General features: G+C 41.3%; 46 protein-coding genes (1 of these 46 running past the window's edge). 15 read left to right on the top strand and 31 right to left on the bottom strand.

The window, feature by feature from the left end:
• Positions 1-168: 168 nt before the first annotated feature.
• The 4 genes from ACZ5OK_RS16545 to ACZ5OK_RS16560 are packed head-to-tail and all read right to left on the bottom strand — an operon-like array spanning position 169 to position 3,541.
• On the bottom strand, positions 169-1,104 hold the full coding sequence (locus ACZ5OK_RS16545; protein ID WP_343838823.1) for a glycine betaine ABC transporter substrate-binding protein: 936 nt from the start codon (positions 1,102-1,104) through the stop codon (positions 169-171).
• Between the two features lie 41 nt (positions 1,105-1,145).
• Positions 1,146-1,886, bottom strand: coding sequence for an ABC transporter permease (locus ACZ5OK_RS16550; RefSeq protein WP_343838825.1), 741 nt, complete (start codon positions 1,884-1,886; stop codon positions 1,146-1,148).
• Between the two features lie 14 nt (positions 1,887-1,900).
• Positions 1,901-2,863, bottom strand: coding sequence for an ABC transporter ATP-binding protein (locus ACZ5OK_RS16555; RefSeq protein WP_464758230.1), 963 nt, complete (start codon positions 2,861-2,863; stop codon positions 1,901-1,903).
• Positions 2,864-2,875: 12 nt separating this feature from the next.
• Positions 2,876-3,541, bottom strand: a complete 666-nt coding sequence (locus ACZ5OK_RS16560) for an ABC transporter permease (RefSeq protein WP_343838829.1) — start codon at positions 3,539-3,541, stop codon at positions 2,876-2,878.
• 486 nt (positions 3,542-4,027) lie between these two features.
• On the opposite strand from ACZ5OK_RS16560, the gene ectA reads away from it, so the two are divergent.
• The 3 genes from ectA (at position 4,028) to ACZ5OK_RS16575 (ending at position 6,346) form a co-directional block, all read left to right on the top strand.
• Positions 4,028-4,531, top strand: a complete 504-nt coding sequence (ectA, locus tag ACZ5OK_RS16565; RefSeq protein WP_343838831.1) for a diaminobutyrate acetyltransferase — start codon at positions 4,028-4,030, stop codon at positions 4,529-4,531.
• A gap of 127 nt (positions 4,532-4,658) precedes the next feature.
• A complete protein-coding gene (gene ectB / locus ACZ5OK_RS16570) occupies positions 4,659-5,936 on the top strand; it encodes a diaminobutyrate--2-oxoglutarate transaminase (protein ID WP_343838833.1) in 1,278 nt (425 codons plus the stop codon).
• Between the two features lie 20 nt (positions 5,937-5,956).
• Complete coding sequence (locus ACZ5OK_RS16575) at positions 5,957-6,346, top strand: ectoine synthase (RefSeq protein WP_343838835.1); 390 nt, start codon at positions 5,957-5,959, stop codon at positions 6,344-6,346.
• An 86-nt stretch (positions 6,347-6,432) separates the two neighbouring features.
• Here ACZ5OK_RS16575 and ACZ5OK_RS16580 read toward each other — a convergent pair whose 3' ends face one another.
• The 4 genes from ACZ5OK_RS16580 to ACZ5OK_RS16595 all read right to left on the bottom strand — a co-directional run bounded on the left by ACZ5OK_RS16580 (position 6,433) and on the right by ACZ5OK_RS16595 (position 11,391).
• Positions 6,433-8,046, bottom strand: a complete 1,614-nt coding sequence (locus ACZ5OK_RS16580; RefSeq protein WP_343838837.1) for a hypothetical protein — start codon at positions 8,044-8,046, stop codon at positions 6,433-6,435.
• Positions 8,047-8,051: 5 nt separating this feature from the next.
• Positions 8,052-8,864, bottom strand: a complete 813-nt coding sequence (locus tag ACZ5OK_RS16585; RefSeq protein WP_343838839.1) for an ABC transporter ATP-binding protein — start codon at positions 8,862-8,864, stop codon at positions 8,052-8,054.
• Between the two features lie 357 nt (positions 8,865-9,221).
• Entirely contained in the window at positions 9,222-10,451 is a 1,230-nt protein-coding gene (locus ACZ5OK_RS16590) for an ABC transporter permease (RefSeq protein ID WP_343838841.1), read from the bottom strand.
• 1 nt (position 10,452) lies between these two features.
• A complete protein-coding gene (locus tag ACZ5OK_RS16595) occupies positions 10,453-11,391 on the bottom strand; it encodes an ABC transporter ATP-binding protein (RefSeq protein WP_343839035.1) in 939 nt (312 codons plus the stop codon).
• A 237-nt stretch (positions 11,392-11,628) separates the two neighbouring features.
• Here ACZ5OK_RS16595 and zwf point away from each other — a divergent pair, with 237 nt between their 5' ends.
• A complete protein-coding gene (zwf, locus tag ACZ5OK_RS16600; RefSeq protein ID WP_425542197.1) occupies positions 11,629-13,119 on the top strand; it encodes a glucose-6-phosphate dehydrogenase in 1,491 nt (496 codons plus the stop codon).
• A 165-nt stretch (positions 13,120-13,284) separates the two neighbouring features.
• On the opposite strand, the gene gndA is transcribed toward zwf, so the two are convergent.
• Positions 13,285-14,700: an NADP-dependent phosphogluconate dehydrogenase gene (gene gndA, locus ACZ5OK_RS16605; protein WP_343838845.1), complete on the bottom strand. Its 1,416-nt coding sequence runs from the start codon at positions 14,698-14,700 to the stop codon at positions 13,285-13,287.
• Positions 14,701-14,985: 285 nt separating this feature from the next.
• Between gndA and ACZ5OK_RS16610 the strand changes: the two genes are divergently transcribed.
• From ACZ5OK_RS16610 to ACZ5OK_RS16640, 7 genes are all read left to right on the top strand, one after another.
• Positions 14,986-15,987 (top strand): TAXI family TRAP transporter solute-binding subunit, encoded by a 1,002-nt coding sequence (locus ACZ5OK_RS16610; protein WP_343838847.1) that lies wholly within the window; start codon positions 14,986-14,988, stop codon positions 15,985-15,987.
• Positions 15,988-16,167: 180 nt separating this feature from the next.
• Positions 16,168-18,135: a TRAP transporter permease gene (locus tag ACZ5OK_RS16615; protein WP_343839037.1), complete on the top strand. Its 1,968-nt coding sequence runs from the start codon at positions 16,168-16,170 to the stop codon at positions 18,133-18,135.
• Between the two features lie 426 nt (positions 18,136-18,561).
• Positions 18,562-19,794, top strand: coding sequence for a peptidase T (gene pepT / locus ACZ5OK_RS16620; RefSeq protein ID WP_343838849.1), 1,233 nt, complete (start codon positions 18,562-18,564; stop codon positions 19,792-19,794).
• Positions 19,795-20,132: 338 nt separating this feature from the next.
• Entirely contained in the window at positions 20,133-23,393 is a 3,261-nt protein-coding gene (locus ACZ5OK_RS16625; protein WP_464758231.1) for an SNF2 helicase associated domain-containing protein, read from the top strand.
• A gap of 472 nt (positions 23,394-23,865) precedes the next feature.
• The gene (locus ACZ5OK_RS16630) at positions 23,866-25,380 is read left to right on the top strand and encodes a glycine betaine uptake BCCT transporter (protein WP_343838853.1); all 1,515 of its coding nucleotides are present in this window, start codon (positions 23,866-23,868) and stop codon (positions 25,378-25,380) included.
• Between the two features lie 138 nt (positions 25,381-25,518).
• Positions 25,519-26,529 (top strand): LLM class flavin-dependent oxidoreductase, encoded by a 1,011-nt coding sequence (locus ACZ5OK_RS16635; RefSeq protein WP_343838855.1) that lies wholly within the window; start codon positions 25,519-25,521, stop codon positions 26,527-26,529.
• 644 nt (positions 26,530-27,173) lie between these two features.
• Positions 27,174-27,467, top strand: a complete 294-nt coding sequence (locus ACZ5OK_RS16640; RefSeq protein WP_343838857.1) for a hypothetical protein — start codon at positions 27,174-27,176, stop codon at positions 27,465-27,467.
• Between the two features lie 598 nt (positions 27,468-28,065).
• On the opposite strand, the gene rlmN is transcribed toward ACZ5OK_RS16640, so the two are convergent.
• Complete coding sequence (gene rlmN / locus ACZ5OK_RS16645) at positions 28,066-29,145, bottom strand: dual-specificity RNA methyltransferase RlmN (RefSeq protein ID WP_343838859.1); 1,080 nt, start codon at positions 29,143-29,145, stop codon at positions 28,066-28,068.
• Between the two features lie 352 nt (positions 29,146-29,497).
• On the opposite strand from rlmN, the gene ACZ5OK_RS16650 reads away from it, so the two are divergent.
• Complete coding sequence (locus ACZ5OK_RS16650; RefSeq protein ID WP_343838861.1) at positions 29,498-31,240, top strand: BCCT family transporter; 1,743 nt, start codon at positions 29,498-29,500, stop codon at positions 31,238-31,240.
• A gap of 296 nt (positions 31,241-31,536) precedes the next feature.
• Positions 31,537-33,027 carry a peptide MFS transporter gene (locus ACZ5OK_RS16655; protein WP_343838863.1) on the top strand — a complete coding sequence of 497 codons (1,491 nt, stop codon included), beginning with the start codon at positions 31,537-31,539 and terminating at the stop codon, positions 33,025-33,027.
• Between the two features lie 162 nt (positions 33,028-33,189).
• On the opposite strand, the gene ACZ5OK_RS16660 is transcribed toward ACZ5OK_RS16655, so the two are convergent.
• Positions 33,190-34,710, bottom strand: a complete 1,521-nt coding sequence (locus tag ACZ5OK_RS16660; RefSeq protein ID WP_343838865.1) for a methyl-accepting chemotaxis protein — start codon at positions 34,708-34,710, stop codon at positions 33,190-33,192.
• Positions 34,711-34,917: 207 nt separating this feature from the next.
• On the opposite strand from ACZ5OK_RS16660, the gene ACZ5OK_RS16665 reads away from it, so the two are divergent.
• Complete coding sequence (locus ACZ5OK_RS16665; RefSeq protein ID WP_343838867.1) at positions 34,918-36,414, top strand: potassium/proton antiporter; 1,497 nt, start codon at positions 34,918-34,920, stop codon at positions 36,412-36,414.
• 100 nt (positions 36,415-36,514) lie between these two features.
• On the opposite strand, the gene ACZ5OK_RS16670 is transcribed toward ACZ5OK_RS16665, so the two are convergent.
• Both ACZ5OK_RS16670 and ACZ5OK_RS16675 read right to left on the bottom strand, forming a co-directional pair.
• On the bottom strand, positions 36,515-37,291 hold the full coding sequence (locus ACZ5OK_RS16670; RefSeq protein ID WP_343838869.1) for a hypothetical protein: 777 nt from the start codon (positions 37,289-37,291) through the stop codon (positions 36,515-36,517).
• Positions 37,292-37,366: 75 nt separating this feature from the next.
• Complete coding sequence (locus tag ACZ5OK_RS16675) at positions 37,367-37,984, bottom strand: NUDIX hydrolase (RefSeq protein WP_343838871.1); 618 nt, start codon at positions 37,982-37,984, stop codon at positions 37,367-37,369.
• 184 nt (positions 37,985-38,168) lie between these two features.
• Between ACZ5OK_RS16675 and ACZ5OK_RS16680 the strand changes: the two genes are divergently transcribed.
• A complete protein-coding gene (locus ACZ5OK_RS16680) occupies positions 38,169-39,335 on the top strand; it encodes an MFS transporter (protein WP_343838873.1) in 1,167 nt (388 codons plus the stop codon).
• A gap of 61 nt (positions 39,336-39,396) precedes the next feature.
• On the opposite strand, the gene ACZ5OK_RS16685 is transcribed toward ACZ5OK_RS16680, so the two are convergent.
• The 18 genes from ACZ5OK_RS16685 to ACZ5OK_RS16770 all read right to left on the bottom strand — a co-directional run.
• Positions 39,397-39,894 (bottom strand): immunoglobulin-like domain-containing protein, encoded by a 498-nt coding sequence (locus ACZ5OK_RS16685; RefSeq protein ID WP_343838875.1) that lies wholly within the window; start codon positions 39,892-39,894, stop codon positions 39,397-39,399.
• A gap of 109 nt (positions 39,895-40,003) precedes the next feature.
• Complete coding sequence (locus ACZ5OK_RS16690) at positions 40,004-40,297, bottom strand: hypothetical protein (RefSeq protein WP_343838877.1); 294 nt, start codon at positions 40,295-40,297, stop codon at positions 40,004-40,006.
• A 56-nt stretch (positions 40,298-40,353) separates the two neighbouring features.
• A complete protein-coding gene (locus ACZ5OK_RS16695) occupies positions 40,354-40,521 on the bottom strand; it encodes a hypothetical protein (RefSeq protein WP_343838879.1) in 168 nt (55 codons plus the stop codon).
• Positions 40,522-41,120: 599 nt separating this feature from the next.
• Positions 41,121-41,246: a hypothetical protein gene (locus ACZ5OK_RS16700; RefSeq protein ID WP_343838881.1), complete on the bottom strand. Its 126-nt coding sequence runs from the start codon at positions 41,244-41,246 to the stop codon at positions 41,121-41,123.
• 128 nt (positions 41,247-41,374) lie between these two features.
• On the bottom strand, positions 41,375-41,905 hold the full coding sequence (locus tag ACZ5OK_RS16705; RefSeq protein WP_343838883.1) for an AAA family ATPase: 531 nt from the start codon (positions 41,903-41,905) through the stop codon (positions 41,375-41,377).
• Positions 41,906-42,144: 239 nt separating this feature from the next.
• Positions 42,145-43,464, bottom strand: coding sequence for a S1C family serine protease (locus ACZ5OK_RS16710; protein WP_464758232.1), 1,320 nt, complete (start codon positions 43,462-43,464; stop codon positions 42,145-42,147).
• Positions 43,465-43,610: 146 nt separating this feature from the next.
• Positions 43,611-44,354 (bottom strand): YfjL-like protein, encoded by a 744-nt coding sequence (locus tag ACZ5OK_RS16715; RefSeq protein WP_343838888.1) that lies wholly within the window; start codon positions 44,352-44,354, stop codon positions 43,611-43,613.
• The gene (locus ACZ5OK_RS16720; protein ID WP_343838890.1) at positions 44,351-44,938 is read right to left on the bottom strand and encodes a hypothetical protein; all 588 of its coding nucleotides are present in this window, start codon (positions 44,936-44,938) and stop codon (positions 44,351-44,353) included. The genes ACZ5OK_RS16715 and ACZ5OK_RS16720 overlap by 4 nt, the downstream gene beginning before the upstream one ends.
• Positions 44,931-45,422, bottom strand: a complete 492-nt coding sequence (locus ACZ5OK_RS16725) for an RNA polymerase sigma factor (protein ID WP_343838892.1) — start codon at positions 45,420-45,422, stop codon at positions 44,931-44,933. The genes ACZ5OK_RS16720 and ACZ5OK_RS16725 overlap by 8 nt, the downstream gene beginning before the upstream one ends.
• A 448-nt stretch (positions 45,423-45,870) precedes the next feature.
• Positions 45,871-46,596, bottom strand: a complete 726-nt coding sequence (locus ACZ5OK_RS16730; protein WP_343838894.1) for an alpha/beta fold hydrolase — start codon at positions 46,594-46,596, stop codon at positions 45,871-45,873.
• 740 nt (positions 46,597-47,336) lie between these two features.
• Positions 47,337-48,425: an NAD(P)/FAD-dependent oxidoreductase gene (locus ACZ5OK_RS16735; RefSeq protein WP_343838896.1), complete on the bottom strand. Its 1,089-nt coding sequence runs from the start codon at positions 48,423-48,425 to the stop codon at positions 47,337-47,339.
• A 96-nt stretch (positions 48,426-48,521) separates the two neighbouring features.
• On the bottom strand, positions 48,522-49,931 hold the full coding sequence (locus ACZ5OK_RS16740) for a HAMP domain-containing sensor histidine kinase (RefSeq protein ID WP_343838898.1): 1,410 nt from the start codon (positions 49,929-49,931) through the stop codon (positions 48,522-48,524).
• Positions 49,921-50,601, bottom strand: coding sequence for a response regulator transcription factor (locus ACZ5OK_RS16745; protein WP_343838900.1), 681 nt, complete (start codon positions 50,599-50,601; stop codon positions 49,921-49,923). The genes ACZ5OK_RS16740 and ACZ5OK_RS16745 overlap by 11 nt, the downstream gene beginning before the upstream one ends.
• Before the next feature lie 81 nt (positions 50,602-50,682).
• Positions 50,683-51,234: an O-acetyl-ADP-ribose deacetylase gene (locus ACZ5OK_RS16750; protein WP_343838902.1), complete on the bottom strand. Its 552-nt coding sequence runs from the start codon at positions 51,232-51,234 to the stop codon at positions 50,683-50,685.
• A gap of 327 nt (positions 51,235-51,561) precedes the next feature.
• Positions 51,562-52,854: a homoserine dehydrogenase gene (locus ACZ5OK_RS16755; protein WP_343838904.1), complete on the bottom strand. Its 1,293-nt coding sequence runs from the start codon at positions 52,852-52,854 to the stop codon at positions 51,562-51,564.
• Between the two features lie 291 nt (positions 52,855-53,145).
• Complete coding sequence (locus tag ACZ5OK_RS16760; protein ID WP_343838906.1) at positions 53,146-54,954, bottom strand: cation:proton antiporter; 1,809 nt, start codon at positions 54,952-54,954, stop codon at positions 53,146-53,148.
• Between the two features lie 249 nt (positions 54,955-55,203).
• Complete coding sequence (locus tag ACZ5OK_RS16765) at positions 55,204-56,370, bottom strand: TraB/GumN family protein (protein WP_343838908.1); 1,167 nt, start codon at positions 56,368-56,370, stop codon at positions 55,204-55,206.
• 397 nt (positions 56,371-56,767) lie between these two features.
• A protein-coding gene (locus tag ACZ5OK_RS16770; RefSeq protein WP_343838910.1) for a S8 family peptidase crosses the window boundary here: on the bottom strand, positions 56,768-57,671 show its 3' portion. 428 nt of this gene lie beyond the right edge of the window; 904 of the gene's 1,332 nt are visible here — the last part of the coding sequence; its start codon lies beyond the right edge, outside the window — the gene reads right to left on this strand; it ends in the stop codon at positions 56,768-56,770.

Here is a 57,671-nt window from a genome sequence, read left to right on the forward strand (position 1 = left end):
CGAGCTGTTTATCCCCCCCCCTACCTTTACTGTTTGTTTTACATAAAGGTAGACTATTACAGCTTTATTCGTGATAAATAGGTACAGGTATTATTATATCTAAGTTGGGAAGGAATTCAAAAAAGCGAAGGCAACGTATGGTCACCTCCGCTTTTAAAAATCCTCCACTTATTCTTCTATTAATCCATTTTCAACTAACCAGCTTCTTGCTACATCTGTCTCGCTTTCTTCATCGATATCCACACGATAATTCAAATCCATCATCGTTTCTGAGTCAAGATTTTCAGCAAGCGGTTTTAGCAGCTCTTCCAATTCAGGGTACTTGGCTAATGAGTCCTCATGAACCGTAATGGCTGCATGGTAAGCCGGGAAGAAGTTTTTGTCGTCTTCAAGCGTTACCAGATCAAATGCCTTAATGCGGCTATCGGTCATAAATCCGGTAGCAACATCAACCTGGCCATCTCTTAGTGCCTGATAGAACAGACCAGAATCCATTTTCTTCAAATTACTGGATGGAACCTCAAACCCATAAGTTTTCTGAACCCCTTTAATACCATCAGGGCGTGTCGCGAATTCAGCATTTGTTCCTATAAGTAATTCATCCGGATTTTCATTCATATATTCAGCCAAATCGCTGATTGTCTTGATGCCTAATTCGTCTGAATCATCCTGTCTCATCATTAATGTATACGTATTGTTAACATCGGCCGGATTTAACCAGACAATTCCATTTTTCTTATCAATTTCTTTTACAGCTTCATAGGCCTGATCAGCATCTGCTATTGGATCCTGGTCATTATAAGTTACCAGACTTGTACCGGTGTATTCCCAATAAAGGTCAACCTGTTGATTTTCCAGGGCCGTACGGACAACCTGACTGGCCATATTATTTTTCTCTTCAACTTCATAGCCGTTTTCTTTTAAGTAAATGGAAAGAATTTTAGATAGAACGAACTGCTCGGTAAAGTTTTTTGCTCCAATGACAAGCTTTTTCTCTCCATCTCCAGAACCTTCATTACCGGATGATTCCTCAGAACCGCCACCGCCACATGCGGCAACAAATACTAAAGAAAGCACTAATAAGAATGATAAAACCTTTTTCATGTTGATATCCTCCTCTAAAAAATTTTTCCCTTTATTTGTCATCAATCTGCTTCAACAGATTGGCGCACACCTTTTGATATAACAAAACCTTCAATAATACGCAGAGTCAGATCTGCAAATAGTGCCAATAAGGTGACAGGAACAGCTCCTGAAAGCAAGTAAATATTGTCCCTCATCATAATCCCTGTAAAGATCCAGTCACCTAATCCACCTCCGCCGACTAAATAAGCAAGTGCAGCTGTACCAATATTTAAAACGACAGCTGTACGGATACCAGCAAAAATGGAAAAGGCTGCATTCGGCAACTCAATTTTAAAAAGAATCTGATAGGGTTTGTACCCCATCCCCCGGGCAGCGTCCAACAGTTCGGGTTTAATTGAATCTATTCCCGCTACGGTATTACGAAGAATGGGCAGTAATGAATAAAGAAATAAGGCAAATACAGCCGGCTTAAAGCCAATACCCATCCACGTCATGGCCAAAGCCAGGATCGCCAAACTCGGAATCGTCTGACCCAGATTCGCCGTATTCATAATCAGCCATTGTACTTTTTTAAATTTAGGCCTGGTGACCAGAATTCCCAATGGGACAGATAATGCAATCGCCAGTGATGAGGACAGCAGCACCATCTTTAAATGCTGTTGGAATAAAAACCAGAAACCTTCTGGATCATCAAAGATCAATTGATAATATCCTGATCGATAACTCCAAACAAAAAATAGTACCGTTAGTATGGATAGCAAAGCCTTGAGCAGGGTTGCGAGGAGTTTTTTTCTATTCATTGGTTTCCCTCCTCTTACATTATTTTTTCATGTAAATAGTTTTCGATATCCTGGATGGTTAAAGCTCCGATTTGATTGTCTCCGGATTGTACGACTAATTGTTCCGCTTCCTGGTTTAACAGGATAGAAAGGGCATCCTTCAGGTTTGTATGAATAGGCACTGTTTTCTGTTGCTTGTTCGTTTCATCTGCCTGATTCAAATGCTGTTCATTCACAAGGTCCTGAATATGATGCAGGCTTAAACTTTTCAGAGCACGATCCTTCCCGACAAACTTTCTTACAAAATCATTGGTCGGATGGGCGAGGATCTCATCGGGTGCATCGTACTGCATCAATTGCCCTTCCCGGAATATGGCAACCTTATCTCCCATCTTAATGGCCTCATCAATATCGTGACTTACAAACAGGATGGTTTTCTGGACCTCCTCCTGAATTTGTAAAAACTCATTTTGAATATGAGACCGGATGATTGGATCCAAGGCACCAAATGGTTCATCCATTAACATTACCGGTGGATCAGCGGCCATCGCACGAATGATTCCGATTCTCTGCTGCTGACCACCTGACAGTTCATGAGGATACCTCTTTCGAAACTGGTCAGGATTTAATCCAACTAAATCCATTAAATAGTTAAACCGATCCTTTTTCTTCTTACGGTCCCAGCCGAGCAGATCAGGTACGGCCATAACATTCTGCTCAATCGTCATATTTGGAAAAAGCCCATTATGCTGAATGACGTAACCAATGTTTCTTCTCAGCTCAATAGGGTTTAACTCATTCACACTGTTTCCATTTACGGAAATCGTACCTTCCGAAATGGACTCCAGGCGATTGACCATACGGAGGGTCGTTGTCTTTCCGCAGCCTGAAGGTCCCAGAAAGACAACAATATTTCCTTCAGGTACATGAAAACTGATATCATCAACAGCTTTAATGTCGTCATTAAATACTTTTGTTACGTGATTAAAGTCAATCAATCTATTCACTCCTTACGATTTCAGATCTTCTTCAAGACCTTTAGGTGTCATTTTCTTCTGAAACAATCCGAGCAGCATATCAACGACAATCGCCATAATCGAAATCGCAATCGCTCCCGCCATTACGATGGTAGAATTTGTTCTCGCTATTCCCTGATTGATTAATACACCGAGGCCACCAGCACCAATAAATGCTGCGATGGCTCCAATCCCTATATTCATAATGACGGCCTGTCTTACCCCTGCCATAATAACGGGAAGTGCATTGGGGATTTCCACTTTGCGTAATTTTTGTATGGTGTTCATTCCCATCCCCTTCGCAGCATCTTTAATATGTGGATCTACGTTTTTAATGGCCACATAGGTGTTTCGGATAATCGGCAATTGGGAATATAAAATAAGCGCGATAACCGCTGGAACAAAGCCAATCCCCTGATCAATCAAAGAGAGAATCGGAATCATAATGCCAAATAAAGCAATACTAGGTATGGTCATAATGACATTCGCCATCTGCAAGACAGTTTCAGCTAAATAATCGTTCGTTGTTAAATAGATCCCCAACGGCACACCAATAGCAATGGCAATCACAACAGAAAGCCCCACTAATTGCATATGCTCCAGCGTATACGTCCAAATTAGAGTCTGATTGTTAATCATGTAATCCCATAATTCCTGCATGTCTCATTCACACCCCTTTTCACTCCACCTAACCAATTATGCAAAAATCATGCCAAGATATGATTAAAAAATGAATTCCTACGATGAAAGCCTATTAATATAGGAAAATAAAAATATAACTCTATCAAGTTCAAGAAGGAAGATCAAAAGGACAAAATCTTACTTTGTAAAAATAATAAACAGTTTGTTAAAAAATTTTTACGCGGGGACTGTCCCCACTTGCTTTAAAGCGCTAAAGCAAGAATTTTATGCATTCTGCCTCTTTGTTATTCTTCTGAAGCCATATTTCTAATAATCGTTAGAAATATTAACAATACATAAGCAATTTTAATAATCGTCCATGTGAACTCGATTCATCCTTTCAAAGCATAAATAAACCACTCGAATCACACTTAAACTAATTTGAAGAAAATTTCTGTCATCTTTATGATAATAAATGTATTGAAAATTACGTAAACGAAGGGAGCAGTTATTATTAATAGTCAAATGGTTCTTACGCCATCGAAGCAATCGGATTCCATTACGTTCGAAAAACCCGATGTGACAGATGGCTCTGCGATGTGGGAATTAGTAAACGATTCCAGCCTCGATCAGAACTCACCCTATAAGTACATTATGATGTGTGAGTATTTTGCCGACACATGTGTGGTCGCAAAAGAAAATGATAAGTTAGCAGGCTTTGTTACCGCATTTATCCCTCCAGAGAAGCCAGATGTTGTGTTTGTTTGGCAAATTGGGGTTGATTCTTCCCAGCAAGGAAAGGGAATTGCATCCAGATTGTTAAATGAATTAATTCAGCGTGAGGCGTGCGAGGATGTCCGCTACGTTGAAGCAACCGTAACGCCTTCAAACAGAGCATCACAATCCTTATTCCGAGGTTTGGCTCGCAAGCATAATACAGATTGCAAAGTCTCGGAATGCTTCACAGAAGATTTATTCCCAACGGATGATCACGAGGAAGAGCTGGCCTTCAGAATTGGCCCACTTTAGTAAGATGCTTACTCCTCGGTAGTTAATAATGACTGAAAACGTGTGATTGATATATAGAGAAATACTGGAAGTAAAGTCATTTTTAAAAGACCTATCCATTAGGTAAAAAAATGAAGGAGGAAAAAGTTTGAGTCATACTGATATGGAAATTTTTGAAAAGTACGAATCCGTGGTACGCAGTTACTGCCGCAGCTTTCCTACTGTGTTCACAAAAGCCAAAGGCCACAAAATCTGGGATGAACAGGGTCGTGAATACATCGATTTCTTCTCAGGTGCAGGCGCTCTGAACTATGGTCATAATGACGAAAAGATGAAGAAAAAGCTTATTGAGTATATCGAACAGGACGGCATCACTCACTCCCTGGATAAAGCTACGAACACAAAAGCGGAATTTATCCAAAAGTTTAATGACGTGATTTTAAAGCCAAGAAACCTGGAGTATAAAATGATGTTTCCGGGCCCTACAGGAACAAACAGCGTGGAAAGTGCACTTAAGCTGGCTCGTAAAGTAACGGGCCGAACCGATATCATAAGCTTTACCAACGGATTTCACGGAATGACCATCGGCTCGCTTTCCGTAACAGGAAATGCTGCCAAACGAAAAGGGGCAGGGGTTCCGTTACAGAATGCGGTAACGATGCCATACGATAATTATGTTTCAGACAATTACGATACATTAGATTACCTTGAGCGTTTCCTTGAAGATGGCGGAAGTGGTGTGGATATTCCTGCCGCTATGATAGTGGAAACCGTACAAGGTGAGGGCGGAATTAACGCAGCCCGTTTAGAATGGCTAAAGCGGATCGAAGCCATCTGTAAGCGCTGGGATATTCTGCTGATTGTGGATGATATTCAGGCAGGAGTCGGAAGAACAGGCACATTCTTCAGCTTTGAGCCTGCGGGTATCAAACCGGACATCGTCTGTCTGTCCAAATCTCTCAGTGGCTACGGGGTTCCATTTGCCATCACCCTGTTCCGGCCGGAGCTGGATGTGTGGAATCCAGGTGAACATAACGGAACCTTCAGAGGGAATAATCATGCGTTTGTAACCGCAGCCGCTGCCCTTGACTACTGGAAGGATGACAAATTTGAAAAAGAAATCCAGCGAAAAGGAAAAATGGTTGAGGAATTCCTTACTCAACTGAATAATAAGTTTCCTGAGCTTAAAGGAGAAGTACGCGGACGCGGCCTTATGGCTGGTATTGCCTGTGGCGTAGATGGCCTTGCTTCCAAAGTGGCTGAAGAGGCCTTTAAGCACGGTCTAATTATGGAAACGTCCGGTCCTGAGGATGAAGTCTTTAAACTATTCCCAGCTATGAATATTGATGATGACGCCCTCAAAAAAGGGTTTGACATCATAGAACAAAGTGTTAAAACACTCGTTAAAGAACCAATTATGAATTAAAACCAGGGGAGGAAGTTAACATGAAAGTAGTAAAATTAGAAGATGTTCTAGGCACTGAAAATGATGTGGACGGAGGCAATTGGGTAAGTCGCCGCTTAATTAACAAAAAGGATAACATGGGGTATTCCGTCAATGATACGATTATCAAAGCGGGCACAGAAACCCATATCTGGTATCAAAATCACCTGGAAGCCGTTTATTGCATTGAAGGTGAAGGGGAAGTTGTGACTTTGAAGGATAATAAAGTATGGCCAATTAAAGCCGGTACGCTTTATGCCCTTGATGAACATGATGAGCATTTGCTCCGCGCTTATGAAGGCGGCGATATGCGCATGGTTTGTGTATTCAACCCACCATTAACCGGTAAAGAGGTCCATGATGAAAATGGCGTTTATCCGGTAATGGAGTAAACGTAAAGATCCCCACTTTGTTTACAAAAGCCACGACTCTTGCCTACTATAGGCAAGAGGTCGTGGCTTATTTTATATAGTAAAACTTATCGAACGATCTTCCTCCAAGCGACTAAATTGCCCAGCATGAGAATCACGATATATCCGAGCACTCCGTAGGCCAGGTTCAATACGAATAAGTGGATGACCCAAAAGCCACCAAGAAGAATGATAAAAGGCAGTGTAGTCCAGCCTTCGCTTTGCTGAGCGACTTCAAAGGATTCAGAAAAAGGCAATGTACCTCTGATCATCGTAAAACATAAAGCCACATATAAACACGTGCTTAAAAAAATAGCAAGTAAGTCTTCCAAAATACTTCCGCCATAGATCCAGAGAAAGACAGCACCAACGAATAGAAAAATAGGCACATAAAGTTTAACGATAAATGCTTTTAACATCCCTTTATATAAATATTTATAATCCTCAACAGGCATTGTTCGATATATCCAGGCCCCTTTATACGTACCGGAATATTTCAGCATAATGACGGCTGTAGGAATCATAATGGAGCCAAAATAAAGGGAAAGATAAAAATTACCGGAAGCGACCTCTTCTAAACTTTTATTCTGAAATTCGTTAAATAAAAAGATAAACGGAAAGACCAGAGATAATCCTAATGAAGGATAAACCTTCAGCCGAAATTCTCGTTCCTTACTTAGCATCAGGCTTGCAAAACGGAAAAAGGCTCTCTCCTGCTTCGTATAACAGATGAGTTTCAGGAGTGTGCTGTAACTCCATTTCCTTTTTCGCTGCTTTTGGCCACCGTGATCGGACAGCTTTTGCAGATGGTTCTCAAATACGGGCATCAGCTTAACATAAATGATAAGCGCAATAACAGGTACAACAAAGGCCAATGCTGAATAAAAGAAGAGTAGTGGACCACCAGCAGAACCAAGCCAGACTTCAAAGGGAGCTGCAAACCAAATTGGCGGGAAAAAGATATGCCACCAATCAGGTGAAAAGCTGACTTCCAAATCAACAAACTCAAAGGCCCGGATTAAAATCTGATAGCCAACAATTAGTGAGATGCTAAGACCTATTTGTACGTAATTAATAATATCCTTTAATTTCTCCCCATCAAAAAACCTCAAAACGAAAAAATACAGAAAGCTCGTCATCACAACAACAAATATATCGACCAACACAACGGCTAACAATAACAGGAAAGCAAATAGGATTCCTTTCGTGAATAGACTTACGATCAGCGGAATACCAACCATTGCAAACGTAATAAAAAACAAATAAATAATAATATGCAGGGCTTTGGCTGTACTGATTGTCTTACGATTAACAGGTCTGGTAGACAAAATTGTACGATCCCGCACATCCAGCAATACGGTTGAGAAGTCAGATATCATCGACGTCATGACAATGAACATCATTAGCCCAAACAACATACTCATCTGAAATAGATACTGATTGCCCATTACAATAAAAGGAATAAGAAAAAGACCGTAAAAAGCATATAGTCCTAATGACTTTAAAAAATGGTTTTGATCTTTCTTCTTAGCATTTGATTGATCAAAAATCGTCGGTACCCTTCTTTGGTCCATTGTGAGCTTAACCTGAAGAATACTTCTTAATAAAGGATATTGAACCCCCATTTTTTCAAACACCCATTTGAAACGGTTCAGAAATTTTAGTGTAGGAAATTCCTTCATCCTTATCACATCTCCTGAACAATGGAAACAAATTGTTCAGCCATATCCTTATGCTCATCAAACCCGGTCAGTTGGTTAAAAATCTCTTCCAATGTTCCCTCTTGGTTTTTCTGTTTTAATTCTTCAAAGCTTCCATCAGCTACAATCCGACCTTCATTTAAAAGGATAATACGGTTGCTGATTTTCTCTACCACATCCATAATATGTGAGGAGTAAAAAATCGTTTTTCCCTGCGCAGCAAGCTGTGCCAAAACCTCCTTAAAAACCATGACACTGTTGGCATCTAACCCGCCAATCGGTTCATCCAGAAATAATAGATCAGGATTATGCAGGAGACTGGAAATAATCAACGTCTTTTGCTTCATCCCTTTGGAAAAGGATGATATTCGACTATGATAAACGTCTTCCAGCCCAAATAGACTCATAAGCTTTTGAGCCTTCTGATCCACACTATCAGAATCCACTCCATACAGTTCACCAATAAAAGTGAGATATTCATGTGCGGTTAAATTATCATAGAGGTCGGCAACTTCAGGCACATACCCTACCCTGCGCTTATATTCCACCGGTTCATTTGCGATATCACTGCCAAAAATCTCAACCTGACCTGAATAATTCTGTTCAAGCCCGAGCATAATTTTTACGGTTGTACTTTTTCCTGCCCCATTAGGTCCGATATATCCAATAATCTGTCCTTTATAAACGGATAAATCAATCCCATTTAAAACCTGATTCACTCCATAGGATTTTTCCAGATTTTTTATCGATAGTATGGGTTGGTTTGTTGAGAGAATAATAGCCACCTTCTTCTTCCACATTTTAGTTGATTCTATCGTAACACAGAATTCCGATAGTTCTCACTATTTATTTGTTGTTCACACAGAATGCTTGCCTCAACTTACCAGCTGTTAAAAATAGTCCCTATAAAGTGGTACTTCCATCAGTGGGGGGTTTTTCCATTCCCCACTGATGGTTAGTTGAACTTATCAGGAATTTACTGGCCGTTTATCCCCCACTTAGTCTTGTTGGGGTAACCTCAAGACTAAGTGGGGGTTTTACAGCCAGTTAATGCGTGATAAATAAGAGCACCCAGACTAAAAACTGAGTGCTCCCTAATCTAAGCCATGCTGTTTTTCCAGTGGTCCTTAGTATCGAACGATTTTACCAGCGTGCTCCTATTGGCGAATCCATTTCCAAATTTCTTTAGGAGTGGCATCCTTTCCATACATAAGAATACCTGTTTTAAAGATTTTCCCTGCCAATTTCATAAATACCCAAATACTCACGATTAAAATGGCGATTGCGATAATGATCTCTATCCACGGCCATTCCTCAAGCATCGCTAATCTGACTAACAGAACGCCTGGTGTCGTGATAGGAAAATAGGTTCCGACCTGAGCAATAATTCCACTTGGGTCAGACATAATCGGACCGATAAATATCGCCGGCAAAAATGGAAGCATAAACAGCATTCCCTGGAAGTTACTCGTGCTGTTCATATCTTCAACAGTTGCACCAATACTTACAAAGATGGAGGCAAACAGAAGATATCCGGCAATCGCAATAAATATTAGTAAAAATAGCTCCGGGACCAGTAAGTATTCAAGAAATGGTATATCCACTCTCCAGGCGAGAAACGGAAGAATAAGAACCATCCATGCTGCGACCTGTGTGATTCCCAATGCAAAATAACCGTAAATTTTTCCCTGCATGAGCTCTTCCGGTGTTAAGGATGATAGGACTATTTCAGCCACTTTCTCTTTTTTCTCCTGAGAGGCACTCTGGAAAATCATCATTCCTGTGATTAAAATCGAGAATAAAATGACACCTGCAAAAGCAACCGGAACCACTCGTTCCAGCAGCTCCTCCTGACTTTGCCCTTCGTTTTCTGAAGCCTGAGTTTGACTGGCTGATTCCGGCGTCACAGGTTCAAAGGTAATCCCGCTGGCTGCTATTTGTGCCTGTTCGCTGGTTAAACCCATGTCCGCAAGCTTCTGAGCCAATAAGGGATGCTCTAAAATATTGGCTTGAAAAACTGCATTTTCATTTAAATCCTTACTCATATACACATGAACCGAGCCGCTTTTCAATACGTCCTCCGTTAACATGATGTATGCTGTATTTTCTTCATTTTCCAATTCCTGAATGATTTCTTCCTCTGACTTAAAGGCATCGATTTCCTGCCAGTTTTCTGTCTGTTCTTCCGGGAGCTGATTTTTAAGCTCACTCCACACTCCAAGCTCATCATATATATGAATTTGCGGACCTGCTTCTTCTGCTTCATCATTATCAAACAATAGAGGCAAATTAAAAAACACTAAAAACAACAGCGGAGTTAAAAATAATGAAATAATAAAGGACTTATTCTTCATATTGCGTTTATATTCCCACTTCGCTACCTTCATACTATTCCGCATCGCTGGATATACCTCCTTCTTCCATGAGATTCTTACCTGTGGCAATATCTACAAAAATTTCATGTAAGGAAACACGATCGATCCTGAGCTCCTGAATTTCCAAGTTATCCGGTAATTGCTTCAGCCACGTTGGGATATGTACATTCTGAGCTAAATAAAGCGTGCTTACATTGTCGTTCTGTTCCACTCGTTGCACTTGTGTCATACCCTCTAATTCCTCCCGGTTATGAGAACCGAGAATGGTACATTTAAAGTTGGCATATTCCTTTTTCACCTCATCAATGGTACCGTAAATGATTTTTTGGCCCCGATGAATTAAAAATAATCGGTCGCACAATTGCTCAACCAGATTCATCTGATGAGAGGATAATAAAATGGCCGTTCCATTTTGAGCCAATTCCTTGATTTCATCCTTAAAAACTTCCTGACTGACTGGATCTAAACCAGAAAACGGTTCGTCTAAGATAAGCAATTCCGGCTCGTGAATAATGGAGGCAATAAACTGAACCTTCTGCCCCATCCCTTTCGATAATTCCTCAATGGAAACCTGATCCTTTCCTTCCAATCCAAACTTTTTCAGATATTCCAGCGCTCGCTGCTTTGCTTTCTTTAAAGGATAATCCTTTAATTCCGCAAAATACAAAAGAATGTCCATGACCTTCACATTTTTATATAAACCCCGCTCTTCAGGTAAATAGCCGATTTTATGCCTCGGAATTTCCTTGGAGGTATGGTTATGAAATTCAACAGACCCTTCATCAGGATACATAATCCCCATAATGCTGCGAATGGTCGTTGTTTTCCCCGCTCCATTTGGCCCTAATATAGCCATGATTTCTCCCTTTTTCACATGAAAGGAAATATCACGAATGATTCTTGTATCCTTGAAGGACTTCCCAAGACGGTCGACTGTTAATACTGTTTCCACATGTTTCACCCTTTCCAATGTTTTAACGTTGCCAATCATGCATACGTTTCAGCAGCTTAATGGTTTCAAAATATTCCTGTATATAACAGTAAAGTTTAATCAATCCAATAAATTGATATCCCTTATAAAGTGATTTATACTTTTTGAAGGAATTCACTAAAATTACAGATTTCTGGTCATGCTATGAGTAGAACCCAGCATGGCCTGAAGATATTTTTAACAAAGGTGAGGATTGCATTGACAAACAGGAACGAAACATCGTGTACAATTGTTATTTTCGGTGCGACAGGGGACTTAGCCAAACGCAAGCTATTTCCTTCCATATATAATTTATTTGCAAAAGGTGAATTAGGTCCGAATTTTGCTGTGATTGGAGCAGCGAGACGGAATTGGAGTCATGAGACACTTCGGGAAAATGTAAAAAAATCTCTGGATGAGTCCAAGACGGAAATCAATGAAGACCATCTTGATGATTTTCTGGCTCACTTCCATTACATATCTTTAGATGTTACAAGCAAGGAATCGTATCAGAATTTAAACCGTCTCATTAACGATCTTGAGGGCGAATTTAACATTCCTTGTAATCGAATGTTTTATTTAGCTATGGCTCCACAATTTTTCGGTCCCATCGCTTCCTATTTGAAATCTGAAGGACTTACCAATGAAACCGGCTGGAACCGATTAATGATTGAAAAGCCGTTTGGTCACGACCTCCCTTCAGCCCGACAGTTAAATAATGAAATTCGTGAAGCCTTTCGAGAGGATGAAATCTACCGTATTGACCATTATTTAGGAAAAGAAATGGTGCAGAACATTGAAGTCATTCGTTTTGCAAATGCCATTTTCGAACCTCTATGGAACAATCGGCACATCTCCAATATTCAGATTACCTCCAGTGAAACCCTGGGAGTGGAAGAACGCGGCGGCTACTATGATAAGTCCGGGGCCTTACGGGATATGGTTCAGAATCATATGCTGCAAATGGTGGCCCTTCTCGCTATGGAGCCTCCAATCCGCTTGACAACAGAGGAGATTCGAAGCGAAAAAATAAAAGCGTTACGCGCATTACGACCGGTTTCAGGTGATCAGGTCGATGAATACTTTGTCAGAGGTCAATATGGCCCTGGAAACGTCAAGGGGAATGAGGTTCCAGGCTATCGGAGCGAGCCTAACGTGGATCCGGATTCCAATACCGAAACATTTGTTGCGGGTAAATTATTAATTGACAACTTCCGATGGGCCGGCGTTCCGTTTTACATTAGGACAGGCAAGAGAATGGCCGAGAAGTCGACGAAGATTGCCATCCAGTTCAAGGAAATGCCAATGAACTTATATTACAAAACCGATGAGGACGTTCACCCGAACCTGCTGGTGATCCATATCCAGCCGGAAGAGGGAATTTCTCTTATTTTAAATGGTGAGAAGCTTGATCTTTCCGGTCAAACTACTCCGGTTAAGCTGGACTATGCGCATACTTCAACGGATAAGTTAAACACACCTGAAGCGTATGAAAAACTGTTAAATGATGCGATTAAAGGAGACGCTACAAACTTTACCCATTGGGATGAGGTGGCGCTGTCATGGAAGTATGTAGATGAAATCTTTAATGCATGGCAGCAAAAAAAGGCTGCTCAATTTCCAAACTATGAAGCCGGATCTCTGGGACCAAAGGAATCAGAGCATCTCCTGGCTCAGGACGGCTTTCACTGGTGGCCATTGGATTGGTAAATCTAAAGTCGGTTATAAGAATAGCCCTCATGGAATGGTATTTCTGCCATGCCATGAGGGCTTTTATATGGGCCATTTATGATTCGTCCAAAGATATAAGAATTAAGAGCTTTTTAGGAATTGATCCAGATAACTTCGAATGAATCGCATTTTCTGTTTTACGTTCTATTTTTCCTGCCAATCTGTATGGAAGGTTCCTTCTTTGTCAATTCGCTGATAGGTGTGTGACCCGAAATAATCACGCTGGGCCTGCAGCAAATTGGCAGGCAGGGTCTCTGTGCGATAGCTGTCATAATAAGACAGGGCACCTGAAAATGCCGGCACTGGAAGACCTTGTTGAACGGCGATGGAAATCACCTTCCGCAACGACGTCTGGTAGGATTCCACAACCTCTTTAAAGTAAGAGTCAAGGATCAGATTATCCAATTGCGGGTTACGGTCATAGGCTTCTTTAATGTTCTGGAGGAATCCTGCTCTGATGATACAGCCCTCTCTCCATAGCATGGCAATTTCTCCAAAGTTCAGGTTCCAGTCATACTCCTCTGAAGCTGCCTTTAATTGATCAAACCCTTGAGCATAGGAGCAGATTTTACTCATATATAAGGCCTGGCGGACAGCTTCCACAAGCTCGTTTTTATCAATATTCAAGTCCTGAACACGATCCGGACCCTGCAGTACTTTACTTGCGGCGACGCGCTCTTCCTTCCGCGCAGAGATAAAGCGTGCGAAAACAGACTCCGTGATGGCCGGCAGAGAAACTCCTAAATCCAGCGCACTTTGACTTGTCCATTTTCCGGTTCCCTTTTGTCCGGCGGTATCAAGAATCATATCGACTAATGAGTTCCCTGTTTCCTCGTCAATCTTGGTGAAAATATCAGCTGTAATTTCAATCAAATAACTGTCCAGTTCACCCTTGTTCCACTCGGAGAATATGTCATGCAGTTCTTCATTGGATAGCTGCAATGTATGTTTAAGAAAGAAATAGGCTTCAGAAATCAACTGCATATCCCCATATTCAATGCCATTATGCACCATCTTCACGTAATGGCCGGCTCCATCCGGTCCAACATACGAAACACATGGATCCCCGTCTTCCTGAGCTGCAATATCCTTCAACATGGAAGACACTTTCTCATAGGCTTTCTTGTCTCCTCCCGGCATCAGGGAAGGACCAATACGTGCCCCTTCTGATCCCCCGGACACACCGACACCCAGGAAGTGGATGCCCCTGCTGGCTAAATACTTATTTCTTCGTACAGTATTTTCAAAATATGTATTACCACCATCCATTAAAATGTCACCGGCATCCAAATGAGGCAGCAATGAGTCAATGGCTTTATCGGTTATATCTCCGGCCGGAACCATTAGTATGATCTTTCTCGGTAATTCCAGCATTTCTATAAATTGTTCTAAATGACTCGTTCCTTCCATATTTATATTTGGATTTTCTTCCATGACTTTAGTAATGGTTTCTTCAGATATGTCATATAATGCTACTGAATACCCTTTACTTTCAAAATTTAAGGCCAAGTTCTTCCCCATAACTCCGGCACCAACAACACCTATATGCTGTTTTGACATGATGTTCATCCTTTCTAACAGTAATCTCTCTTTATTTTATAGTATGGAAGGCAATATGTGAAATTATGTCTTTGCGAAATTTGTTCATTATATAAAATGATTTGATTTTTTAAAAGAATATTAACCATAATAAAGATTTTTATGTTAAAATAAAATACAGTTGAAGTAGTACATGCTTTTTTACATACTTCATGATGTGAACGTTCTCAATGGATTTTAGTCTGATTTTGATAGAGAATTAGCCTTCATTGAGAATGATATAAAAAAATTTAAGGGGGATTTCAGATGAAAAAGACTATCACTCTAGTAATCTTTTCCATCATGGCACTAGTCCTTGCTGCATGTGGCGGCGGTGGCGATGCTAATATCGCTATTGGACCTGCTGGAAGTGGAACACAGGCAGCTGCATCCGTAATTCTTGAAGGTGCCGGACTGAAAGAAGATGAGCATTACAAGGCTTATGAAGAAGGCTTTGGCGATGCTAAGGATGGATTGCAGGATGGAAACATTGACGTTTCACTGGGGTTATTAGGCTTACCAGCCGGAAGTGTAAATGACCTCCAGGCGACATCAGGGGACGCTAAGCTTCTTAGCCTGTCGGATGAAACCATTAGTTATGTAGAGGAAAATCTGGGTTATTTAGAATACACCATTCCAGCTGGATCCTATGACTTTCAGGATGAGGATGTAAAAACAGTGACAGCTTATGCTGTTTTAGTTGGAAACACAGATACAATCGATAACGAACTCGCTTATGAATTGGCAAAAATCTCCGTAGAAAATGCAGATGATAACACCCACGCTCAATCCGACCACACTACATTAGAGAATGCCTTAAATGGATCACAGGGTCTTCCCATTCACCCTGGGGCTAAAAAATATTATGAAGAACAAGGGTTGACGGTTGAATCTGAAGAAGCGGAAGTAAGCGCTACAGCAGAAAGCCGTAAAGAAGAATTTGTTTTAGGTACAGGAAGCTCAGGTGGTACGTACTACCCACTTGGCGGTGAAATGGCAACCATTTGGAGCCAGAACATTGATGGGGTAAACGTGACAGCCACAGAAACCGGGGCATCCGTTGAAAACCTTGCCAGCATTGGTCAAGGAAATATGGATCTTGGTATGACTGTACACGTACCAGCACAGGACGCTTACAATGGGGAAGGCGAATTTGAAGGTGAGCCTGTTGAAAACTTTGCCTTTATCGGCCATATTTACCCAGAAGTTATGCAGATTATTACTCGCGAAGAAACCGGAATTAATAGTTTAGAGGAATTAGCTGAGTAATCAACATAGGCGGAAACGCCGAAAAATTGATAGAACGATAAACTGGTGGGGACCTGACACAGCGTGTCCGGTCCCCCTTTATTCGAGTTAATTTTGTTAAAGGTGGTGAAAGGTGTGGCGAAAAACAACAATAAGAATCACACAAAAAACAACAAAGAAGACGAGCGTCTCACATCGGAAATCACTGACGAAAACGGTGAGCAATTATCCGAGCAAGAACTATTAGAGAAATACGATAAAGAAAGTAATTATCGAAAAAACATTGGGAAATGGGCCTGGATTGTTACGTTCCTCGGGGTCTATTTAACGGTATTCCATTTATACACAGGCTTTTATGGAACCTTACAATCACAGATTCAGGGTGCCGTCCACGTCGGTACAGCACTTGGGGTTATCTTTTTACTCTATCCAGTTAAAAAAGGATTGCATAAAAATGGAATCCCATGGTATGACGTCGTTTTAGCATTTACAGCGATTTTCGTAGGCTACTATAAAATTATTCAGTTTGATGCTATTTTAGATGCACGTGTTCACGGGTACTCATCACTTGATATAATCATTTCAATTTTAGGGGTACTCCTCTTATTAGAAGCAACCAGAAGATGTGTTGGTCTTCCGATTGTCATCGTTGCTTCCGTTACAATTCTATATGCGCTCTTCGGAAATTTAATTCCTGCCAATATGCTATCACACGCTGGCTTTTCGTTTGAAAAAGTATTTACGGATTTATGGTTCAGAGAAAATGCGGTATTTGGTATTCCTGTACAGGTATCGGCGAAATTTATCTTTCTTTTCCTATTATTCGGGGTTTTATTAGTCCACACAGGTATTGGACAGTTCTTTAATGATATTGCCTATGCACTTACAGGCCGTTTTACAGGTGGTACAGCTAAAGCAGCTGTTGCAGCCAGTGCCATGCAGGGGATGGTATCAGGAAGTTCCATTGCAAATACGGTAGCTTCAGGATCCTTTACCATTCCAATGATGAAAAAGGCCAAATTCAAACCTGAGTTTGCCGCTGCCGCTGAGGCTTCGGCTTCAACCGGCGGACAACTGATGCCACCGATAATGGGGGCTGCTGCCTTTATTATGATTGAATATACCGGCACAGACTATGCAACCATTATGCTGGCTGCATTAATTCCATCTCTGCTTTATTTTTCCGGCATTTTTATGGGCGCACACTTTGAGGCGAAAAAGCAGGGAATTGTAGGGATGCCCAAGGATCAGCTGCCAAGTGCGAAAAAACTGCTGTTATCCAAGGGCTTCATGCTCCTGCCACTGGTAGCTATCATCGGAACTCTGTTTGCAGGTTATACACCTCAAAGAGCAGCCTTAATGGGAATCCTCGTTGCATTCCTTGCCAGCTTTGTACGGAAAGATACACGAATGTCCTTCAAGAAAATTATCTTTGTACTTGAGCAGGGAACTCGTGTAGCGCTTCCTGTTATTGCGGCAGTTGGTACAGCCGGTATTATTGCCGGGGTTGTTGGAATGACAGGATTAGGAAGTAAGATTGCTTCCGGCATTATTGCCCTGTCACAGGGAATTCTGCCACTGGCCCTGTTATTTACGATGATTGCCTGTATTATTTTGGGTATGGGGCTGCCGACAACAGCGAACTATGTTGTTACCGCAACCGTAGCAGCACCTGCCTTAATTAACGGATTTGGTGTTGATATGCTGTCCGCTCACTTATTTGTGTTCTACTTTGGTATTGTGGCAGATATCACTCCGCCTGTTTGTCTTGCAGCTTATGCAGGTGCAGGGATTGCACGAGCCAATCCGTTCAAAGCCGGAACTACAGCCGTCCGACTGGCGATTGCAGCCTTTATCATTCCATATATCTTTGTGTTCAATCCTATTCTCGTTCAATCGGGTGATTACACGACGCTTGAACTGATCCTGGCTGTCATTACAGCTCTTATCGGTATGATGGGTGTAAGCAGCTCGGTTATGGGCTACTTCAAACGCAAAGCTTTTGCCTGGGAGCGTATCGTCTTAGTCGCTGCAGGTCTTATGTTAATTTCACCAAATCACTATGTGGATATTTTAGGATTTGTTTTAATTGCCGTTGTCTGGCTCTTCCAATCTCGCCGGGAAGATGATATGCCAAAACAAGGACCTGGCCAGCCATTACAGGCATAAATATAACGAGACTGGGACATAACTAATTTGCTTGGTCATTAACCGAATGATAGGTAACTAAGCGGAGGAAATATACGTAGACTCCTGGTCGGTTAAAAGCGGCACGTCCTGTGCCAACACCGACACCAGAACGTCCTGTTCGTCGTGGGAGGAAGGCCTAGGTGAGACCCCGCAGCGCGATAGCGTGAGGAGGCTCAACAGCCGCCCACGGCAAAGAAGACACTACGAAAACGACCGTAGGGAGTTTGAGTAGATGTCGCACTTGTGCTCTTGGGTGAAAGCGAAGTATATTTCCATAGCGGTGGTTCCTGCACCTATCATAATTCGGATTTCCCTTTAGCAAAAACATTTTTGTCCCGGCCTCGTTTTCTTTTTTACTCTTAAAGGTTTATGCTACTATTAGATTAAAAATTAGAGGTGAGTATGATGAAGCAGGATATCATAAAACGATTTACGTCCTATGTCCAAGTGGATACGCAATCAAATGAGAACAACGAGGAATGCCCTTCCACACCCGGCCAGCTAACCTTGGCCAATCAGCTTGTAGAAGAATTAAAAGAAATCGGAATGAAGGAGGTTACGATTGACGAAAACGGATATGTGATGGCTACCCTTCCTTCCAACACAGACAAAGAGGTCAACACCATTGGATTTTTAGCTCACGTCGATACCGCAACCGATTTTACCGGTAAAAATGTTAAGCCACAGCTTGTAGAAAATTATGATGGTGAGGACATTCAATTAAATGAAGACTTACATATCGTCCTGTCACCTGAAGAATATCCAAATCTCACTAACTACAAAGGTCACACCCTGGTAACAACGGATGGTACCACTCTTCTTGGTGCAGACAACAAAGCTGGTGTAACAGAAATTATGACCGCCATGGATTATCTTATTCAGCATCCGGAAATCAAACACGGCCCCATCAGAGTAGCCTTTACGCCTGATGAAGAAATTGGCCGGGGACCGCATAAATTTGACGTGGAACGATTCAATGCATCCTGTGCTTATACAGTAGATGGTGGTCCATTAGGAGAGCTTCAATATGAAAGCTTTAATGCCGCAGCTGCCAAAATTACGGTAAATGGAAACAATGTTCATCCAGGTACAGCCAAAGGTAAAATGGTGAACTCCATGAAAATAGCGATGGAACTGCATCAGCAATTACCAGTACAAGAAGCGCCCGAACATACGGAAAACTATGAGGGATTCTATCATCTGCTCTCCTTTGAAGGGGATGTAGAGCAGAGCAGCCTGGCTTATATCATCCGTGATCATGATAAAGATAAATTTGAGGCACGCAAACAGACCGTCAGACAGATTGTATCCAACTTACAGCAGAAATACGGTGAGGACACCATTATTCTTGAAATGAAAGATCAATACTATAACATGCGGGATAAAATCGAACCTGTAAAAGAAATTGTGGACATCGCCTATGAAGCGATGGAAAATCTCGAAATAAAACCTGTCGTGGAACCGATTCGCGGTGGTACAGATGGATCGCAGCTTTCCTATAAGGGACTGCCAACCCCGAATCTGTTTACAGGCGGCGAAAACTTCCATGGAAAATATGAGTTTGCATCCGTGGACCATATGATAAAAGCAACAGAAACCATTATTGAGATTGCCCGGTTGTTTGAGGAAAAGGCCTAGCAACCTGACAACAAAGAGGTTTAATAGAGGTCTATCCTTTACCATTAAATTTGTATATGGAATCAGAAAGCATATCAGCCCGAATGAGCTGGTATGCTTTTTTAACACGCATGAACTGGCCGTAATACCCCCACTTCAAGTCTTGAGGGTACCCCAACAAGACTGAGTGGGGGATGGAGACCCCCCACTGATGGAAGTTTCACTTTATGATGTCTGCTCAGTCAGAAGATGAATCATCTTTCTCCTATCTATGATAAAATAGATAAAATGGATACTAGATAGTATATTTTATAAGAAATAGTAGAATCATGGAAATAAAAGCAATAAGGATGAAAAATATGATGGACTTAAACAAGGGAAAGTTTACCCAGTCTATTTATAGAAGAGGACTGCAATATTATAATCAGGGCCGTGTTGGTCAATTCACTCATTATGCTGAAGAACACAGATGGCGTACAGCCGTTTTTGGCACGGAAGTTTATGACGTGGAAATCCAATTTACGGAAAATGGGATCTCCTATTTTTGTGAGTGCCCTGCTCATGAAACCTATCATTCCTGCAAACATACCGTTGCAGCCTTTTTAGAGCTGGCTGATGTGATTCAAGATCCAATTGATAGAGAAGCCCTTCATCAGTTCCTTGGACAATTTGAAAGTGACATTTCGTTCAGAAGAAGAAGAATTAGCCGTCAAAGGCCTGATCCGGCTACAGAAATGATTAAACTGTTCTCGGATTATATTGAAACATCCGATACGACAAACGAGCCATCCATTATTGCCAGACCGTTAAAATGCGAATATATATTAAAAACACATCAAAGAATCTGGGACTCTCCCCTGCTTACGGTTGAAATGAAAATAGGTGAACAGAGAACTTATGTAGTCAAGAAAATCCGTGAGCTGCTCAGCCATATTCAACAGCAAAAAGAGCTTATTTTTACAAAGAAATTCACCTATGATCCTAAAATTCATTATTTCGAGCAGGAAGACCAGGAGATTATCCAGCTATTAATGGAAATCTACACAAGTGAAAGCTTCTATCAGGGGTCCCGGAATTTACAATACGGCTACATTGATCCAAGAGAAATGGTCATTCCTCCCCTGCACGCAGACCGTCTGCTACAAATGCTGCAGCATCGGGATTGTCATTTTAAAGGCGAAACAGGGACCTATACAGGATTTTATCGTTCAGATGAGGAGCTTCCCTTTACCTTTGAGCTTGACCAAAACCAGCAGGCAAGCGGGTACAACCTTGACTTACACTTCCTGAACTCTGCTGTCATTTTAAACGATTATCAATTTGTTCTTTCCGAGAATATTTTCTATAAGGTTGATCAAAAACAGCTCGGGATTTTAAATGAAATGGGCAAAATTGTAAACATGACGCATAACCGGACATTACCTATTAAAAAGGAGCAAATAGAATCCTTCTTATCTCACGTTATGCCCAGCCTGAATCAAATTGGTGATCTTCAGATTAAAGAACAAATCTCAAACGACATTATCCAGCCGCCTCTGCAGGCAAAGCTGTATCTTGATATTGATGAGGAACACCTTACCGCCCGGCTTGAATATCATTATGATGACTATACCTTCTTTCCGTTCGGCAATTATAAGGATGAACGGCAGGAATCCAATCAGATTTTAATTCGCGACATGGAAAAAGAGCAGGAAGTGATGAGCATCATCGAAAGCGCGCCTTTTAAATATAACGGAAATGAACTGTACATTGATGAGGAAGATGAGATCTTTTCCTTTCTTTATGATGTACTCCCTAAGCTTGAGGACAAAATCGCGATTTATACAACCAATCAAATCAAACAAATGATGCTGGAGGAAAGACAATATCCTGATATCCAGATTGATCTGGATGCAAATGAAAACTTCCTGGAAATTAACTTTGATTTTGAAGATATTCATCCTGATGAAATTCAGCATATCTTTCAGTCCATTACGGAGAAAAAGCGATATTACCGCCTGCCAAATGGTACTTTTGTGCCACTTGAAGATGATGCCTTCACCCCGATTTCCAAGCTTATGAATGAGCTGAATATTGATCCCGAAAATATGGATGAAGGTCAAATCACCGTACCTGCTTATCGGGGGATGCAGGTTGAGAAATACATGAACAAGGAAATTGGGGCCAAATACAATAAGGCCTTCCGCCAGTTATTGCGGGATATTAAAACCCCGGATGAAAGTGAATATCCGTTGCCTGAGAGTTTAAATGCCGACTTACGTGAGTATCAGAACGTTGGTTATCAATGGCTGAAGGGCCTGAGCCATTATCGCTTTGGCGGAATTTTAGCGGATGATATGGGGCTGGGGAAAACACTTCAAGCTATCGCCTTTCTTTTATCCGACTGGGAGGAGAAGCAATCGGACAACCAGCCGGCTCTCGTGGTCGCACCCGCCTCCCTCGTCTATAACTGGAAAAGCGAGTTTACCAAGTTTGCTCCACAGCTAAATGTGGTTGTCGTGAGTGGTACCAGAGATGAGCGAAGAGGGAAACTGGAAAAGGCCACAGAAGCGGACGTCCTTGTGACTTCCTACCCTTCGTTAAGACAGGATATTGAAGTCTACCAGCCTCTGACCTTTTCAACGATGATTCTGGACGAGGCCCAGGCGATTAAAAACCATTTAACCAAAACGGCTAAAGCTGTAAAATCCATCGTTGCTACGAAGCGTTTTGCCCTTAGCGGAACACCGATTGAAAATTCGCTGGATGAGCTGTGGTCAATTTTTGATTGTCTGATGCCCGGATTTTTCCCAAATAAAAAGACCTTTAATACACTGCCGCAGGAGCAAATATCCAGAATGAGCAGACCCTTTATCCTGCGCCGTCTGAAGCAGGATGTATTAAAAGAACTGCCGGACAAAATCGAAACGGTTCATACCTCCGAATTAACAAAAGAGCAAAAACAGCTTTACCTCGGTTATTTAGAACAAATTCAGGGGGAAGCAGCCAATGCCATTGCTGCAGAAGGATTTCAAAAGAACCGGATGAAGATTCTGGCCGGTCTAACAAGGCTGCGTCAGCTGTGCTGCCATCCATCCCTGTTTATTGAAGATTATCAGGGTGAATCAGGCAAGCTCAATCAGCTGCTGGAAATCGTCGAAAATGCCCGGGAAAACAATCAGCGAATGCTTATCTTTTCCCAGTTCTCAAGCATGCTGCAAATCATTCAGCAGAAGCTTACCGATGCTGGAATGGATGCCTTTTATTTAGATGGACAAACACCTTCCAGAGAACGGGTGGAAATGGCCGAGCGGTTTAACCAGGGAGAGAAGGAAATTTTCTTAATCTCACTTAAAGCAGGTGGAACAGGCCTAAACCTTACAGGCGCAGACACCGTCATCTTATATGATTTATGGTGGAATCCGGCCATTGAAGAGCAGGCAGCCGGCCGCGCCCACCGCATCGGACAGAAAAAGGTCGTCCAGGTATTCCGTCTGATTACAGAAGGAACCATTGAAGAAAAAATCTACTCCCTGCAGCAGAAAAAACGGGAACTGATTGAAAATGTCATACAGCCGGGAGAAACGATGTTTAAGAGTCTTAGTGAAGAGGAAATTAAGGAATTGCTTAGTATGAATTAAGCAGCCATAAATTCAGTTATAGAAGTACACAGAAAAAATGCTCAGATTTACTGGGCATTTTTTCTGTGTACTGAAATTAAATTATGAATGTCCTTTAATATTTTAATTCATTCGATTTCATGGTTGGTTCAGAGTCCTTTTGATTGTGAATCAACTGTGATGCGGCTTCTCATGGCGGGTTCAGAGCTGCCTTGTCCCTGAATATGCCGTGACTCCCCCTCTCACGGCGGATTCAGACCACCCTCAACCACGAAACCACCGTGACTCACCCTCTCTCGGCGGATTCAGCACCATCCCACCCACGAATTAACTATGAATCCCACTCACTCTTAACCATATTAAGATACACCCTCTCCAAGCAGCCTAATAACTACTTGATTCACTTTGTTTCTTTCCCATACATATTTCCCCCTCAAAGGAAAAAAATATATAAATGATTCTTCACCATTTTTCCTGGAAAGGGGCACAAAGAATGAAACAGAACTATACGGTTTTTTATACATCCCTGGCGATTCTTGCCGTCCTGGTTTTGATCGGGATTATCATTCCAACAACCACTGAACAATTAACTGCAAGTATTCAGACCTTTATTTCGAATACTTTTGGATGGTACTACTTAATTATGGTCACCATACTTTTAATTATTTGCTTATATTTATTAATCAGTCCCATCGGAAGAATTAAACTGGGCAAACAGGATGAAAAACCGGAATTCTCAAGACCTACCTGGATCGCTATGTTATTTAGTGCCGGCATGGGGATAGGGCTTGTGTTTTACGGCACATCAGAACCGATTAGTCACTATGCCATCAGCTCTCCAACGGGCGAAATTGGTACAGAGCAGGCAATTAAAGATTCGTTGCGTTTCACCTTTTTTCATTGGGGAGTTCATGCGTGGAGTGTTTATGCCATTGTAGCGCTGGCCATTGCCTACTTTCATTTCAGACATGATCGTCTGGGGCTGATCAGTGCTACCCTAAGACCGATTCTCGGTGATCGCGTGGAAGGTCCGACCGGAAAAGCGATCGATGTATTTGCTGTATTGGCAACTGTGGTCGGAGTGGCAACCTCGCTTGGTTTTGGTGCTGCGCAAATCAACGGTGGACTTTCATACCTGTTTGGAATTCCGGCAAACTTTTGGGTTCAATTCCTCATCATTGTCATTGTCACGGTATTATTTATGATTTCCGCCTGGTCCGGTTTAGGGAAGGGCATTAAGATTTTAAGTAATGCCAATATGGGACTTGCGGCTGCTCTTTTTGTTCTGACATTCATTTTTGGGCCATCATTACTGATCTTAAACCTGTTTACCAATACCGTTGGAAGTTATGTACAAACTCTTCCTCAAATGAGTTTCAGGATTGCCCCGCTGAACCCGGATATTCGAGGCTGGATTAATGGCTGGACCATATTTTACTGGGCATGGTGGATCGCGTGGTCTCCTTTTGTCGGAATTTTTATCGCACGAGTTTCAAGAGGCCGCAGTATCCGGGAGTTTGTTTTTTCCGTATTGCTCATTCCTTCTGTTGTAGTGTTTTTATGGTTTTCGACGTTTGGCAGTTCAGCCATCTCCCTTGAACATAATGGCATTGCTAAAATTTCAGAATTAGCAACAGAAGAGTCATTGTTTGGCGTTTTTAACGAGTTTCCCTGGAGTATGGTCCTTTCGATCACCGCTATTCTTTTAATCAGTACTTTTTTCATTACATCTGCCGACTCTGGTACGTACGTATTGGGCATGATGACAACGAATGGCTCCCTGTCCCCGAATATCAGAATCAAGCTGACCTGGGGGATTATGCTGTCAGCAACAGCCCTTGTCCTGCTTTATTCAGGAGGATTGCAGGCTTTGGAAAATATGATGATTATCGCCGCACTCCCCTTTTCCATTATTATGGGCTTAATGACCGCCAGCCTGGTGAAGTCATTGTATAAAGAGTCTAAGGAACTGGGAATCGGACGGGTGAAAAAACGGAAAAAATCCTGACGAATGCTTTGCTCTGTCACTTAGATGTTCTCCTGTTTGTTTCCACTTTTTTACATCCTAAGTGAATCACAACTTTAGACAATAGCAGGAAAAAGAAGCTATACTAGAATACAAAGATCAAAACAGGAGTGTGCACAAATGTCTAAAGTTAAGTGCTTTAAAAATATACCCTTATCCATTCTCGACCTGGCTCCGATTACGGAAGAAGGAACCGCCCGGGAATCCATTAAAAACAGTGTAGAGTTGGCCAAGCGTGCGGAAAAGTGGGGCTTTCACCGCTATTGGCTGGCTGAGCATCATAATATGCCCGGGATTGCCAGTTCCGCCACATCCGTTCTTATGGGACATATCGCCGGAGCAACGGAATCCATACGTGTTGGTTCTGGAGGTGTCATGCTCCCGAACCATGCTCCGCTCGTTATTGCAGAGCAGTTCGGGACCCTCGAATCTATTTATCCCGGAAGAATCGATTTGGGACTGGGCCGGGCACCAGGCACAGATCAGGCCACAAGCTATGCCCTTAGACGTACTTTGAACAGCAGCCCTGAAGAATTCCCTCAGCAGGTGGCAGAGCTGCAGCATTATTTTAAAGGGACACCTACCGCCCGGGTCAAAGCCTATCCCGGACAAGGACTAAATATTCCTATCTGGCTGCTGGGCTCCAGCGGCTTCAGCGCCCGGTTGTCCGCACAAATGGGATTGCCATTTTCCTTTGCGAGTCATTTTTCACCGGATTATACCTTACCGGCTCTTAAAATATATCGGGAAAACTTTAAGCCTTCTGATGAATGGAAGGAGCCATACGCTATGGTTGGGGTAAATGTGATTGCAGCCGATACGGAGGAAAGAGCAAAATGGCTGGCAACCTCACAACAGCAGCAATTCCTTAGCTTAGGCAGAGGTGAAGCGACCCCATTAAAAGCACCTGTGGAGGATATTCATGCTGTGGCTTCAAGCTATGAGCAGGCAGCCCTGCAAAAGTCCCTGGATCCACGCACCACGATTGTAGGAACGAAAGAAACCGTGCAGAAAAAGCTTCAAAACTTCTTAGAGGAAACGAATGCAGATGAAATCATCATTAACTCTCAGATCTATTATCAGGAGGATCGTTTGCGTTCTTATGAAATCGTTGCGGAGTTAATGGAATAATGATTGCTTGATAAAACTAAATAAATCTTTAGAAGAGCCTATCAAATGATTGTGTTTGATAGGCTTTTTTATGGATGGCTCCTTTATGGATAGTTCCTTTTTGAAGAATATCGATGGTAAAATTAGGGGTCTCAGTAGATTCAATGGCTTTATGAGTGCGAATCAGCCGTGATATGATCGCTCTCATTGTTTCATACCTCTTTGACTCTGAGTCTGCCATGACACAGCCTATCTCGGTTGATTCGTTCCTCTCATGACTCTCAATCTACCGTGACATCCCCTCTCTCAGCCGGCTTATTCGATCCCTTATTTCCAATCAACCATGACTTTCAACACACACGTCCTGAGAAAGAACTCCATAACACTGCTCTTAAACAAACGGGGGGGCAATAGCTGAACAAGGCGATCAACATTTGGTCGTCTTTATTTTATCCGATAAATATTTGGAATATCATGTTAACATTAACTTAGGAGATATTGAGCTAACGGGGTAGATTTGTTCAATAAGAAATCACAAAAGGAATGAGCATTTACTGTGAAGTAAGATTAGACATATTAATGTCTAATAAAAGTAATCCAAAAAATGAGATGAAGCACATTAGTATGATTACATGACATAAATAAAAATATATGGAGGTATAGTTATGTGGTTAATATTAGGGATTATTGCAATAGTAATAACTATTATAAATCTTTATATGTATTCAGCAGGAAAGGATTATAAGCTTGCTATGGCGATGGGATTATCATTTACAGCATTAACACTTTGTGCAGAATACAGTCTTGTATCTCGGTGGGTAAAAGTGGAAGATTGGGCAGCTTTATCGGATGTAGTACCTGGTATGGAAAGGGCATTATGGTTTTTGACAATTGTTTCTATCTTACTAAATATAGCACCTATACTTTTAGAACTAAAAGGTAAGAAGTCCGCAAGATAAAAAGAATTAAATCATTGAAAAATATAAAAAGATGTTCTTAAACAAACGGAGGCTACTATTCAATAAACATCGCTCTTTTACTACGATAGGGAGAGAATAAATTGAAAGCCAATTATAAGCTATTATCAGTCTTATGCATAAGTCTATCTCTTATCTTTTTTATTAGCCCTATTTTTTTGTACTGGTTTATTCACGGAGATTATGAAAGATACATTTGGATAATCAATGGTCCATTTCCTTTTAGCCATTTTGGTGGAGGACCATTTCAACTCATGATGGGGATAGGTTTAGTATTATCAGGGTTAATCTTTCTAATATTTTCATTTGTGTTTTTTAGACGAAATAAAAAAAGTGATGGCTATTGAGCTAACGAGGTGCGTTAGTTTAATAAGAAGTTCCCATAATAAAGGGACTTAGAAAAAATTCTAAGTCCCTTTTTTGATGTGATTTATAATGTGAATTTAGTGTAAGTACCTTTGTGCATTGCATTGTGATCTAAAACGCGATTTAACGTTTTGCACCTCACAACGAACCCGTTTTGAATAGCCAGGCACTTTTCTCTCATTCAAGTCTCAAAGAAACGACGCTTAAACCAGCTTTACACCCGTTCCTTCACTTTTTTATTTTTCTTAATTTGTTTACTCCGCAGCTGGCCACAGGCTGCATCAATATCTGTGCCCTGTTCTGCACGCACGCCGCAGTTGATTCCATTTTCCAGCAGAATGGCATAAAAGTTTTTAATGTCTTCAGCAGTACTTCGCTGATACTGGTTATGCTCGCTGACCGGATTATAAGGAATCAGGTTTACATAGGATAAGTGGCGTTTGTCTTTCAGCAGGCTGACGAGCTCCTCTGCTTCCTGTTGATGATCGTTTACATCGTGGAGCATAATGTACTCAAACGTTATACGACGGTTGGTTTTCTCCAGATAATAATCGATCGCATCCATCAATTTTTCAACCGGAAAGGCACGGTTGATTTTCATGATTTGTGTTCTTAATTCATTGTTCGGAGCGTGCAGGGATATCGCTAAGTTAACCTGCATTCCCAGATCGGCAAACTCATAAATTTTATGGGCAAGGCCACTGGTTGAAACGGTGATATGGCGGGCACCAATGGACAAGCCATTCTGATCGTTTACTACACGTAAAAAGTCAACCAGATTATCAAAGTTATCAAATGGTTCACCAATACCCATAACGACAATATGACTGACACGTTCACCTTTCTCCTGCTCATCCAGGTGATGCTGTACGTTCATGATCTGCTCCACAATTTCACCGCTTGATAAGTCCCTGTTTTTCCTCAGAATTCCACTGGCACAGAACGTACAGCCAATATTACAGCCGACCTGCGTGGTTACACAAACGGACAATCCGTAATGATGCTGCATTAAAACCGTTTCAATTAAATTCCCATCCTGCAGTTTGAACAGAAATTTAACCGTACCATCTGTGGACTGCTGTTTAATTTCCACATCCAGAGTCTGTATGACAAAATGCTCTTTTAAAAGTTCTGTGCATTCTTTATTCAAATTTTTCATATCTTCAAATTGCGTGACTCTTTTTTTATATAACCAATCCCAAACCTGCTGAGCACGGAACTTCTTTTGGCCATGATCCACGAGCCATTCCATCAGCTGGTCAAAGGTTAAACCGTAAATGGATTCCTTTGTCATGTTAACCCTCATTTCCAAGCATTAGAGTTCTTTTCCTATCTTACTGGAAAATCGGCTATGTATCAAATATAACCAGGCAATTTCATCAGGTTATTTGCGTGCTGTTATTCCACTTCTTCACGGCTCGACTTACAAAATTTTAAACATGGTGGAATTGCTTTTCGATTATTCATGATAAACAGATAATTTGGAGATAATTCTTGTTATGCCATTTATTTTCCTTCATAATATAAAAGCGTAGTGTATCTATGAATCTTGTACACTACAAAAATCGACAATATTCGGGTGGTGACAGGCACCAGCCCAAATGAAGGGAGGATGTGTGTAGACTTAAAACACACATATGGTAAACATGAATAAACAACATTACACCTACAGAAGGGATAAGCCATCAACGGTATTTTATATTTCGTCTATTCTGGTAGCTATCTTTGTCCTTTGGGGAGCGCTATCACCAGGTTCACTCAGCAATGTGGCAAATGAGGCACTTGGATGGATGATTACAAACTTTGGCTGGTTCTATATGCTGATTACGGCCTTTTTCGTACTTTTTGTAATTTTCCTGGCGATTAGTCCTTATGGAAAATTACGTTTAGGCAAGCCGGACGATCGACCGGAGTATTCCTGGTTCTCGTGGATTGGTATGTTATTTGCTGCGGGAATTGGGGTAGGATTTGTTTTCTGGGGAGTTGCTGAACCTGTTCTTTACTACTTAGAACCACCTGTCGGGTACACTCCGGAAACTAGAGAGTCTGCGATAGCAGGACTTCGATACGGATCCTACCACTGGGCACTGCATCCATGGGCGATTTTTTCCATTGTTGGTTTAACTCTTGCCTATGTACAATATCGAAAAGGAAAGCCCGCATTAATCAGTTCTGCCTTCTATCCTATTCTGGGAGACAGAATTAATGGCTGGGCCGGTAAAACGATCGATATTCTTGCCGTATTAGCTACAAGTACTGGGGTAGCGACAACATTCGGTTTAAGTGCGATGCAAATCACAGGTGGACTTTCTCACCTCACAGACATTCCAAACAATGTCTGGACACAAATTGTGATTATTGCCATTGTTACATTCCTATTTATGTTTTCAGCTGCCAAAGGTGTGAATAAAGGAATTAAAAGATTAAGTAATATAAACTTAGGTGTTGCAGGCCTTTTCTTCCTCTTTGTTTTAATCGTTGGACCTACTCTATTTATTGCGGAGAGCTTCGTAACGACACTTGGGGGATACATTTCCAACGTGATTCCAATGAGCTTAACGCTTACACCATTTTCAGAAAGCGAATGGCTTGGCACAAACACGATCTTTTTCTGGGCATGGCATATTTCATGGGCACCATTTATGGGGCTTTTCATCGCCCGTATTTCACGGGGACGTACGATCCGTGAGTTCATGGCAGGCGTACTGATCGTTCCATCGCTATTAGCCCTAATCTGGTTCTCTACTTTTGGAGGAACTGCCCTAAATCTTGAAATGTATGGCCCAGGTGGCATTGCTGAGCTTGTCACAGGGAAGGTTGAACTAGCTCTATTCGCAACCTTAGCCGAGCTGCCATTAAGCACAATTACAAGTATATTAGCCGTACTATTAATTCTGATTTTCTTCATTACTTCCGCCGATTCCGCATCATATGTACTCGGTGCTATGACATCACGGGGAAGTTTAAATCCAAGCATGGGCGTGAAACTAGTCTGGGGCTTATTAATTGCCGGAACTGCCAGTGTATTACTATTAAGTGGTGGTGGCGGACTCACGGCTCTTCAAACAGCCTCGATTATTACAGCACTTCCTTTTGCTTTCATTATGCTGGTTATGATCATATCTATACTGATTACATTTAATCAGGACCATCAAAACGTACAAGCGAAGAAACGTAAACGACAGTTAAAATCGATGAAAAAGGAATTTAAAGAAGAATTCTATGATGATATGAAAGATGATGTGTATGATGAAGTAAAAGAAGAGGTTTACGACGATGTGAAGGAAGAAGTTTATGACGAAATTAAAGAAGAGGTAAAAGAAGAGCTTATTGAGGAACTTGACCTGAACGAACAATCAAACACCAATGATACAAAGAACAAAGAATAAAGTAAAACGAACCATCAGCGGAGTTTTTTCCATCCCCACTGATGGTTCGTTTTACTTATCTGGAAGGCGGTCATAACTTGACCGCCTTTTTTGATGCTTCCATGGCTTCAGGGCTCAAAAAGATTCATAAGGTCCAAATCTTAAAAATATTTTAAAGGGTGATACTATTCAATATTTTTACTATATTAAAATATCTAATATATTAATTATTAGTACATTTTTCCTCTATTTAAAAATGTTTTGACAACTCCCTAATGATAAAAGTATTATATTAATATATCAGGGAGGTAAAAAATATGTCAGAAATATCTAAACAGGAAATTGTAGATAGTGTTCCTCAAAAGGGATTCTTCGGACATCCTAAAGGGTTATTCACACTATTCTTTACCGAATTCTGGGAACGTTTCTCCTACTACGGAATGAGAGCGATTCTTCTTTATTATATGTATTATGGGGTTACCCAAGGTGGTTTAGGATTGAATCGAACCACAGCATTATCCATTATGTCCATTTACGGATCATTGGTCTATATGTCAGGAATTATTGGAGGATGGCTTGCCGACCGTATTTTCGGAACCAGGAAGGCCATTTTTTATGGGGGAATCCTGATTATGCTCGGACATATTGCCTTGGCTATACCTGGAAGCGTCGCACTGTTCTTCGTTTCTATGGTTCTTATCGTGCTTGGTACAGGACTATTGAAGCCTAACGTATCCAGTGTTGTTGGGGATATTTACAGTGAAAAAGATGAACGTCGCGATGCCGGATTCAGTATTTTCTATATGGGAATTAACTTAGGTGCCGTTCTGGCTCCATGGATTACCGGATCCCTAATGGACTATAGCTTCCACTTAGGATTCAGTATGGCCGCTATTGGAATGTTTATTGGACTTATTCTATTTATGATTACAGGAAAAGGATTTCTTGGTTTAGCGGGTACACAGGTTGCCAATCCGTTATCCGGGGAAGAGAAGAAAAAAGTTTACACGGCTATCGGTACAGGAGTAGTTCTTATTGCTATTCTTTGTGCGATTGCCATTCCAACCGGTTATTTAACTATTGATGCCTTTGTTGCTCTGGTAGGTGTTCTGGGCATTCTGCTTCCGATTATTTACTTTACCAGGATGTATCGAAGCCCAAATACCACAAGTGTTGAGCGTTCACGTTTAATTGCCTATATCCCGCTATTTATTGCGTCCGTTATGTTCTGGGCAATTCAGGAGCAGGGATCTACCATTCTTGCTAACTATGCCGACCAGCGAACACAGCTGAATTTCTTAGGAATTGAACTTGAGCCTGCATGGTTCCAGTCATTGAATCCTATGTTTATTATTGTGTTGGCACCTGTATTTGCCTGGATGTGGGTGAAATTAGGAAATCGTCAGCCAAGCATTCCAAAGAAATTCTCTCTTGGTCTATTATTTGCCGGTTTATCCTTCATCGTCATCCTTATCCCAGGTTACATGGCTGGTACAGATTCACTCGTTAACCCTATGTGGCTTGTACTAAGTTACTTTATTGTTGTACTTGGTGAGCTTTGTTTGTCTCCTGTAGGATTATCAGCGACAACAAAACTGGCACCACGAGCTTTCTCAGCACAAACGATGAGCTTATGGTTCCTTTCCAATGCAGCAGCGCAGGCCATCAATGCTCAAGTCGTAAAATTCTATACTGCGGAAAATGAAATTCTTTACTTCGGTACAATTGGTGGAGTGGCGATTGTTTTAAGTATCATTCTTTTCGCCTTCTCTCCAAAAATTCAAACCTTTATGAAAGGTGTTCATTAATCAAAAAACAGAAGCACCGTTATCAGGTTATAGCGCTTTTGTTTTAATACGATGAAAAAAACCTCCTGCTTTTATTAAGCAGGAGGTTTTTTTATGGATAGGAAATGATTAAATGGCCCATTTGCTGATTGGAAATTAAAGAGACCACGTCCACCCTTGTTTTTAATCATGAAGTTTTTCCGTTTGTGTGATTAATCCTTTCAGTTCATGTGTGACCTGGTCCAGTGTATCAATTAAGTCTGAAAGGAATTCAACGGAGGATAACTGAGTTCCTGATGATTCTGCAACTTCCTGGGCACGATCTGATGCAGTCTGTGCGAAGGAAGCCATTTCCTGTATGGCAGAGGATGCCTGCTCCGTAGCTGTAGATACCTCTTCAGCAGATGCAGAAATTTCCTTTATCTGACTGGCAACGTCCTCTACTGATGTATGGATTTGATTAAATATTGCTCCTGTCTTGTGCACAACTTCCAGTCCCTCTTTAACTTCCGTAGTCACCTGATCCATCGCTTCAGATGACGTTTTTGTATCTTTTTGAATGGCATGAACGAGTTCGGTAATTTTGCCAGCTGATGTGCCTGATTGTTCTGCAAGCTTTCGTACCTCATCCGCTACCACAGCAAAGCCCTTTCCATGTTCTCCGGCTCTTGCTGCTTCAATGGCTGCATTTAAGGCTAATAGATTCGTCTGGTCGGCAATATCCGTAATGATTTCCACAATTTCTTCAATTTCTTTTGATCGGTGGCTTAAGGCTTGTACACTGTCAGAGGATGTATGCACTCTCTGATTAATATCGTTCATCTGCTGGACCGTTCTCTGTATCATTCCGTTTCCTTCACTGACTTTATCTGTTGTATGTTTTGCCCCGGCTGATACCTGAGAGGAGGTCTGAGCAATCTGTTCAATCCCGGATGCAACCTCCTGTATAACCTGTGAACTGTCCATGGTTTGCTCCCGTTGAGTATCTGCTTCACTGGATATTTCCTGAATACTGGCCACCATTTCTTTAAGTGCAGTTTGATTGGATGTCGCATTTTCTTTGAGTTCAGCTGATGACCGGGTTATTTTTTCTGAGTTCGTGGACAACTGATCTATAATCTCACTCAGGATTTGATTTTTTTGTTCCTTTTCGTCCAGATCAGCTATTAACTTCCGCTTTAATCGTGTCTGCCAGATTATAGCACCTGAAGTCCCTATTAAAAATACAGCATGAATGACAATCATCGAAAGCGGGTATGCCTCCGTTCCAAAAACATACTCACTAATAAAGAAAAAGCCTGCTAAATGCTGCACAGCAAACACAGCAGTCATAATGGTGATTAAACGGATGCTTTCATAGTAGCCGATCATGGCCACGACCATAAAAATCGAAAAGTGATATTCAATCATGCCTTCTCCACCAGCGATCATGGAAATACTGCTAAATGTAATTGTAAGTGTGTTAAAGAGTGGCAACTGGGAATGATTTTTTTGTTTACGAAATAAAAGGACAGAAACAACGAATAAAATGACCGGGATAACTAAAATGGCATTTGTAACCATTGGTATTTGGTTCGCTGCTTCATATCCCCAGGCTTCTGATACGTTCAATACCCGATGTAAAAAGTGAACGATGAATGATGCAATTAAGACGACAGCTGATAAAACTAAAATAGCCTGATTCTTTGCCTTATCCAATAACATATACCAACACCCCGTACTATATTTATCCCATTAAAGGATTTTATAAATTATGACTATAGTACCACTATATGACAAATTATGTCTACTTTTGATAAATGAAATAGAATAATCTTATTCCACAAAGGCTATTTTTGGTGTTCTCATTCCATTATCGGTAAAATAATAAATGAGTCATTTATGGAACTTTGACAGGAAGGATTTTTCCTCATGCAAATCACCGTTGAATCAATCATTTTTTTATTTTCCTTAATGCTAATTATTGGCGTCTTAACAACAAAATTCTCATCTCGTTTAGGTTTACCCTCTCTTGTTCTGTTCCTGTTTGCAGGAATGCTGTTAAACCAGTTTTTTTATTTTAAAAATGTAGAATTAACCCAGTTTATTGGAATTCTGGCCCTTATTATTATCCTGTTTGAAGGGGGTACCCAAACCAAATGGGATCATATTCGCCCTGTCCTAGGTGGTGCCGGTACATTGGCAACAGCCGGCGTTTTAGTCACCAGCTTCGTCACAGGACTGGCGGCGATGTATATTTTAAACCTCTCTTTACTGGAAGGGCTTCTCTTTGGTTCCATTGTCGGGTCAACAGACGCTGCTGCGGTATTTTCCGTGCTTGGTAATAAAAATATTAAACGGAAGCTTACCGCAACATTAGAAGCTGAGTCAGGCTCCAACGACCCGATGGCGGTATTTTTAACCATTGCTTTCATTGAATTAATTCAAATTCCTGACCGGTCCATCTGGCTGGCAGTAGGTGACTTCTTCTTACAAATGGGGCTTGGGCTCTTATTCGGGTTAATTCTGGGTAAAATCAGCTTAACCGTGATTAATAATATTAAGCTCGACGTCTCGGGGATGTATCCTATCCTCGCTGTGGGAAGTGCGATTTTCACCTATGGACTGACTGATGTCTTTGGCGGAAGCGGGTTTCTTGCTGTCTATGTAATGGCTGTTTTTATCGGGAACAGTGATTTAATGTATCGCTTTTCGATTGTGCGTTTTAATGAAGGGTTTGCCTGGATGATGCAGATCATTATGTTTATCTTCCTGGGTCTCCTTGTATTCCCGGGTCAGTTAGTTGATGTCATCTGGGAAGGAATTTTATTAGCTCTGATTCTCATGTTTATAGCTCGACCATTGGCAATTTTTCTCTGTATGCTATTCTTTAAATACAATGTGAAAGAACAGCTGTTTATTTCCTGGGCCGGGCTAAAAGGTGCCGTTCCGATTGTCCTGGCAACCTATCCGATCATTACCGGGGTAGAAAATGCTCAGTTAATCTTTAATGCCGTCTTTTTCGTTGTCCTGTTTTCCGCTTTAATTCAGGGAAGTACCCTTTCCCCGCTGGCAAACAAACTAAGGCTTACACGTGATGATGATGACTTTGATACGTCAAGTCTGGATATGATCAATTTAGGCAATACAGATTCGGAAATCATTAAGCTGATTGTCACTCACAAGTCACCATCTGTTGACAAATCCTTAATCGAAATCACTCTGCCCCACGATACACTCATTATCGGAATCGTAAGGGATGAAACGTTGATTACTCCAACCGGAAATTCCATTATTAAATCCGGGGACACGCTGTATGTACTTAGTCATAAGAAGAGCAGGGAAGAAGCCAAGCAGGTTTTACTAGGAAAAAAGGAAAAGAAGGCTCAGCAAAAGCCGCGTAAAGAGAAGAAAAAGCGAGGAAAGTAATCGTACTGATCATTAGTATAGAAAAGGAGGCACAGCCTGCACTCCTGAACATTAGATGATTTGTTTTTATGGCACCAAAACTGTGTATTCCAGCGGACGACTATTTCTCCCTGGTTGCCTCATCGGAAGAATTACGCTTCTCCTCTTTGCTATCTGTTATCGTCCAGAGGGTAAGAGGCTTATCGTCCCCTGTCAGCAACTTATAAAAATAGGAAGCTGTATGGTTATACCCATTTTCCACTTTCTCTGCCAAATAACTGGCCCTTTCATATAGAATCGATCGAAAATGATCTAATTGCATTAAGGCCTTTTCCGTAAGGGCTTCCTGATTTTCTAAACGATCCACAACATCCTTTTGCTTCTGATCCTGCTCTGACATCTGCTGAGCCATCTTCTGCTGTTCACTGGCCACTTCCTTAAGCTGTTCAACCATTTGATGCTTAGCTGATGCATAGGTATCCAATTGCTCCGACAAACCCTGATGATTCTGAGCCAATTCCGCCAGCTGCTGCAAAACCTTTTGACTGTTCCCGTGACCCGTATCTGCACGTTTCAGTAACTCTTCAAACTGCTGTTCCATATGCTGGAGCTCTTCCACGGTCTGCTGCTGAAATGCTTCGTTGGATTTCCGGTCTTCCTTTAACTCCTGTATATCACTGTCCAGACCTTTCCATTGCTGTAAATGGGCCTGGTTTTGTTGTTCGTGCTGTACTTTTATCTGTTTTAAAGAGTGCAATATGGATTCATTCGCCATCTTTTGCTCTTCCATAAGCTCCGAGAGATAATCACGGCGTAAATAGGTCTGGTTAGGCTCATGAAGTTCACCTTGATTTTTATAGACACCCGGATTTCCGGACTGATTCATATACAACCCCATTGATATCACATCCCTTGTTGAAATGCTGTTTTATTATATGCATTTTGTCTCATTTCGGGACGTTCAATTGGAAAATCAGCGACGAATCAGTTCAATAAAATGGGATAGTATTTTTGCCGTCAGTCCCCATATCACTTTTTGATCATAAACGTAAAAATACTCATCTATTTTACTCGTCCGCCACTTATAATTTTTACCCCCTGTGATTAACTCAAAGGGAAAACCTTCTTCCGGCTTAACCTTCACATCTACGTGATAAACATCAGGTTCATTTTCCATAAAAAAGGTCAGCGGTACCATAAATACCTCCTCCACCTCTTCAGGATTCGGGTTCAGGTTGTCTAAGGACTCAATCCATCCGGCATGGGCATATACAATCATTCCAAATGGAGAGACCATGTAATCAAGCGGATACACATCCTTAATTTCTGATTGACCAATCCCCAGCTCCTCCGTCGTTTCCCGAATCGCCGCAGCCTGTTCAGAATCATCGGTTTTATCAATTCTGCCCCCGGGAAAACAAATTTCACCAGGCTGCCGGTTTAGCTGATGAGAGCGGACTTCAAAGAGGATATAAATATCGTCATCTTTACGAATAAGAGGCAGTAAAACAGAGGATTTCGAAAAACGTTCATTACCTAAAACAGAAGGCTCATGCTGCTGCACCTTTTTTAAAATATCTCCAGAATTCATACATTCACCCCAACATGTTATCCTTTCATATAACTATAGCAGAAAATATTAGGGGATGACAGAAAAGCGGAAGGACCCCGGGAGCTGCACTGATGAACACAGAATAGGAAAGGCATTCACATTCGCATTTTAAAACGATTTGAATTATCATAAAAGGACAATCATCGTCATAGGAGTGACCGACTTGGAAACCAAAAAAGCACTGCCAATCCTGTTTGCTGTCATGTTTTTTGTGATGGTGGGCTTTGGCATTATCATACCTGTTTTACCCTTTTACGCAGAAGAATTAGGAGCATCCCCTACAGAACTGGGACTGCTTATGGCGGTGTATTCGTTGATGCAGCTGCTCTTTGCACCAATGTGGGGACGTATTTCGGATCGGATTGGCCGAAAACCCGTGATCATGGTGGGCATTTTGGGACTGTCCCTATCCTTCTTCTTTATGGCTTTATCGAGTCAGTTATGGATGCTGTTTGCTGCCAGGATCATAGGAGGGTTTTTGTCTTCAGCTAACATGCCTACCGTTATGGCTTATGTAGCTGATATTACCTCAGAGGATGATCGGGGCAAAGGCATGGGGATCATTGGAGCCTCTGTTGGACTTGGCTTCATTTTCGGTCCGGCAATTGGAGGAATTTTTTCCGAATCAAGCCTGACGATTCCGTTTTATTTGGCGGGAGCCTCCTCATTGCTCACCTTCTTTTTTGTTCTGTTTGTACTTAAAGAATCCATTCACCATAGCGAGGAAAGTGCAGGAGCTCGAAAACGCCTATCTTTACTCAAAGTACTGACAGGTCCACTGTCCATTCTGTTTATTCTTCAATTGATTATGACTTTATCGCTGGCCGGATTAGAAGCAACGTTTGCCTATTTTGCGGCAGAAACAGCCGGACTCGGTACTGTGGATTTAGGCTATATTTTTATGATTATGGGCCTTGCCGGAGCCATCGTTCAGGGTGGGTTAGTCGGAAAGATGACGAAGCGCTTCGGGGAGGGGGTTGTGATTCAAATCGGAGCGGCTGTCTCTGCAATTGGATTTTTCCTTATATTATTCGTAAAGGATTTTTTCACAGCTACCTTGTTTCTGACGATTTTTGCATTGGGAAATGGAGTGATTCGTCCAAGTGTCTCATCTCTGTTAACAAAACAATCGGAAATGGGACACGGCAATACAACAGGAGTACTGTCATCGATGGATTCCCTGGGGCGAATGATCGGCCCTCCTCTGGGCGGACTGCTCTATTCCGTTTCCATAGGTCTGCCGTATATATCCGGCATCCTTTTATCCATTATTGCTTTTGTCTTGTATCGCCGCTATTCGCACGTTCAGGCAAATACGGCTCGAGTATAAAGTGAAACTTCCAGCAGTGGTGGGGGTACGGACAGTTCATGCGTGATAAACAGTCCATTGTTCAATTCTCCTCCACTTGAAAAGAGCGTGCCAAAGCAATCTCTTTTCCATCCACTGCAGGACACAGCAGCGTTTTTACGAGCCGATAAGTTCCAGGCGGGAGGTTGATATCCAGACGTTTAAGTGAAAAGGTCTGGTCTTCCTGACTGTCTGGTTCTAATAATAATCCCAGATTATGAAAGTCAGGGTGATTTATAAATATCTCATCCGGATAAACAACACGATACCATTTATCCTGATGCAGCCGCTCTATACTGTAATAGGTCCCATATTTGCACTTCTTATTCGTATCATTTTCAATGGAGATCTTTATTTCATCTGGTGATTTCGTAAAAGTACTTTTGCTAAATGAGAGGGTTAATCCATCAGACGATGACTCTATATCCTGCATAGGAACCGGGCCATCCGAAGTGTGGATGGAGTCACCTGCTCCGCATGAACTGAGAAAAATAAACGCAAAAGAAAACAAACCCATGAATAACAGTAATCTGATATTCATCTTTTGACCTCCTTATCCAGTTTCCCCTCATCTTTAGCATATAAAGATAAAAGAGATGACACATTGATAGAGGTCAATTTTGTTTCATTTCTCCCAGCTATTTAAACCCTTATTTTATGATTACCTCGTCCGTAATTTCACCATCACCAAATGTCCAGACTCTGTATTTCGTACCCGTTCCCTTTTTTACAATTAGAACATATTCCCTGAAGAACTCTCCCCACCCACCTAAATGATCAATACTTTCTACGGATGTTATTTCAGGGTTATGATCCAATACTTCCTGTTTGACGTTGTACAGCTTGATTTGGATCAACAGCAAAATACACAGATAGCCGGCGATGATTATTGAAGCCGGTATCAAAATGAGTTTGAACCAAAACTTTTTATTGAATCGTTTCATATTTATCCCCCCATTCAGCCTTTGATATCCTTTGTTTCTGGATATTCACGCCTTATTTAACTTTTTCTTCTTTCCACTCTACCTATAATTAAGTGAGCAGTGAAGAAAAATAAAAAATAGATGATAAATTTTGCTATCAGATTCTCGACCTGAATGATATCTATTAATACTGTAGCAATCACAGCAACTATCCCAAATACAAAGGCGATTAACAACATAAACATAAAAAATCCCTTTCTCCATCAGACTTTCTTCTGGGGCAAACCATCCACTCTTAAAGTGAGTAACTTATCTATAATTTTTTATTTCTATCATTCTTGAATAAGCCAATGATTACAATAATAAATCCGAAGTTTATTACGAAACTGAATTCGGCTAAAATATAGATCTGCAAAATAAGAGTAGAGACTCCCGACTATTAAATATACAGGCAACGAGTAATTCAAATATATGAAAAATAGTCCTGTATAAGAGAAATAACCTACCCCAGCTTGTTGCTGCTACAGGCGTATATTCGAAAAAAAGCTAATGATAAAGAAAGAATTAGTGCAGATAGAACAGAAACCTCTCTTATTTTAGCAAGACCAGTCCATAAGTGGAAAATCTATTATTTGTCACCATTATCTTTCTTCCATTTATACGGTACTTTAGACCAATTATAGATTAGAATAAATAAGAACATTATAAAACTTATACCTAGATTATCGATCCACATAATCTCTTTATCAAAAATAAGCTGCCAAATCATTGATACTGCAAAAAATAATAAAGGAAATTTTATGATTTCCCTGAACATATTGGTGCCCCCTTGCACTTAAAAAAATTACATAGCCCTTGTTGTATTCATCTGCTTCTTATCCATATTGTTCTGGATAAAATTGGTGTAATAGCACCGAATACAGCAAATACTTATTAAAGACAAGCCACCCGTTAACTTTAACTTATTCATACAGCATCCTCCCTATTATTACTTCTAATATGTAACTCTACTTCAACGTTAGTCCAAACAGAAATAGGGCAACAGTCAATTCAATCGTTCTTAAACTCTTGCCCCCGTTTGTTGAATAACATATATATTTAAAGAAAATTTAACTTTTTCCTTACAGTATCAACAATCGCATTAACACTAACATTCTCTGTCTCTATGTACTCTCCAAAATTGTAATCATTATATGCTTTTAAACACTTATCAGTTTGTTTAAAACACCAATTTCCTTCTTCTTCTCCACGTCCCCTCAACCTATCATAAATAGTCTCCTTACTTGCTGTTAAACAGAAGTGGTATGTATTGCTATCAATGCTGTTAAAGCCATTAAATATATAGTTAAAGTATTCGGGCTTTCTAATAGTCATAGGTACAATTAAGTTAACGTTATATTTTGATATTATAAATCTTGCTACCTTAACTGTTATCTCTTTCCATAGTTGTAAGTCTTGAAAATCTCCTGTTTCTGCTTCAAGTCGTTTTATTTCTTCAGGTAAAACATTTCTTAACATATAGCCTACTTCTTCAGGGTCATATAACATACTATTTTCAATAACTTTAAGAAGTTCATTAGATATTGTAGTTTTTCCCACTCCAAAAGCACCGTTTATCATTACTATCATTATTTATTATCAACTCCAGTCGAAATAGTTTATCTTTTTTCTAAGGTATTTTTCTTCAACTCTACTGCCCTTTAGTTCAACATCAATCTTTCCCGTAATTTTAACATATATATCCAATTATTGTTGTAAAATTTTGAAATACCTTCTTGTCATATACCTATAATTTTATCCCGGAGATCACATAAAAAAATAACGTCTGGATATCCAGACGTTTAAAATAGGGGGGTCAATGTTATTTTTTATTGCTGTTCATTACTTGTTAGTGTCAGATCAACTTTCTGCATCTCTCCTCCTCTGTTCACTTCTATTGTGACCTCATCGCCAATGGAATGCTCGGAATAGAGGTACTTGCGCAGATCACCGACATCGGTAATTTTCTCTCCATCGACAGCTACAATGATATCTTCTTTTTGCAATCCGGCTTTGGCTGCAGGTGTGTTCGGTTGTACGCCGGCAATAATGACACCCTGATTAACCTCGATGGATTCTTTCTGCCGATAAACAGATGGGATTTCATTTACATTTAACAGCTTCACGCCTAAGTATGGACGCTCTACCTTGCCATTCTTCATGAGTTCATCCACAATCGATTGAACTTTGTTACTTGGAATGGCAAAGCCTAAGCCTTCAACGTTTTGATTGGAGATTTTCAAGCTGTTGATTCCGACCAGTTTTCCATTGCTGTCGATTAGGGCTCCACCGCTGTTTCCAGGGTTAATGGCCGCGTCGGTCTGGATCACTTCTAAATCCCATTCACCCGCTGAAGTGTTTACCGTAATACTGCGGTCAACGGCACTGACAATTCCTTGAGTCACCGTTCTGGAAAGCTCTAAGCCAAGCGGGTTTCCAATCGCAATTACCTGTTCACCTGTTTGGAGGGAGTCTGAGTCGCCAAATGACAGAGGTTTAATATCAAATTCTCCAGATATTTTTAATACTGCGGTATCTGTTAAAGCGTCTCTTCCTACCAGTTCTGCTGTTTTCGTTTTGTCATTGTGTAAGGTGACCTCAATCTCATTGGCTCCTTCCACTACGTGATTGTTGGTGACAATGTAAGCCGCATTGTCCGTCACCTTGTAAATCACCCCAGAGCCTGTTCCTGTTTTTTGCTGCTGGGCATTTTGCAGAAATGGATGGTTTTGTTTGGAAATATTGACCACTCCAACAATTGCTTCAGAGGCCTGATCAACAATGTCGGTTACGGATGATCCAGTTGCATTTATCTGCTGCACATTCGGTGAGGCAGAAGCCGAAGTACTTTCACTGGATCCAGCCGCTTCCTCTTGTACGGCCTCCTGATTATTGCCAGTGATCCACTGTTCAAGACCATCTACCTGTGTAACTGCAGTTAATGTTAAAACAGAGCCGATCATTCCGGCTGATACCGTCATAAGCATACTTTTCAGCCTTGAGCCTCTTTTCGGCTTTTCTTTATTTGGTTGATTTACTGATTGCTGTTCTGGTGGTTGTTCAGCTTTTTCCTGTTCACCTTCTGTTGATTCTTGTTCACTATTCTGTTCGAGCTTCTGTTCCTGATCTTTTTCGTGTTCATCCATCATGCCTGATCACCTCTTTATATCGTAATGATGAATTGGTTTATCTTTCTATACTTTTACTATAAAGCGCGAATGTGTCAGACAGATGTCAGAGACAAAATTTTTCACATTAAAAAAGGAGCAGGCTGAGGTTAACTGCTCCTTAAAATCTATTCTAAATTCTGATTATGCTCCTCAACATCACTTCCATCAATGGGTTCACCTTTGATTATTTTTACGGAATATTTAAGATATCCACGTGTTTCAGCTTTTGCCCCTTCCCTGTCAAAGCCACTTCCGTTAAACAACACAGACGTATATTCATAGCCATTTTCATTCAGAATACGCTCAATCTTTCGGGCTGCATTGTAAAAATCCTTTTTGGCCTGCTCGGTTGAATCCAGCTGCACAAAAACATCCATCGGTTTTTCCAGGTTTAAACTTTTACTCCAAGTTACATCTTCTTTAAAGGTCCCTTTTAACACCTCTATTTGAACTCCGACGTTTTTAATAGAGTCAATCCGGCTGGACAGCAATGTTGTCAGTTCGTTTTCCGCCTGCCGAGTTAACTGCTTCCCTAATGACTGGTCCAAATGCTCGTAATAATAACCATCCCACTGGACTCTCGGGTTCAAAAAGCCCCTGACTTTAAATGAGTAATCCCTGGCTTTCCCCTCTTTATCGGCCGTCCCAATTTCTGTAACAGGATATACATATTCGCTAAATTTAAAACTATAAGATCCTTCTTTGATTCGAAACTCTTTCTCCGGATAGGTTTCGGTCAAATAGTCTTCAAGAACTTGGCGGGACACGTATTGACTGAGGGGATTTCCGTTAAAGAGATTGTAGGCATAGAGGACAATTCCGACTAACAGCACCAGCAAAATGCTCCATAATAGTTTTTTCTTATTCATGAGCCATTCTCCTTTGCCCGCAGCTTTCTGGTTAAAAGTCCGATAACACTTCCAATCAAAGCAAATACATAGTGAATGATCGATACCAAAATGGCCATTTGAAAAATATCAAATCCATACGTAAACAGAGATACCTGGGGATCAATATGCCCCTCCATATAATCGGATATCCCTTCAACTATGGACCAGATAAAGATGGGGATAAACGAAAAGTAGAAAGACATTTTCATATCGGAATAAAACAGATACACCAAAAAACCTAAAAGTGTGTACCAGAGAATGAATTCATAGCTGTCATTCAGCAAGGATGTCTGAATCGCCAGCAGAAACGACAGTGCGACAAAGATAATCTGGTACAGAGAAAGCTTACGATGAATCTTTTTAAACACCTTATCCCGCTCTATTTCTGTGGTTGTTGGAATTTCTTCTTTTTCCAATGGGTTCTGGATGGTTTGAGCGAGTTTCCGGTATTCTTCATTTTCCTCCATCTGCTTCTCCAGCCATTCGGTTGTCTCTTTACTCAGCAGCCCTTCCTGATAAAAGGGGAGCAGGTCAATCACGATATGCCGAACATCGTTATCCATAATTATCATCCAATTCCTTTTTAATTTTGAGCTTAGCCCGATGGAAAATAATGCGCGTATAGTTTTCACTTTTATCCACTAAGGCCGCAATTTCTTTAAAAGATAATTCACCATATACGCGTAAGGTGACAATTTCCTTTGGCAGCTCCTCCAACTGATGAATCGCTTCAATCAGACTGTTTTGTGCTTCCTTTTCTATCAGCCTGGCCTCTGGGGTATCCGTGTCCCACTCTTCTCTGGGGAGCTTTTTTAGTAGATGATCCTGATACGTTTTACTGCGATAAAAATTCTTCAACCGATTCTTGGCAATCGCAAATAGCCAGGTCTGAACTGTTGACTCCTTGGAAAAGGTATGAGCGTTTTTCATCGCCTGAAAGAAAACCTCCTGCGTCAAGTCCTCAGCCACCTGCCGATTACTAGTCTTCACGTAAAAAAACGCATATATATTCGGATAGATATCTTTGTAAAGCTCCTCCAGCTCCATAATGCTACTCCTTATCAAAAAGACCTGACAGAAAAATTATAGAATATATTCCCTTTCACTACATTCGTAACATGAACAACCGATTTGTTACAGAAATATTTCCGGTGACTGTCCCTCATTGCTTTAAAGCACTAAAATATAGAGGCTGAACAGCTATAGGGTGGGTGTTACTAAGAGGAGTTATTAAAAGCAGAATTTAAGTAAGGGTTAAAATCTCATGATCTCACTTAACATATACATATACTCATTCAAGTATGTTAGCAATATTCATCGGTTTTCGATGGTAATCTTTTTCAGATATTCCTCTTGTTAGGTTTGCTTGATCAATGATCACACCTGTTAACGCAAAAAATTAAATTGCTCTTAAATAAAGCATTATGCTCTTAATCAAAACAAAAAACCATTCTCCAACTTCTGAAGAACAGCTTCATTACATAAGGAAGAATATTTACTTTTTAACCTCACTAATAAATCTTTCTAATATTTTCGTATAGATATCTGGTTGTTCTGTATGAACCAAGTGTGATGCAAAAGGAACGATAGATACGTGAACGTCATCTTTTATTGAGGGATATAATAATGCACCTTTTGTTTCAGCCTCTTTCTCTTCACCAACTATATACAGAATAGGAGAATCAATTCCATCCAAATCTTTTGTTTCTTCAAATGGGTACCAATTTTCATCTTTAACAAACTTGAGGGACTCTTTCCAGTTAGACTTATGTAAATGATCAAAGTAACTTACCACTTCATCATTTTGTAATAATTGAGCCTGGTGTTCAATATCTTCTTTAAGGAGTTCCAACCAATTATCTGGTCTTTCAGGTATAACACCTGAAATCGCTAAACTTTTTACTTTATAAGGAAACCTTTTTGCAAAAAACAATCCTACTAAAGCTCCTAATGAACACCCTGCAATATGTGCAGATTCCACTCCTAAATGGATAAGGGTTTCGGCTATATCTTCTGCCGAGTCCTCAAAAAAATTGGAAAAGTCACCTTCTACTGATTTTCCATGGCCACGCAAATCAGGAAGAACAACTTTATATTTATCTTTAAAATGTTCTCTCTGATATTCGAAATCCGTCAAACCAGTTTGCAATCCAGTATGAAGAAATACAATAGGTTCTCCATCCCCAAAAACTTCAGTATGTAAAATCAAAATAATCCCCACTCTTCCTATTTATTGCTATTAAATTCAATTTTAACATAATATTATGAAAATTACCCCCAAAAATAAAAGACCATTAATGATACTCTTATGTCTTAAAAGAGAAAATAAATGTTATTCCTATTTTGCACAAATTTGGAGATCCTTACGGGAAATCAGCTATAACTTCTGTACAGGCAATACTTAAAACTTCCTTTTGATCTTAAAATATCGTTTTAAAATCAATATTAGAAACAAACTCTAATAATCTGTTCATCTATGACTAAAATACCGATAAACTCCCAATTCAATACAAATACATGTTATACTCAGTATAATAATAGACTGGCTTCGCATGAGGGGTGGCGCACCGATTCACCTTTTTGGATATTTCCAAGAAGGGAGGTGATGCCTATGGACACGACAAATGTCTTAACGCTTATGATATCCTTTGGGATGTTAGTTGCGTTCATGATGTCTGACCATAAAAAATAACCCCTCATGTGCTTGATGGGCAATTGAGGGATTATTTTCACTCCTGCGCCGCCCCTCTTGTTGGGGTTCGGTCTATTGTGCCGTAGACGTTACTGCGTCTACGGTTTTATATTATATGAACTTCTATTTTTAGTATACCTGATTTTGGTCAAAAAGAAAATGAAATTAGTTCCTTTTTAAAGAGTCAATGTCTCACTGAATTCTCACTGAATAGTCGAGAGATCTTTTCCCTCAACCTCTTCTAACCATTTGATGTCCCCTATCAATCCTTAATCTTTATATTCCCTGATATAACGCGTATCCACCCAATTTTTCAAATGCCAGGCCAATCGCCCGGTAATCAAATGTTCCTTATAATTTAAAAATCCTTCTTTATCACCCAGTGACATCATGGACAAACCATTTTTCTGCGGCGTGTACAGTTCTCCTTCTCCTGTCTCAAAAAATCCTTTTAAGTTCTTGAAAAGGATGGGTCCCTGTTTAACGGCAGACACTGCACCCTCGTCAATATTTGAATCGTTCTCGAGTGATACACAATCTCCTGCTCCAAACATAAAGGGGTATTTTTTAACCTGAAGTGTATCCTCAACCTTTAAATAACCTTGATCGTCTACAGGTAATTTTGATGTGCTAAATAACCCAGGAGCTTTTGGGCCCGTTAACCAAAGCAACTTATCAAAATAGATCTCGTTATGTAACGATGTCATGATTTTATGATGTTTTACACTGGTGACTTCTTCATTTTTTATAAGGTTTATATCTTTTTGAACAACGATTTTCTCTATTTTATCTGATATCTTATGACTCTTATCCTGAAGTAACCGGTCCGGACTTATGAGCGTTACGGGAGTGTTCACATAATTCTTTTTTCGCCAGGTCTGTAATGACAAGCTGATTTCAATCGCCGCAGCACCACCGCCGACGATGACGACTTTATCTGTTTGGCGACATTCATTTATCGCATCGACAAAATGATAATTAGGTTTTATCCGATAGGCATATTCGACGACTCCCGGAAGATCTGTACCAGCTGTTAATGAACCTATATTAAAAGAAATAGCATCAAAAGAAAGAACATCTCCGGTTGATGTTAAGACCATCTTCTGCTTGGGATCAATGGAAGTAACCGCTCCCTGCACCCAATTAATCTTACTGTTTTTGGCTAAAGTTTCTACATTAATGCTAATTTCACTTTTATCAAGCAGCCCTTCCGCATATGCGCCAAACTTACCTGAAAAGTACTGAAACTGCGAAGGTGAAATGACTGTGACGTCTGCATCGGCTATAGGATGATCTTTTAGTTTTTTAATGACGTGCAAATGTGCGTGTCCGCCACCCACGAGCAATAATTTTTTCATACCTGCATCCTCTTTTAATCGTTATTTATCATTCCTATGTAAACCATGGTAAATCATTAAAAAAAAGCAGTCCAATTTTTACATTGATTGGACTGCTTATTTCTCTTTAGGTAATGTAAAGCGAAAAGTCGTCCCTGATTCTGAGCTGCTTAATAGCTCTAAGTCACCGTCCATCGCTTGGGCGATCATTTTACTAAACGGAAGCCCCAGCCCCAGTCCGCCTACTTTATACTTTTTCCCTTCTCCCCGATAAAAGCGTTCAAAAATAAAAGCCTGTTCCTCCTCGGGGATGCCTGTTCCTGTATCCTGTACATCAATGTGAACACATTCAGGCTCTTCTTTAACCGAAACGCTAATCTGACCGGTTGCCTCCATCGCCTGGTTCGCATTGTTGAGCAGGTTGGTAATAATCTGCTGAAAACGGACAGAATCCACTCGCACCTGCAGTTCCTGTTCGGGCAGTGAGATGGAAATGTCCGGACGCTGATCATCCTGAGTCATTTCCCACTGATGAATCGTTTCCTGAACCAGCTTATGAACAGAATGGGTTTCAAACGTCATCGGCACTGCATTAGCCACGAAGGAGTTAAAAGCCAATAAGTCCTCCACCATCTTTTTCATTTTTGTGGTCTCTTTTAATGATATATCCAGAAATTCCTTCGCTTCCTCCCCGCTTACCACATCATCCTTCACCGCCTGCAGCAAGCCGCTGACAGAGGTGATCGGAGTTTTTAATTCATGGGTAACTCCGGCCAGTAATTCCGAGCGGAGCCCTTCCAGTTTTTGCAGCTGCTGTGACATCTCTTTAAAGGAATGCACAAGCTCGTATACTTCCTCTTCCCGCGCCTCAGAGGGCAGCTGAATATTATAGTTACCCTCCTGCACCTGCCTTGCTGCCTTTGCAACATCCTTAATCGGCCTGGATAACCTTTTTGACAGGAAGTAAATCGCGGCCCAGCCCATGAGAGCCAATACAGCAATGATAATGAACAGCTGCTGATACTCCTGATTGACGTGGTACAGGTTATCCTCTGTTTCCATGACGACCACCCAGCCAAATAACACAGAGCCTACTTGGATGGGCTGTTTAACGAGGTACAGACTGCCCCCTTCATCTGTGGTTAACTTCTGCACCTGTTTTTCATTATTTAATACAGTTGGATTGATCCGTTGTTCATACGGACTCTGCGGGCGGTTGCTTGAAAGAATCACACCCTCAGTGTTCACAATATAGATGTAAGGATTGCTCTCCATATTGGAAAACTGGCCCCGTTCCTCTAAAAATTTGCGCACATCTTCCTCGGGACGAACAGGCTCATCATTCACAAAACGATTCGAAATTTCCTGAGCCATAAAATTCATGATATTAATCCGGCTTTCAAAAGTCTGGTGCCTGATCCAAATCGCGGAAATCACCGCAACCACAAGCAGTCCGACAGCAAGTGTATAAAGATAGCGGGTTGTCCAGTACCGCTGTAGAGGGATTCGCTTTTTGTTATTTTTCATAAACACTTAACTGATACCCCAATCCCCGCAGTGTACGGATTTCTCCTTCATCATCAGGCCAGTCTTTTAAAGCCTTCCTCAGGCGTTTAATGGCTAAATCAACCGCGCGATCACTGCCATCATAATCAAATCCCCACACCTGTTCAATCAACTGCTCCCTTGTAAACGTCTTGTTCGGATGCTCGGCCAGAAAAAGCAGCAGGGATAAATCCCGAGGCCGCAGCGCAATTTCCTCGTCCTGCAGCCAGACCCGATGTGCATCAAGGTCAATTTTCAGCTGTCCAAACTGCTGGACGGTGGAATCCTGAGCCTCTGTCCGGCGGAGAACGGCTTTGACACGGGCAACCACCTCATCACCGACAAAAGGCTTCGAAATATAATCATCCGCCCCCTCGTTTAACCCTGTCAGCCGATCATTGACCTCACCTAATGCCGTTAACATAATAACCGGACAGCTGCTTTTTTCCCGGATTTCCTTTAAAATCTCCCATCCGTCTTTTTCAGGCAGCATAATATCCAGGAGCGCCAATGAGGGATTGAACCGGGCAAACGTGTCCAGAACCTCGTCCCCGCTATAGACCTGTTCCGTATCAAACCCGGCCTTTTGTAAATACGCCCGCAAAACCTGACTTATAGGATATTCATCTTCAACAATTAAAATCCGAGTCATTCCGTATCATCTCCAAAGTAACGCACGATTTCTCTAATCCTATCATGGAAAGATGTCAGACAGATGTCAAATATAACGGAGTTAAACGGAAATAACCCGCTTTAGGGCTTGACTGTAAACCTCGTAATCCTGCTCCGAAAATAAGGTCATAACCACTTTGCCAAAATGATGATTCTGTAAAAATTCAGTGATTGTCTGCAGCGCAACCTGAGCCGCCTTTTCAATTGGATAACCATAAACTCCCGTTGAAATCGATGGGAAAGAAATACTGCTAAGATTCTTTTCTTTCGCAAGCTCGAGGGAACTCAGATAGCAATTCGCCAGGAGTCCAGGTTCACTTCCGCTGTTATTCCATACCGGACCAACTGTATGAATTACATAGCTGGCCGGCAGCTGATAGCCTTTGGTGAGTACTGCTTCTCCAGTCGGTAAATATTCGTTATGTAAAAGCTCTTTCCTGATTTGTTTGCATTCCTTAAGAAGTTCCGGCCCGGCCGCACGGTGTATGGCACCATCCACACCACCGCCACCTAAGAGAGAGCCATTCGCCGCATTAACAATGGCATCGGTTTGCTGTCTGGTAATATCACCTGTCATCAGCTCCAGTTGATTTCCGTTAATTTCCGTACGCATGCAATCGCCTCCTTCCCTCTATCATATAATAAAGTTCGATTTCTATCATTTGGAGTGGTGTTAGCTTTGGATTCTGCTGTATTATCGTTGTGGTTTTGTTCAGTTTGGAAGTTATTTTGTTTAAAATTAATCGCAATTTTAAATAATTAAGCAGATGGTTGATTTTTGATTTTTCATGCCGGCAAAACTGCAATTGATCCCTGTTTCGAAAATTTTTTATCCTGTTTTGAAAATTATTTAACAATAATTAAGCCAAACCACTGAGCCATTCCCCCATTGAAACCCACAAAAAAACCACCCCTCAAGAGAGGAATGGCCTATACAATATTATTCATTCGTCTCCACACGATAATAACTCTTAATCGTGTCGATATGCTCCAGCCCGTCGAATTCCTTTAATACCTTGTGGATGCTGCTCTTGGATGACTGATGGGTTACAATAATCAGTTCAGCTTTATGTTCCAGCTCATGCGGTTTTTGAATAACCTGCTCGATGCTGACTTCATAAGCGGCAAGCCTCTTAGTAATTTGAGCCAAAACACCGCTTTGGTCATCAACAACCAGACGTAAAAAGTACTTGGCAAAAATTTCGTCATCCGTTTTGAGCTTTTTCTCCCGGTATGGGGCAACCATTCCCCGTCCACTGACACCGAGCTTCATATTTTTTACAACTGTAACCAAATCAGAGACAATAGCATTGGCAGTTGGCAACTCGCCCGCGCCAGGTCCATAAAACATCGTCTCGCCGACCGCTTCTCCATATACGTACACCGCATTAAAGACACCATTTACTGACGCAAGTGGATGAGAATCTTTGATCATTGCAGGCTCTACACTGACTTCAATCCGTTCATCATCCTGCTTGGCAATGCCGATTAATTTAATTACATAGCCTAGATCCTGGGCATATTTAATATCATTCAAAGTGACGTCTTCCATCCCTTTACATTCGACTTCATCTAAATTCATCCCGACATGAAAGCCTAACGTACTTAGAATGGACATCTTGCGTGCGGCATCCAGACCGCCCACATCAGAAATCGGGTTCGCCTCGGCATATCCGAGATCCTGAGCTTCTTTTAAGGCAGATTCATAGGATTCATCCTCCTGGCTCATTTTGGTCAGCATGTAATTGGATGTCCCATTCACAATGCCCATCATTTTTGTAATCCGATCGGAGGAAAAGCCTTCTACCAGAGCCCTGAGAATCGGAATTCCGCCCGCGACACTGGCTTCATAAAACAGGTCACAGCCATGCTTAGCTGCCGTTTCCAGAAGCTCACCTCCATGAACCGCCATCAGATCTTTATTGGCCGTCACCACATGCTTTCCCTGCTCAAGGGCAGCGAGTACATATTCTCTTGTCTGGTCCACGCCACCCATGACTTCTACAATGACATCAACGTCCGGATCCTGAAGAACCGTATAGGGATCCTCTGTTAATAAATCCTGATCAATATCAATGGTCCTTTTCTTTTCACGATTCTGGACTAAAATACGTCCGATTCCAATCTCCATTCCGGTCTGTTTTACGAGATCATCCTGATGACCTTCAATCAGACGATAAACACCTGTGCCAACTGTTCCCATACCCATTAAGCCAATTTTTACCTTATTCATGGTCTGCCTCTGCCTCCCCGAATTCGTCTTTTAGAATCTATCACTTAAATGAATCTCAGTCCTTCATAAGAGAACAATCGTATATATATAATGGACATTATAATGGCTATGGATTGGTTTTTCAATGGGATTTGTATACAAAATTTTAAACATTTTTATTTGGAATTTTATCGTCAATACAAAGTAAAGTGAAACTTCCATCAGTGGGGGATTACGGCCATTTAATGCGTGATAAAGCCCATGCTCAACCCTATCATTCCTGAGCATGGGCAACTAAAACTCGTTTTCATTTTATTCTGTCTCTTCCTTACTCAGCACCACCAGCTGATCTCCTTGTTCAACCGTAATTTTCTCCTTTAAAGTAATGAAGGTAAGTTCTTCATTTTCCCTCCTGATAAACAGCCAGTTGCCTTCCACAGGTACGGACAGGTCTTCCTTTTTCATTGTCTGCTTTTCTTCTACTTCCAGATCAACCGTCTGAAAGGTGTACCCCTCTCGTATTTTTCGATTCAGCACTTCAAATGCTTCATCTTCTCCAAACAGGATATTCGGTTTATGGGCAGGTGGAATATCTTTTTGTTCGGCCCCGCGCCCTTTAGAAGGCAAGGTGAATGTATGCTGATAGCCAAATTCCGGAATAAAGGACTGACAGACAAGGGCATTATACGCAGGGTCCTCCGTCAGCGATAAGATGTACTCATAAGGAGTTAAATCTACTTCATATTTCATGTGTTCGGATAAAATTTCGCCATAATAAACATCAATATCGTACTCCTGTGCTTTTATATAGTGATGAAAAGTGTGATCCACAATCAGAACAGGAATTTCCATCTTTTTTAGATGTTTGGCAAAAGCAAAGGAAAACTCACTTGCTCCTACCAATAAAACTCCAGGTACATCGTTATTGGCCAAATCCAGCTTTTTAGCCAGAGGTCCCAGGCTGAATCCATGAACACATACTGTTATAAACACCAGCGCAAAGGTCAGAGCTGTCAGGATCGCCGCATCTTCAAACCCATCTTCTAAAAGAATAGAAGCAAAATAGCTGGAAACGGTTAAAGCCACAATTCCTCTCGGTGCAATCCAGCCAATCAACGTTTTTTCTTTAATCGTTAACTCAGTTCCAATTGTCGATAGCCAGATGGACAAGGGTCTTACCACAAACAGCATAATGGCTACATAGCCAAGGATAGGCAGCGTAAAAATCTGGCCAATGGTTTCTCTTGATAAAGAAGAGGTTAAAAGAATAAAGATGGTTGACGTTAAAATGACCGATATGTTTTCAATAAAATGACCAATATTTCCAATCGATGACACATACTTTTGTTTTCTGGCGATCGTAAGACCCATAACGGTAACGGACAGCATTCCCGTTTCATGCTCAATCATTTCACCAAGGCTAAAGCAGAGGAGAACGAAAGAGAGAATAATGGGTGATTTTAAATATTCCGGAAATAGTCCTTTTCCTGCCAGCACACTTACCAGGATACCGAGAACATAGCCAATCAGACCTGCAACCAGTGCTCCTAAAAAGAACGTAAGCAGATAACCCAGGCCTGCTTCTGCCGAGCCAATCACCTTAATGACCTCATAGGCAAACAGAGCCAGCAGAGGGCCAATCGGGTCAATAATGATTCCTTCCCACTTCAGGACAGCAGCCACCCTCGGGTCTAATTTGGCCTGACGTAGCAAAGGAATAATTACCGTAGGACCGGTCACAATGAACAAACCACCGATAACAAAAGAAACGGCCCAGCTTAATCCGGCAATATAGTGAGCAGCCACAGCCCCTGCAATCCAGGCTAAAAACGCTCCCAGGGTTACCACTCGAAAAACGGATTTTGAGATGTTTTTAACCTCACGAATATCAAGACTTGAACTGCCCTCAAACAATACAATGGCAACCGCAAGTGACACAATCGGACTGTATAAATCCCCAAGGGCCTGTTCCGGATTAACCAGAAGGAAGACAGGTCCAATGATAAGTCCTGCAATCGACATGATCACAATCGATGGCCATTGAATGCGCCACGCCAGCCACTGAGAGAAAATTCCTAAAGCGATTATGACGACAATACTTAATAAGACCATGTTTTCCATTTATCCCACCACTTTTTACCAGGATTGTTGACGATTCTGATTTATAGTTTGTCCGATAAATGGCGATTCAATGATTAATAATGATGATTTCGAGACAGACGTGACCTCGCCTGATTATTTTCCCAAAATACTCTTTTTTATATTCCCGGACAGACAAAAAATCCCCTCGCCATAGTGGTTGAGGGGATTTTATTTGTTTTCAATTTTTGTCCTTCAAAAATGATCTGCTTAGGCCTTTGTATCCTTTTTTTATAAATTCTCAAAGAACAGCCGTACAACGTCAGCACCGCCAATAAACGTTCCTAACGAGCTTCCAATGTTGGCCAGCACAACAACCAGTAAAATCCGGGTAACTTTGTTGTTCCAGAATCCTTTCACGTGAAAAACATCCTCTGACAGGTTTTCAAAATCCCGCACGTTCGGACGACGGAGAAAGGCTTGGACAATCCCTGCAATAAATCCTGCTGCAACCAGAGGATTTAATGATGTAATCGGTGCTGCGACAAAAGCGGATAGAACGGTGAGTGGATGGGCAAAGGCAACAGCTGTGCCAATCGCTGAAAAGCTGCCGTTCCATAACACCCAGCTAAGAGTCTGCTGCATACCTGCCGATGGATTCGTCGCAAATGTATAGGCGATTATACTTAAAATGAGAATGGGTACGGCCCATGCTATGATTTTTGGAGCCTTTGATTTCGGTGGACGTTCTGAAAGCTTGTCCAGATCATGATCACGATGCAGCTCTTCTGTGATGCCTGGTACATGGGCAGCACCTAACACCGCAACAATCTTTTCCCCTGGTGCATTTTTGATTTTTTCAGCCAGGTATTGATCCCGTTCATCAATTAACGGTTTTTTCAGCTTTGGAAAATACTCGGTAAACTCCTTAAGCATGGAATTCAGCATATCCTGGGACTTCATTTTTTCGAGCTCTTCCTCAGAGATGGTTTCTCGGCTGAAAATACTTCCGACTACCTCTGTCAGCAGCATAAACTTCCCTTTAAGGCCAATGTTTCCCCATACTCTTGAAAAGGTAACCTGAATATTCCGATCGGCCAGAACCAAGTCAGCTCCGATCTCCTCCGCTGATTCCATTCCTTGTATCATTTCCTGTCCCGCATTGATGCCAAACTGCTTGGCCATCCGCTTCTGGAAGGAGGAGATGGCTAAATTCATTAACAGTAACGTCGCTTTTCGTTCTTTAATGACTTTGAATATATCCATGTCCTGCCACTTGCTATCCTTTTTGATGGACTGATAGCGCTGTTCATCCAACTCTATACAAACGGAATCCGGCTGTTCCGCTTCAATCACTTCTTTTACCTGTTCTGCACTTTGTTTGGAAACATGAGCGGTTCCAATTAGGATGATTTCCTTTCCATCCATCTCGAGCCGTGTAATATTTTCTTCAGACATATGTAACCTTCCCTTTACAGAAACTGAGTTCAGTATCTTTTTATTGAAAACCTTATTTCATCATACAATAATAAGCGAAAATAGGAAAATGGAGAATCAATGGCGTTTTATCTCCTTTTTCTTTTTTATAATTTCTGCAAAAAATGGGGAATCCCTCTATCGTATTTTGATGTATATAAGAAGAGTTCCTTCCTGTTTTTAGAAGAATTACGCCGAAATTTATAGATTAAAACCTGTTATACTCATATTCAGCATAAATCCCCTTATTTAATCCGACTTCCCTTTATATGAGCCAAAATTATATCATTCAATCCACTTCAGCAATTATTAATCTACTTCTCCTCCAGCATCAAAACAAGGAGGGAGTGCCTGACGACTCCCTCCCTCTCTACACTTTTCAGGATTCCGGAATCGCATTTTCCGCATTTATATAACCGGCGCCATAGACATTAGGATCCCGATTATCCCAGTGCGTCGTATTCGTCTTTAACAATTCCTTCACTTGATCCGGTGTTAAACCAGGATTATTTTGAAGCATCAGGCTGACCACTCCTGCACAAATCGGCGTGGCCATCGAGGTGCCTGACAACGTAAAATAATTTTCTCCTACACGGTTGGATGGTTGCAGCTTATCTAAATAGGAGTTTGGGGAGCGGAGAGAAATAATATCGGCTCCAGGGGCTACTATATCAGGCTTCTCCTCACCATAGATAGTCGGGCCTCTGCTGGAAAAACTGGCTATTTCATCATCACTCCGGGTATTTGCTGTATTGCGGTCATCCAGGGCTCCAACGGTAATGACCCGATCGCTAATGCCTGGACTCGAAATCGTCTGGCGGTCCGGTCCGCTGTTGCCGGCCGCGACCACAACAGTAATTCCTTTTCTCCACGCCTCTTCCACCATTTGTACCATGGGATCCTGATCTTCATTTCCGTAATCCTGTGCAGATGTACCAAGTGACATACTCATAACATCAATTTTGCTATCAGGGTTCATTTCATTATATGAAATACACCAATCAATTCCATCCATAATCGTATCAAGCGAACCTGACCCCATACTATCCAGAACTTTCACACCTGCTAAGCTTGCTTCCGGTGCCGGCCCCCTGTACTGAGATGAGGATGCAGAACCATTTCCGGCAGCATCGCCTGCACAGTGGGTCCCGTGACCATTATCGTCATAGGGATCTGACTCATCATTAACAAAATCAACGAAATCTGTAATTCGCCCTGATAAATCCTGATGAGGGTAAATACCTGTATCTACAATGGCAATTTTTGTACCCTTTCCTGTCAGC

This window comes from Salinibacillus aidingensis (assembly GCF_055393355.1).

Excerpts from the sequence above, each read along its gene's own strand:
- ACZ5OK_RS16545 (WP_343838823.1), bottom strand. The coding sequence starts at position 1,104 with ATGAAAAAGGTTTTATCATTCTTATTAGTGCTTTCTTTAGTATTTGTT.
- ACZ5OK_RS16550 (WP_343838825.1), bottom strand. The coding sequence starts at position 1,886 with ATGAATAGAAAAAAACTCCTCGCAACCCTGCTCAAGGCTTTGCTATCC.
- ACZ5OK_RS16560 (WP_343838829.1), bottom strand. The coding sequence starts at position 3,541 with ATGCAGGAATTATGGGATTACATGATTAACAATCAGACTCTAATTTGG.
- ectA (WP_343838831.1), top strand. The coding sequence starts at position 4,028 with ATGGTTCTTACGCCATCGAAGCAATCGGATTCCATTACGTTCGAAAAA.
- ACZ5OK_RS16575 (WP_343838835.1), top strand. The coding sequence starts at position 5,957 with ATGAAAGTAGTAAAATTAGAAGATGTTCTAGGCACTGAAAATGATGTG.
- ACZ5OK_RS16580 (WP_343838837.1), bottom strand. The coding sequence starts at position 8,046 with ATGAAGGAATTTCCTACACTAAAATTTCTGAACCGTTTCAAATGGGTG.
- ACZ5OK_RS16585 (WP_343838839.1), bottom strand. The coding sequence starts at position 8,864 with ATGTGGAAGAAGAAGGTGGCTATTATTCTCTCAACAAACCAACCCATA.
- ACZ5OK_RS16590 (WP_343838841.1), bottom strand. The coding sequence starts at position 10,451 with ATGAAGGTAGCGAAGTGGGAATATAAACGCAATATGAAGAATAAGTCC.
- gndA (WP_343838845.1), bottom strand. The coding sequence starts at position 14,700 with ATGTCAAAACAGCATATAGGTGTTGTTGGTGCCGGAGTTATGGGGAAG.
- ACZ5OK_RS16610 (WP_343838847.1), top strand. The coding sequence starts at position 14,986 with ATGAAAAAGACTATCACTCTAGTAATCTTTTCCATCATGGCACTAGTC.
- pepT (WP_343838849.1), top strand. The coding sequence starts at position 18,562 with ATGAAGCAGGATATCATAAAACGATTTACGTCCTATGTCCAAGTGGAT.
- ACZ5OK_RS16625 (WP_464758231.1), top strand. The coding sequence starts at position 20,133 with ATGATGGACTTAAACAAGGGAAAGTTTACCCAGTCTATTTATAGAAGA.
- ACZ5OK_RS16630 (WP_343838853.1), top strand. The coding sequence starts at position 23,866 with ATGAAACAGAACTATACGGTTTTTTATACATCCCTGGCGATTCTTGCC.
- ACZ5OK_RS16635 (WP_343838855.1), top strand. The coding sequence starts at position 25,519 with ATGTCTAAAGTTAAGTGCTTTAAAAATATACCCTTATCCATTCTCGAC.
- ACZ5OK_RS16640 (WP_343838857.1), top strand. The coding sequence starts at position 27,174 with ATGTGGTTAATATTAGGGATTATTGCAATAGTAATAACTATTATAAAT.
- rlmN (WP_343838859.1), bottom strand. The coding sequence starts at position 29,145 with ATGACAAAGGAATCCATTTACGGTTTAACCTTTGACCAGCTGATGGAA.
- ACZ5OK_RS16650 (WP_343838861.1), top strand. The coding sequence starts at position 29,498 with ATGAATAAACAACATTACACCTACAGAAGGGATAAGCCATCAACGGTA.
- ACZ5OK_RS16655 (WP_343838863.1), top strand. The coding sequence starts at position 31,537 with ATGTCAGAAATATCTAAACAGGAAATTGTAGATAGTGTTCCTCAAAAG.
- ACZ5OK_RS16660 (WP_343838865.1), bottom strand. The coding sequence starts at position 34,710 with ATGTTATTGGATAAGGCAAAGAATCAGGCTATTTTAGTTTTATCAGCT.
- ACZ5OK_RS16665 (WP_343838867.1), top strand. The coding sequence starts at position 34,918 with ATGCAAATCACCGTTGAATCAATCATTTTTTTATTTTCCTTAATGCTA.
- ACZ5OK_RS16670 (WP_343838869.1), bottom strand. The coding sequence starts at position 37,291 with ATGGGGTTGTATATGAATCAGTCCGGAAATCCGGGTGTCTATAAAAAT.
- ACZ5OK_RS16675 (WP_343838871.1), bottom strand. The coding sequence starts at position 37,984 with ATGAATTCTGGAGATATTTTAAAAAAGGTGCAGCAGCATGAGCCTTCT.
- ACZ5OK_RS16685 (WP_343838875.1), bottom strand. The coding sequence starts at position 39,894 with ATGAATATCAGATTACTGTTATTCATGGGTTTGTTTTCTTTTGCGTTT.
- ACZ5OK_RS16690 (WP_343838877.1), bottom strand. The coding sequence starts at position 40,297 with ATGAAACGATTCAATAAAAAGTTTTGGTTCAAACTCATTTTGATACCG.
- ACZ5OK_RS16695 (WP_343838879.1), bottom strand. The coding sequence starts at position 40,521 with ATGTTTATGTTGTTAATCGCCTTTGTATTTGGGATAGTTGCTGTGATT.
- ACZ5OK_RS16700 (WP_343838881.1), bottom strand. The coding sequence starts at position 41,246 with ATGAATAAGTTAAAGTTAACGGGTGGCTTGTCTTTAATAAGTATTTGC.
- ACZ5OK_RS16705 (WP_343838883.1), bottom strand. The coding sequence starts at position 41,905 with ATGATAGTAATGATAAACGGTGCTTTTGGAGTGGGAAAAACTACAATA.
- ACZ5OK_RS16710 (WP_464758232.1), bottom strand. The coding sequence starts at position 43,464 with ATGATGGATGAACACGAAAAAGATCAGGAACAGAAGCTCGAACAGAAT.
- ACZ5OK_RS16715 (WP_343838888.1), bottom strand. The coding sequence starts at position 44,354 with ATGAATAAGAAAAAACTATTATGGAGCATTTTGCTGGTGCTGTTAGTC.
- ACZ5OK_RS16720 (WP_343838890.1), bottom strand. The coding sequence starts at position 44,938 with ATGGATAACGATGTTCGGCATATCGTGATTGACCTGCTCCCCTTTTAT.
- ACZ5OK_RS16725 (WP_343838892.1), bottom strand. The coding sequence starts at position 45,422 with ATGGAGCTGGAGGAGCTTTACAAAGATATCTATCCGAATATATATGCG.
- ACZ5OK_RS16735 (WP_343838896.1), bottom strand. The coding sequence starts at position 48,425 with ATGAAAAAATTATTGCTCGTGGGTGGCGGACACGCACATTTGCACGTC.
- ACZ5OK_RS16740 (WP_343838898.1), bottom strand. The coding sequence starts at position 49,931 with ATGAAAAATAACAAAAAGCGAATCCCTCTACAGCGGTACTGGACAACC.
- ACZ5OK_RS16745 (WP_343838900.1), bottom strand. The coding sequence starts at position 50,601 with ATGACTCGGATTTTAATTGTTGAAGATGAATATCCTATAAGTCAGGTT.
- ACZ5OK_RS16750 (WP_343838902.1), bottom strand. The coding sequence starts at position 51,234 with ATGCGTACGGAAATTAACGGAAATCAACTGGAGCTGATGACAGGTGAT.
- ACZ5OK_RS16755 (WP_343838904.1), bottom strand. The coding sequence starts at position 52,854 with ATGAATAAGGTAAAAATTGGCTTAATGGGTATGGGAACAGTTGGCACA.
- ACZ5OK_RS16760 (WP_343838906.1), bottom strand. The coding sequence starts at position 54,954 with ATGGAAAACATGGTCTTATTAAGTATTGTCGTCATAATCGCTTTAGGA.
- ACZ5OK_RS16765 (WP_343838908.1), bottom strand. The coding sequence starts at position 56,370 with ATGTCTGAAGAAAATATTACACGGCTCGAGATGGATGGAAAGGAAATC.